The organism is Streptomyces sp. NPDC002795, assembly GCF_042888725.1.
Taxonomy (GTDB): domain Bacteria; phylum Actinomycetota; class Actinomycetes; order Streptomycetales; family Streptomycetaceae; genus Streptomyces.
In genome coordinates, this window is record NZ_JBIAQB010000013.1 from 1 (window position 1) to 57,671 (window position 57,671).

Sequence of the window (57,671 nt, forward strand, 5' to 3'; positions counted from 1 at the left end):
GTACTGCAGGGGGGACCCTGTGGGAGAGTAGGACGCCGCCGAACTAATTTTATAGAAAAGCCCGGACCGGGATACGGTCCGGGCTTTTCTGCGTTTCAGGTGCTTTCTACTGCGTGGAAATTCGGAGGCAGGCTCGCAATTCTTCGACTGCTTCCGGAGCTCCCGTGACCCGCACCTGTGAGGTCTTGTCAGCGCTCCCGCGGTTCCACAGATCGCGGAGCAGTGCCTCAGGCGTGCCGGCCAGGATGGCGTCCGCGAGGTCTGTGGCTGTTCCGGCCTTGAGAACGGTGAAGGCGGGATCGGGTCCTGTGCGGATGTGCCACGTCGTGGTCTTCTCCGCCTCCGCGCGTACCTCGTACGTCCGGCCCGGTGACGCGGACAGCGGCTCCCGGAAATAGTCGGACCACTCGGTGACCGCGTAAGCCGTGAACACCTTCAGGAGTTCGTCGATGCCGTCGATGGCGAGGTCGTCCGGGACGGGGGAGACCGGTCCGCCCGCCGCGAGTTCGGCGTCGATGCGGTGGATGACCGTCTCCTGTGCCATGCGGCGGATCCAGAAGCCGACGGTCTGGTCCGGGGCGTACCAGGTGCCCGACGGGTCCTCCGGCGAGCGTGCCGCGATGGCCGTTCGCAGTTCGGCGTAGGCGCGGTCCAGGAGGGCGAACGGTTCCTCGTCGGACGTGCCCTTCGGCGGCCACTCCGGTTCGGTGCCCGGAGCGGCCGCCAGTATGGCCTGCGTCTTGTGGGCGTAGACCTGCCCGACATGGTGCACGAGGTCGGTGACGGTCCAGTCGGGGCAGCTCGGGACCTGTGCCTTCGGGGCCGGTGTGGCGGAGGCGCCGAGCCGCTCGAAGTCGGCGGCCAGGCAGTCGAGATACCGGTCGAAGGACAGGGTTGTGCCTGCGTCATGGCTCATGGACGCAACGTAGCGGCAGGCACTGACAATTGGCCGGGGATTTATGGGGCCGGTCAGGTCAGGAGGGCTCCCGCTCCACCGGCAGCCACAGTTCCGCGTCCGCCGTCCTGGCGTCCGGTGACATTCGGGTCCGCAGGATCTCCGGGCCGGGGCGGGTGCGGTACGGGTTGGCGGGGAACCACTCCGCGTACACCGTCGCCCAGAGGGCCTGGATGGCCTCCGGGGCCGGGCCCGATGTCGTGAAGACCGCCCAGGTGCCGGCGGGTACGGCGAGTGTGGTGGTGCCCGCGGGGGCGGGGGCGTCAGGGCCGGCCACCACCCCGTGGTAGTAGTCGAGTTCGCTGCCCTCGGCGCGGCCGGGGTCCAGGTCGTCGCAGACCGCGACGATGCCCTCGGGGTCCTCACCGGAGTCCTTCGAGAGCTGTTCCAGGGCCGAGACGGTCTCGGGCGGGACGGACCGGACGAAGTCGATGATCGCCTGGTTCGGGCCCAGGTACACCAGGGGGACCCTGGCCTTCGGTCCGACGACGCTGAAGTCGGGGCGGTCCACTACGCGATAGCGCATGCTGCTGTTCCCTTCGACGGTGAGCCGGAAGGAGAGGCGGGGCTGGGAGACCAGTGCCGGTTTCGTCCGGCGGGCCTCGCCGGGGCCGACACCGTGCAGGGTACGGAACGCCCGGGCGAAGGCCTCGCCCGAGCCGTACCCGTAGCGCACGGCGATGGTCAGGAGCGACTCCTCGCCGGCGAGGACCTCCGCGCCCGCCACCGTGAGCCGGCGCCGCCGGACGTACTCCGACAGCGGCATGCCCGCGAGCGCCGAGAACATCCGGCGCAGGTGGTACTCGGACGTGGTGGCGATGCGCGCCAACTCCGCGATGTCCAGGGGCTCGTCGAGACGCTGCTCGATGTGGTCCATGACCTGGTTGAGTCGGTCCAGCAACCTGGACTCTCCTTCCGGTTCCTGCTGTTGACGTCTTGAACGTTAGGTGCGGTGCGCACCGGCCGACCCGACATCCTGTGCCCGATCAAGTCGGCCAGGGATGCCGTGTGAGCTGAGTACGTGAGCTGAGTACGCGCACTCAGGTAGGGGAACGGGCGTACGCCTTGGATGGAGACATGATCTCCGAACTCGTGGACGACTCCGTCGCACCGCCCGCGCCGCGTCCCCGTACGTGGGTCGCCCCGTTGATGTCCAGCGTGGTCACGCTGCCCGCCGCGCTTGTCGCGTACGTGATCGCGGCGGCCGTGCGCTTCGAGGTGAGCGCGGAGTGGGCCTTCACCGTCTTCGGCTGGGGGATGACCGTCGCGCTCCTCACGCTCGCGACGGCCTGGCTGCTGCCGTGGGAGGAACGGTTCGTGGCTCGCAGGCGGGGGTTCTCGGTGGCGGCGCCGTTCGCCGTCGTGGCGACGTTCGTGCTGTACCTCGCACTCGTCGACTGGCCTTGACGTCAGCGGCAAGGTCTAACGTCTTCGACATGCGCATCGGAGAGCTCGCCGCCCGCGCCGGTACGACGACGCGGGCGCTCAGGTATTACGAGTCGCGCGGGCTGCTGCCCGCGCGGCGCGGCGGCAATGGCTACCGGACGTACGGCGAGGAAGACCTGAGGGCCCTGCGGCAGATCCGTACGCTGCAGGACTTCGGGTTCGAGCTGGAGGAGACCCGGCCGTTCGTGGAGTGCCTGCGGGCCGGTCATCCGGAGGGCGACTCGTGCCCGGCGTCGGTGGCCGTGTACCGGAGCAAGGTCGCCGAACTCGATGCGCTGATCGGTGAGTTGACCGCCGTACGTGAGACGGTCGGCGCGCAGTTGGTGCGCGCCGAGCGGGCCATGGAGGCGCTGGCCGCGTCGCAGGAGACGGAGCCGCGCTGCGAACTGGCCGAAGCAGCCGAAGCAGCCGAAGCAGGGGAGACGGAATGACGTTGCGTGGAGTGACCGACGCGGACTTCGAGGAGCAGGTGTTGCGGGCGGGGCGGCCGGTGCTCGTGGAGTTCACCGCGCGGTGGTGCGGGCCGTGCCGGCAGCTGGGGCCCGTGCTCGAGTCGATCGCACAGGAGGAGCGGGAGCGGCTGGACGTGGTGGCCCTTGACGTCGATGTCAGTCCTGACGCGGCCGTGAAGTACGGGGTGCTCGGGACGCCCACGCTCATGGTCTTCAAGGACGGCGAGCCGGTGTGGTCGCGCGTAGGGGCACGGTCCAAGCGGAAGCTGCTGGAGGAGCTGACCGAGCTTCCGTAACTCCCGTAATTGGAATTCGGCCCCGCCCGGGGTATATTCGGTGTTTCTGTGTGCCCACAGAAAAGGCCCCTCAATGGGGGCCGATAAACACCAAGGTACCGGGCAGGGAGTTGTTTTGTCAAGCCGGGACAGCCTGGAATTGCAGAAAGAGCAGGAATACATCGACGCGCTCTACAGGCGCGTCGATGAGCTGCGTGGCGTCGCCGCGGACTCCGTGCGGGAGGCGGTCACCCCGGTGGGGACCGGCCAACAGGCCCTCCTCGAACGGGACCTGTTGGTCGTCGAGCGGTCGGGGCTGCTCGCCGCGTTGAATGCGGTGGAGGGTTCGCTCTGCTTCGGTCGAATTGACCTCAAGAGCGATGATGATCAAGAACTTGGTGTGGCGTACCACATCGGCCGTATCGGAATTCGCGCCGACGACTCCGAGCGCACGCCGATGCTGATCGACTGGCGGGCCCCCGTGGCTCGGCCTTTCTATCTCGCGACCGGTCATACGCCGATGGGGCTGCGCCGGCGCCGTCACCTCACGTTCGACGGGCGCACGGTCACCGAGCTGCACGACGAGATCCTCGACCTCGACGACTCGGAGCGCACCGGGTACGAGGCGCCGACCGGCGACACCGTGCTGCTCGCCGCCCTGAACTCGGCGCGCACCGGCCGCATGGGCGACATCGTGCAGACGATCCAGGCCGAGCAGGACCGCATCATCCGCCACCCGCACCCGGGCGTCCTCGTCGTCGAGGGCGGGCCGGGCACCGGCAAGACGGCGGTCGCGCTGCACCGTGCCGCGTTCCTGCTGTACGAGCAGCGGGAGCTGCTCGCCAAGCGGGCGGTGCTGATCGTCGGCCCGAACCCGGCGTTCCTGAAGTACATCGGTGAGGTGCTGCCCGGGCTCGGCGAGACCGGGGTGCTGCTTTCCACGGTCGGCGAGCTGTTCCCCGGCGTGCACGCCACGCGCAAGGACACGGCGCGCGCGGCCACCGTGAAGGGCTCGGCGGCGATGGCCGAGAGCCTCGCGCTGGCCATCGAGGACCGGCAGCGGCTGCCCGAGCCCGGCGCCGCGATGGTGATCCCGCACGACGACGGCGACCTGATCCTCGACTGGGAGATCGCCTACGAGGCCCGGCAGGCTGCCCGGGACACGAAGCTGCCGCACAACCTCGCCCGCCCGCACTTCGCCTTCCGGGTGATCGACTCGCTCATCGAACAGCTCACGGAGCGGATCGGCGCCGACCCCTACGGCGGCCCGAACTTCCTCGGGCCCGACGACATCGCCCAGCTCGGCAAGGCCGTCGCGACCAGCGCCGATGTGCACGCGGCCATCGAGGAGCTGTGGCCCGAGCTGACCCCGCAGGGCCTCGTCGCCGACTATCTGGCGGAGCCCACCCACGTACCGGACGAGGATGCGGACGCGATCCGCAGCACCCGGCCCGGCGAGGGCGAGTGGACGGTCGGGGACGTGCCGCTGCTCGACGAGGCCGCCGAGCTGCTCGGGTACGACGACAGTGCCGAGCGGGCCGCGGCGGAGGCGGCGCGGCAGGAGCGGATCGCGTACGCGCAGGGCGTGCTCGACCTCTCCAGGGGATCGGAGACGTACGAGTTCGAGGACGAGGACGAGTCGGAGGTGCTCGCCGCGCACGACATCGTGGACGCGGACCGGGTCGCCGGCTGGTACGAGGAGGAGGACCACCGCAGCGCCGCGGAGCGGGCCGCCGCGGACCGGACCTGGGCGTTCGGGCACATCATCGTCGACGAGGCGCAGGAGCTGAGCCCGATGGCGTGGCGGCTGCTGATGCGCAGGTCGCCGACGCGGTCGATGACGCTGGTCGGGGACCCCGCGCAGACCTCCGAGGAGGGCAGTGTCGGTGCGTGGGCGGACATCCTCGCGCCGTACGTCGAGGACCGCTTCGAGCACACGCGGCTCGGCGTCAACTACCGGACGCCGTCCGAGATCATGGATGTCGCGGCGGCGGTGTTGCGGGACTCCCGCCCGGGGTACGAGGCGCCGTCCTCCGTGCGGTCGACCGGGGAGCGGCCGTGGGTGCTGCGTGCGGACGATGTGGTGGAGGCTGCCGCCAAGGCGGCGGTCGAGCGGGTTCCGGAGGAGGGGCGGCTTGCGGTGATCGCGCCGCGGCGCCTGTGCGGGGCGCTGGCCGCGCGGTTGCCGGGGGTGGAGGCCGGGGGTGAGCCCGACCTCACGCGGCATCTGGTGCTGCTTGATCCGCGGCAGGCGAAGGGGTTGGAGTTCGACCGGGTGATCGTGGTCGAGCCGGGGGAGTTCGGGGTGAGTGATCTGTATGTGGCGCTTACGCGTGCCACGCAGGATCTGGGGGTTGTGCACGCGGATTCGCTGCCGCGGGCGCTGGAGGCGGGGCTCGCGGGGGCGCGTCCTTGACGTCGCGGGGCTCTGCCCCGGACCCCGCGCCTCAAACGCCGGCGGGGCCGTAGATGGGCGTTACGGCCGTAGCCACACCGTCGCCAGCGGTGGCAGCGTCAGGTTGATGGTTGCCGGGCGGCCGTGTGTGGGTTGGTCGTCCGGTTTGATCGGGTCGCGGTTCGTGATGTCGGTGCCGCCGTAGCGCGCGGCGTCCGTGTTCAGGATCTCGTGCCACGCCGGTGTGTCGTCCGGTACGCCCAGGCGGTACTCGTGGCGGACGACCGGGGAGAAGTTCGAGATCGACAGGAGCGGGGTGCCGTCGGACGCGTGGCGGAGGAAGGCGAAGACGTTGTCCTCCGCCGCGTCGCCGGTGACCCAGGAGAAGCCGACCGGGTCGGTGTCGCGCTCCCACAGGGCGGGCGCGGCGCGGTACCGCGCGTTCAGGTCCCGTACGAGCTCGCGCACGCCCCGGTGGTCGGGCTCGGCGCTGTACGCGGGGTCGAGCAGCCACCAGTCGGGGCCGTGCGCCTCGGACCACTCGGCGCCCTGTGCGAACTCCTGGCCCATGAAGAGGAGTTGTTTGCCGGGGTGGGCCCACATGAAGCCCAGGTAGGCGCGGTGGTTGGCGCGTTGCTGCCACCAGTCGCCCGGCATCTTCGAGACCAGTGAGCGTTTGCCGTGCACGACTTCGTCGTGCGAGATGGGCAGCACGTAGTTCTCGCTGTAGGCGTACACCATCGAGAACGTCATGTCGTTGTGGTGGAACTTGCGGTGCACCGGCTCGTGGCTCATGTAGTCCAGCGAGTCGTGCATCCAGCCCATGTTCCACTTCAGGCCGAAGCCGAGTCCTCCGAAGCCGCCGGGGCCGATGTGGTGGGTGGCGCGGGTGACGCCGTCCCAGGCCGTCGATTCCTCGGCGATGGTGATCACGCCGGGGACGCGGCGGTAGAGGGTGGCGTTCATCTCCTGGAGGAAGGCGACGGCGTCGAGGTTCTCGCGGCCGCCGAACCGGTTCGGGCTCCACTGGCCTTCCTCGCGTGAGTAGTCGAGGTAGAGCATCGAGGCGACCGCGTCGACGCGCAGGCCGTCGATGTGGAACTCCTGGCACCAGTAGAGGGCGTTGGCGACCAGGAAGTTGCGGACCTCTTTGCGGCCGTAGTCGAATTCGAGGGTGCCCCAGTCGGGGTGCGCGGCGCGCTGCGGGTCCTCGTGCTCGTACAGGGGGCGGCCGTCGAACTCGGCCAGCGCCCAGTCGTCGCGCGGGAAGTGGGCGGGGACCCAGTCCATGAGGACGCCGATGCCCGCTTGGTGCAGGGCGTCGATCAGGTGCTTGAAGTCGTCGGGGCTGCCCAGGCGGGCCGTCGGTGCGTAGAAGCCGGTGACCTGGTAGCCCCATGAGCCGCCGAAGGGGTGCTCGGCCACCGGCAGCAGCTCGACGTGCGTGAAACCCAAGTCCGATACGTAGGCGGGGAGTTGGTCGGCGAGTTGGCGGTAGGTGAGGCCGGGGCGCCAGGACGCGAGGTGCACCTCGTACACCGAGAACGGGGACGCGTGGACGGGACGCTCGCCGCGCTGCTCCAGCCAGGCCTCGTCGCCCCACGTGTGGTGGGAGGCGTGCACCATCGAGGAGTTGGCCGGGGGCGCCTCGGTGCGGGTGGCCAGCGGGTCGGCGCGCATCGTCTTGCTGCCGTCGGGGCGGGTGATCTCGAATTTGTAGAGTTCGCCCTCGCCGATGTCGGGGACGAAGAGCTCCCAGATGCCCGATGAGCCGAGCGAACGCATGCTGTGGGCCGCGCCGTCCCAGTAGTTGAAGGTGCCGACGACGCGGACGCCCCGGGCGTTGGGCGCCCACACCGTGAAGCGGGTGCCCTGGATGCCCTGGTGCTGCATGGGGTGTGCGCCGAGCGCCGTCCAGAGCTGTTCGTGGCGGCCCTCGTTGATCAGGTGCAGGTCGAGGTCGCCGAGGGAGGGCAGCAGGGCGTAGGCGTCCGCGATCCGCTGGGTCGATTCGGCGTACGTGATCTCCAGTTCGTACGCGGGTGGGACCTCGCGGAGTTGGAGCAGCGCGGAGAAGAAGCCGTCGCCGTCGTCGTGGAGTTCGGCGTGCAGGCCCTCCGGGGTGGTGACGGTCACGTGTCGGGCGTAGGGGCGCCAGGCGCGGAAGGCGATTCCGCCGTGGGTGGGGTGGGCGCCGAGCACTTCGTGGGGGGCGTGGTGGGTCGCGGCGAGGAGTCGGGTGCGGGCGTCCGGGGGGACGGGGGCCGGGGGCGGGGGTGTGGTGGGGCGGCGGGTCACGGTGGGCCTCCTTGGGCGCCTTCGTGTGTGGGTGCCGGGGTTCGTGTGCGCCTAAGAGGACAGTCGCTTCAGTGCTGTCAGGGGGACATGGAGCCAGTCCGGCCTGTGGCGGGCCTCGTACAGGGCCTCGTAGACGGCCTTGTCCGTTTCGTAGGCGCGGAGGAGGACCGGGGACGTGCGGGGGTCGGTGCCTGCGACCTCCGCGTAGCCGGTGCAGTACGCGGCGCGGCAGGAGAGCGACCAGTCGCCGTGCGGGGAGGCGTAGTCGAAGGAGCGGAGCATGCCGGCGATGTCGCGGTGGACGGGGTGCGGCAGGCGGCGTTCCGCGAGCGGGCGGGACGGTTCACCCTCGAAGTCGATCAGCTTCCAGGTGCCGGACGGCTCGCGCAGGCACTGGCCCAGGTGCAGGTCGCCGTGGACCCGCTGGGCCTGCCAGGTGCGGCCTTCGGCGCCGAGGGCCGCGAGCGAGTCGAAGGCGGTGCGCAGGCCGGGGACGTAGGGGAGCAGCGCCGGGACCTGCTGGGCCGTCGATTCGAGGCGGTGGGTCATCGCCGCCGCCAGTTGGTCGATGTGCGCGCGGGTGTACGTGACGGTGGGCAGCGCGCGGGCGAGCGCGCCGTGCACCTCGGCGGTGGCGCGGCCCAGATCGTGTGCCGAGGCCGCGAAGTCCTCCTGTTTGGCGAGGTGTTGCCGGGCGAGGTCCCAGCCGTCGGCCGCGCCCCTGAGGAAGGGCTGGAGTACACCGAGGGTCGCCTCGCCGTCGGAGGTCTCGAACCAGGCGACGGGCGCGGGCACCCGGTCGCAGCCCTCGCGGGCCAGGGCCAGCGGGAGTTCGAGGTCGGGGTTGCGGCCGGGGGCGACCCGGCGGAACACCTTGGCGATGAGCGTGTCGCCGTACACGACCGAGGAGTTGGACTGCTCCGCCGTCAGCGGGCGGGGCGCGAGGTCGCGCGGCACCTCACCGTGCGGGCCTCGGTGGAAGCGGAGGGCGCCGAGCGCGCCGGGTATTCGGAGCCGTTCGAGGAGGACCGCGGAGTGCCGGGGGTCCTGGAGCGCCTCGTACGCGGTGCGTCCGGCCAGTGGGCCCTGCGTGATGTGGCCGATCACCGCGGGGGCGAGGTGCGGGGCGGCGGCCTCGGCGGTGCCGATGAGCAGCTGGTAGCGGTCACCGGGCCCCTCCTCGTCGGCCGGTGGCTGGTGGACGCGGACGAGGAGGTGCAACAGGGCGGCGTCCGGCAGCAGTTCGGTGACGGAGTCGAGGGTGAAGCCGGTGACCGGGCGGCCCTTTCCCGCGAACCAGCGCTGGCGCGGCAGCCATTCGCGCAGCAACGGATCGAGCGACATGAGTAACGCGGATTCTCCGGCCGTCGGGGCGGCGGGCCGGGTTGCGGCTTCCGACATGGCGTCGTGTTCCTTTCCCGGATATGCGTGGAGAGTGCCCAGGTATGTCGTCGTCAGTCCTTGCGGAGGCGGAACCAGTAGAAGCCGTGTCCCGCCAGTGTCAGCAGGTACGGGAGTTCGCCGATGGCGGGGAAGCGCACTCCGCCGATCAGTTCGACGGGGTGGCGGCCGTTGAAGGCCTGGAGGTCGAGTTCGGTGGGCTGGGCGAAGCGGGAGAAGTTGTGCACGCACAGGACCAGGTCGTCTCCCGCGTCCTCGGTCGCGGGGGCCTCGCGCAGGAAGGCGAGTACCGCGGGGTTGGAGGAGGGCAGTTCGGTGTAGGAGCCGAGGCCGAAGGCCGGGTTCTGCTTGCGGATCTCGATCATCCGGCGGGTCCAGTGCAGCAGGGACGACGGGGAGGACATCGACGCCTCCACGTTGGTGACCTGGTAGCCGTAGACCGGGTCCATGATCGTGGGCAGGTAGAGGCGGCCGGGGTCGCAGGAGGAGAAGCCGGCGTTGCGGTCGGGCGTCCACTGCATCGGGGTGCGGACCGCGTCCCGGTCGCCGAGCCAGATGTTGTCGCCCATCCCGATCTCGTCGCCGTAGTAGAGGATCGGCGAGCCGGGCAGTGACAGGAGCAGAGCCGTGAACAGCTCGATCTGGTTGCGGTCGTTGTCCAACAAGGGCGCGAGACGTCGCCTGATGCCGATGTTGGCGCGCATCCGCGGGTCCTTCGCGTACTCCGCGTACATGTAGTCGCGCTCTTCGTCGGTGACCATTTCGAGGGTCAGCTCGTCGTGGTTGCGCAGGAAGATGCCCCACTGGCAGCGGGACGGGATCGCGGGGGTCTTGGCGAGGATTTCCGAGACCGGGTAGCGGGACTCGCGGCGCACGGCCATGAAGATGCGTGGCATCACCGGGAAGTGGAACGCCATGTGGCACTCGTCGCCGCCCGAGGCGAAGTCGCCGAAGTAGTCGACGACGTCCTCGGGCCACTGGTTGGCCTCGGCGAGCAGCACGACGTCCGGGTACTGGGCGTCGATCTCCTTGCGGACGCGCTTGAGCATCTCGTGCGAGGCCGGAAGGTTCTCGCAGTTGGTGCCCTCCTCGGCGTACAGGTAGGGCACGGCGTCGAGGCGGAAGCCGTCGATGCCGAGGTCGAGCCAGAAGCGCAGGGCGGCGAGGATCTCCTCCTGGACGGCCGGGTTCTCGTAGTTGAGGTCCGGCTGGTGGGAGAAGAAGCGGTGCCAGTAGTACTGCTTGCGGACCGGGTCGAAGGTCCAGTTCGAGGCCTCGGTGTCCACGAAGATGATGCGGGCGTCCGCGTAGCGCTTGTCGTCGTCGGCCCAGACGTAGTAGTCCCCGTAGGGGCCATCGGGGTCGGAGCGCGACTGCTGGAACCACTCGTGCTGGTCGCTCGTGTGGTTCATGACGAAGTCGATGATCACGCGCATGCCGCGGTGGTGCGCGGAATCCACGAACTCGACGAAGTCCGCCAGATCGCCGAACTCGGGGAGTACCGACGTGTAGTCCGAGACGTCGTAACCGCCGTCCCTGAGCGGTGACTTGAAGAACGGCGGAAGCCAGAGGCAGTCCACCCCCAGCCACTGGAGGTAGTCCAGCTTCGCCGTGATGCCCTTGAGGTCTCCGACGCCGTCGCCGTTGCTGTCCTGGAAGGAGCGGACCAGGACCTCGTAGAAGACCGCGCGCTTGAACCAATCCGGGTCCCGGTCCTTCGCAGGGGTGTCCTCGAAGGTGTCCGGGACGGGCTCATTCATCATCATGGTGTGGTTGACCCTCCGAATCCCATGTCCCGTCAGCTCCTGAGAGTTCATCGCGGCGTGGCCGGCGGCGGGAGGACGAGGATGTGCGCGGGCGTGCGGCCCGGCTCTAGGCGCACATAGTTCGTCCTGCCCCAGTGGTACGTCTCGCCGGTGAGTTCGTCGAGCACCGGCACGGAGGCGTGCCAGTCGAGCCCCAGGTGCGGCATGTCCAACGACACCGTCGCCTCCTGGGTGTGGTGCGGGTCGAGGTTCACGACGACCAGGACCGTGTTCGAGCCCTGTGCGGTCCGGACGCTCTTCGAGTACACCAGCACCGCGTCCTGATCGGCGTGGTGGAAGTGCACGTCGCGCAGCGTGCGCAGGGCCGGGTTGCGGCGCCGGATCGCGTTGAGCGCGGTGATCAGCGGGGCGATCGTGCGACCCTCCCGCTTCGCCGACTCCCAGTCACGGGGGCGCAGTTGGTACTTCTCGGAGTGGAGATACTCCTCGCTTCCCGCGCGCAGCGGGGTGTTCTCGCACAGTTCGTACCCGCTGTAGACACCCCAGGTCGGCGAGAGGGTCGCGGCCAGGACGGCGCGCAGTTCGAAGGCGGGACGGCCGCCGTCCTGCAAGAACGCGTGCAGGATGTCGGGGGTGTTCACGAAGAAGTTCGGCCGCATGTAGCAGGCCGCCTCCCCGCTCAACTCCCGGGCGTACTCGGTCAGTTCCTGCTTCGTGGTGCGCCAGGTGAAGTACGTGTACGACTGCTGGAAGCCGATTGCGGCCAGGGTGTGCATCATCGCGGGGCGGGTGAACGCCTCCGCCAGGAAGATCACGTCCGGGTCGCTGCCGTTGATGTCCGCGATCACCTTCTCCCAGAAGACGACCGGCTTGGTGTGCGGATTGTCCACCCGGAAGATCCGCACCCCGTGGTCCATCCACAGCCGCAGGACCCGCGTCGTCTCCGCGACCAGACCCGGCATGTCCTTGTCGAAAGCGAGCGGAAAGATGTCCTGGTACTTCTTCGGCGGGTTCTCCGCGTACGCGATGGAGCCGTCCGGCCGGTGCTGGAACCACTCCGGGTACTTCTGCACCCACGGATGGTCCGGCGAACACTGCAACGCGAAATCCAGGGCCACCTCCATGCCCAACTCCCGCGCACGGCCCACGAAATGGTCGAAGTCCTCGAACGTGCCCAGCTCCGGGTGGATCGCGTCGTGGCCGCCCTCGGGCGAGCCGATCGCCCAGGGCACCCCCACGTCGTCCGGGCCCGGCGACAGCGAGTTGTCAGGACCCTTGCGAAACGTCGTGCCGATGGGATGGACCGGCGGCAGATACACCACGTCGAAGCCCATCGCGGCGATCGCCGCGAGCCGCCGCGCCGCCGTACGGAAAGTACCGCTCACCGCAGGCTCACCGGGCTTGACCACCGCGCCCTCGGAGCGCGGGAAGAACTCGTACCAGGACCCGAAAAGAGCCCGCTCCCGCTCCACCAGAAGGGGCAACTTCCGGCTGCGCGTGACCAGTTCGCGCAGCGGATGGCGGGCGAGGGCCCGCAGGATGTCGGGGGCGAGCGCCGCGGCGAGCCGGGAGGGGGCCGGACGCGTGGTGTCACGGAGCGCGGCGGCGGCCCGCGCGATGGTTTCGCGAAGGGGTGCGGGGGCGCCCTTCGCGGCGCGTTCGTGCAGCAACGCGCCTTCCTCCAGGACGAGTTCGGTGTCGATGCCCGCCGGAATCTTGATCTTCGCCGCGTGCCGCCACGTCGACACGGGGTCGCCCCATGCCTCGACCCGGTACGTCCAGCGGCCCGTCGCGTCCGGGGTGACCTCGGCGCCCCAGCGGTCGGTGCCGGGGGCCAGCTCGCGCATCGGTGTCCAGGGGCCCGGCTCGCCGTCGGGGCCGTGCAGCACGACGTTCGCGGCGACGGCGTCGTGCCCCTCGCGGAACACGGTGGCCGTGACCTGGAACGTCTCGCCGACGACGGCCTTGGCGGGGAGCCGGCCGTGCTCGACGACGGGGTGGACGTCGCGTATGGGGATGCGGCCCATCGTGGCGCGTGGTGCCGGGGGAGTAGAGCGCTTTGCGGGCATGACCGCTCCTGTCCGCGGGAAATCGGGGGTGCGGAAACGAGATTCGGGGAGGGGGCCGTGCGGTGAAGCCGTGCGGCGTACCGGTGGAGCCTTCCACGCTCCATCGGCGGGCAATCCGTGTCGTACCAACTACTCGTCACTACTGGCGCGTAAGGGAACACATAAGACCGGCCCCGCCGAAATCGACGGGACCGGACCATGGGCTCACCCTCCCTTCCTCTACGGGTTGTTGACCTGAAGCAGCTTGTTCGGCGAGCCGAGGCCCGCGCCCGTCACCTTGCCCGTCGCGGCGCGCTCGGCCAGTGCCTTGCTCACCTCGGCGGGCGAGGCCGTCGCGTGGTCGGCGAGGTACAGCGCGGCCGCGCCCGCGACGTGCGGCGACGCCATGGACGTGCCGGAGAAGGTGGCCTTCCCCGAGTCGCTCTTGTACGAGGCGGACGTGATGTCCACGCCGGGTGCGAACAGGTCGAGTCGAGTACCCCAATTGGAGAAGCTCGCACGCGCGTCCTTCTTGTCGCTCGCGCCGACGGTGATCGCTTCCTGGACGCGGGCCGGCGAGTACAGCTCCGCGGGCATGTTGTCGTTGCCCGCCGCCACCGTGTAGGTGACACCGGAGGCGATGGAGTTCCGTACGGCGGCGTCGAGTTGGGCGTTCGCGTAGCCGCCGAGGCTCAGGTTCGCCACGGCAGGGCGCTGGGCGTGCTTGGTCACCCAGTCGATGCCCGCGAGCACCTGCGCCGTCGTGCCGGACCCCGCGTCGTCGAGCACGCGCACGCCGACCACGTCGGCCTGTTTGGCGACGCCGTACTGTTCGCCCGCGACGGTCCCGGCGACATGGGTGCCGTGTCCGTTGCCGTCCTGCGCGGTCGAGTCGTTGTCGACGAAGTCCCAGCCGCTCGTGGCCCGCCCGCCGAAGTCGCGGTGGGTGGCGCGGATGCCGGTGTCGATGACGTAGACGTGCACGCCCGCGCCCGCGGACTCGGGCCAGGTGTACGAGTTGTCGAGCGGCGGATCGTTCTGGTCGATGCGGTCCAGGCCCCACGAGGGCGGGTTCTTCTGCGTGTGGCCCGTGGTGACCTGGGAGTCCTGGACGACCGACGCGACGTCGCCGTCGGCCGCGAGCCGCTTGGCCTGCCCCTCGCCGACCGTCACCGCGTAGCCGTTGAGCGCCTGGCTGTAGGTGTGGCGTATTTTCGCCCCGTACTTCTCCGCGAGATCCTTGCCCGCGGCGGACGGGGCCTTCGTGTCCCCCTTCAATGTCACTATGTAGCTGCCCGCTATGGAGCCGGGATCCCCGGCGCCGGATATCCGTCCCTGTACGGGGGCGGCGTCCGCGGGCAGCGTCATGGCCGAAAGCACCGCGACCGTGGCGACCGCGGTGAGCCCACCGGCCCAGCGCGTCCGTCGCTTTCGCGTCACTCGCACGGTCCCTGCCATGGATGAGTTCCCCTCCTCAACTCGGCGCGCTCTCACGCCAGTTGGCAGCCTCTCGTGTGGTGTGAAGCACCACAAGGAGGTACGAGGTGGCGGAATCGGCCATATCGGTCGTGGGGGTTGTGCGGTCGAGTTGCGGCGTTTTCCGGACTTCCGCGCGGCGGCATCCGATGATGAGGCCGTGTCGATCATTCACCGCACCACACTCAAGCCCACCAAACTCGAACTCCTCGCCGACTGGCTGCCGAAACAGCCCTGGTACCAGGGCTCCGGGGCCCCGGAGCTGACCAAGGCAGGCGGGTTCCGACTCGACGATCCGGCCGGGGAGGTCGGCATCGAGTTCATGGCCGCGACGGACACCTCGGGCCCGCGCCCGGTGACGTACCACGTGCCGATGGCCTACCGGGGAGCCCCGCTGGAGGGCGCCGCGGACGACGCACTCATCGGCACCATCGAGCACGGTGTGCTCGGCAGGCGATGGGTGTACGACGGGGCCAAGGACCCGCTCGTCGTAAGGGAATTGACCGCCCTGCTGAAGGGCGAGACGCGCGCGCACGCGCAGAGCATCGACGGGGCGCTCGACCCGACCGTGCACGCCCGCGTCACCGCCGACGACGTGCGGCCCGAGATCGTGCGCGTACTGGAGGCGGGGGCGAAGGCGCCGGACGGCGCGGCCGGGGAGGTGTCCGCCGAGTGGGGCGCGGAGGACGAGCGGCGAGTACGTGGGGTTTTCGTAGTGGTTCGGGCCGGCTGAGGACCTCTGGGCGTTGCGTGCCTCTGGGTGATCATCAAATCTGACATCGTGGGAAGGTCGCCGATGACCTGTGGCGACGACTTCCCGCACCGACGTCCGAATGGTTTGGATGTGGTTTTTTGATCTGGGGGACAACACGCATGACAGTGACCCGACGCCCGCGACGACTGGCACGCGTCTTCACAGGGGCGGCCCTCGCGGTGGGCGCGCTGCTCGGCGCGGCCGCGGTACCGGCCGCCGCCGCGGATCCCACCCCCGAAGCCTCCGTCACCTACCAGGAGACCGGCTCCGGCACCGGCGTCAGGGTGGCGCTGACCCAGGCCGGTTCGTACCTCGGCCAGGTGGAGTTCGACCCGGCCGAACAGCAGCTGCGGGTCCTGGACACCATGAACGACGGCGACACGTTCTACGTGCACGTCTCCTCCACGCAGGGCGGTGTCGAGCACAACCTGGGCACCTACTCGGCGTCCGGCAGTGAGGCCCCCGTGGACTCCGTCGTGAAGGACTTCGACCTGCCGAAGGGCACCCCCCTCGACATCGAGGTGTACGACGACGCGGAGCTCACCGACTACATCGGCGGAGCGCGCGGCACCGGGGCGGCAATCGCCTGACACCCGCCCCCAGGGGCATCTCGTACGGCGGTCCCGGCGCGCGCGGCGCGTGCCCGGACCGCCGTACGCGTTCCGGCGCCCTGCCACGCGCCGTGGCCCGCGGCGCGGCCGGGCGGCTACCGTCGGGGGACGACTCAGGCATCCGACGCGCGACCCCAGAGGTGAGCACGTGAAGGCCATCCGTCGATTCACCGTCCGCCCGGTCCTGCCGGGACCCCTCGCCCCGCTGCACGACCTGGCGCGCAATCTGCGCTGGTCGTGGCATGCCGGGACCCGTGATCTGTTCGCCGCGGTGGACCCCGGACGCTGGGCCGCATCCGGCGGTGACCCGCTGCGACTGCTCGGCGGCGTGCCGCCCGAGCGGCTCGCCCGGCTCGCGGGCGACGAGGACTTCCTCGCGAGGCTGAGCGAGGTCGCCGACGATCTGCGCGGCTATCTGCACGACGACCGCTGGTACCAGGAGCGGGCGCGGCAGTCGGGGCTCCCGGCGGGCATCGCGTACTTCTCGCCCGAGTTCGGCATCACGGCCGCGCTGCCGCAGTACTCGGGCGGCCTCGGGATCCTCGCCGGTGACCACCTCAAGGCCGCGAGCGACCTCGGGGCACCCCTGATCGGCGTAGGGCTGCTGTACCGGCACGGCTACTTCCGGCAGTCGCTCTCGCGGGACGGCTGGCAGCAGGAGACGTACCCGGTCACCGACCCGAACGAGCTGCCGCTGGCCCTGCTGCGGGAGCCCGACGGCAGCCCGGTCCACATCGCGCTCGCCCTGCCCGGCGGGCGGCGGCTGCTCGCGCGGGTGTGGCAGGCGCAGGTGGGGCGGGTGCCGCTGCTCCTTCTCGACTCGGACGTCGAGGAGAACGACGCCCACGAACAGGAGGTGACCGACCGGCTCTACGGCGGCGGCAGCGAGCACCGGCTGTTGCAGGAGATGCTGCTCGGGATCGGCGGGGTGCGCGCCGTACGGGCCTACTGCCGGCTCACCGGGCATCCCGAACCCGAGGTCTTCCACACCAACGAGGGGCACGCGGGCTTCCTCGGCGTCGAGCGGATCGCCGAACTCGCCGAGCGTGGAACGGACTTCGACGCCGCGCTCGAAGCGGTGCGGGCGGGCGCCGTCTTCACGACACACACCCCGGTCCCGGCCGGGATCGACCGCTTCGACCGGGAGCTCGTCGCCCGCCACTTCGGCGCCGCGGCCGAGCTGCCGGGCCTCGACGTGCAGCGGATCCTCGGCCTCGGCATGGAGACGTACGCGGGCGGCGACCCGAACGTCTTCAACATGGCGGTGATGGGGCTGCGGCTCGCGCAGCGCGCCAACGGCGTCTCCACGCTGCACGGCTCCGTCAGCCGGGACATGTTCGCCGGACTGTGGCCGGGATTCGACGTCGAGGAGGTGCCGATCGCCTCCATCACCAACGGCGTGCACGCCCCTACGTGGGTCGCCCCCGAGGTGTACCGGCTCGGCGCCCGGCAGATCGGCGAGCGGCGTACCGAGGACGCCCTGTCGGTCGGCGGCTCGGACCGCTGGGACGCCGTCGGCGAGATCCCCGACCGGGACATCTGGGAGCTGCGCGGCGAACTGCGCCGGCAGCTCGTCGACGAGGTGCGCGAGCGGCTCGCCGCGTCCTGGCGGCAGCGCGGCGCGGGCGCGGCCGAACTCGGCTGGATCGACGGCGTGCTGGACCCGAATGTGCTCACCATCGGCTTCGCCCGGCGCGTGCCCTCGTACAAGCGGCTCACGCTGATGCTGCGCGATCGGGACCGGCTGATGCGGCTCCTGCTCGACGAGGAACGTCCGGTGCAGATCGTGGTCGCGGGCAAGGCGCACCCGGCGGACGACGGCGGCAAGCGGCTCGTGCAGGAGCTGGTGCGGTTCACCGACGACCCGCGGGTGCGGCACCGCATCGTCTTCCTGCCCGACTACGGGATGGCGATGGCGCAGAAGCTCTATCCCGGCTGCGATGTCTGGCTGAACAATCCGCTCAGGCCCTTGGAGGCGTGCGGCACCTCCGGCATGAAGGCGGCCCTCAACGGGTGCCTCAACCTGTCCGTCCTGGACGGCTGGTGGGACGAGTGGTTCGAGCCCGACTACGGCTGGGCCATCCCGACGGCCGACGGAACGGCCACCGACGAGCAGCGGCGCGACGACCTGGAGGCGGCCGCCCTGTACGACCTCCTGGAACGCCGGGTGACGCCCCGCTTCTACGAACGAGGCCCCGAAGGGCTGCCCGACCGCTGGATCGAGATGGTCCGCCAGACCCTGACCCACCTCGGCCCGAAGCTTCTCGCGGGGCGCATGGTCCGCGCGTACGTGGACGAGCTGTACGCCCCCGCCGCCGGTTCCGCGCGCGCCCTCACCCCGGACGCGGCGCGGGATCTCGCGGCGTGGAAGGCGCGGGTCCGTGCCGGCTGGCCGCGCGTCACCGTCGAGCACGTGGCGGCCTCGGCGGGCGGCGCGGAGCTGGGCGGCACGCTCGGGCTCCATGTCCGGGTCGCGCTGGGCGAGTTGGGGCCCGACGACGTCGAGGTGCAGGCCGTGGCGGGGCGTGTCGACACCGAGGACCGGATCACCGAACCGGCGACGGTGCCGCTGAAGCCGGTCGGCGGTCCGGACGCGGAGGGCCGCTGGGCGTACGAGGGGCCGCTCGCCCTCGACCGCAGTGGTCCCTACGGCTACACCGTCCGTGTGCTGCCCGCGCATCCGCTGCTCGCGTCGGTGGCGGAGACGGGGTTGGTGGCGTTGCCGACGGAGGCGACTTTGGAGGGGGCGGGGGTGTTGTTGCGGTGACGTCGTCCGGGGGCGAGGCCCGGGGCTCTGCCCCGGACCCCGCGCCTCAATCGCCGGCGGGGCTTAAAGGGGCTTACGGGAACGTCAGTTTGAAGCTGTTGATGTAGCCCGTGTCCTGTCGGCCGAGGTCCTGGACCTTCAGCTTCCAGGTGCCGTTCGCGGTCTCGGCGGACGCGTTGACCGTGTACGTGGTCTGGATGTTGGGCGTCGGGTCGTACGTCGAACTGTGCAGCCGGTATGTGCGGCCGCTCGGGCCGACCAGGTCGACCTGGAGGTCACCGCTCCACGTGTGCACGATGTCGACGCCGACCTTCAGGGTGGAGGGCGCCGCGCCGCTCACGCCGGAGACCGTGACGGAGGAGGTGACGGCGGCCCCCGGGTAGTCGGGGACCGTCACGTTCGCGTCGTTGGTGAACGTCTTGCCGGTCCCCGGGTCGCCGCCGCCGGAGCGGGCGCCCACGTTGACGCCGGCCCACGCGTCCTGCACCGCCTTGTACTCGGCGGACGTCGTCCCGTACAGCTCACCGGCGGCCGCGAGGGTGCCGGTGCGGGCGCCCGCGTAGTTCGTCGTCGACGTGAACTTCGTGGACAGCGCCTTGAACCAGATCAGCGCCGCCTTGTCGCGGCCGATGCCGGTGACCGGAAGGCCGTCGGAGGTCGGCGAGTCGTAGGTCACGCCGTTGATCGTCTTCGTCCCGCTGCCCTCGCTGAGCAGGTAGAAGAAGTGGTTCGCCGGGCCCGAGGAGTAGTGCACGTCGACTCCGCCGATGCCCGCGTACCAGGCGTCCTTGGACGCGCCGTCCTTGCTCGGCTTGTCCATGTAGCGCAGCGGCGTTCCGTCGCCATTGATGTTGATCTTCTCGCCGATGAGGTAGTCGCCGACGTCGGTGGAGTTGTTGGCGTAGAACTCCACGGTGGAGCCGAAGATGTCGGAGGTCGCCTCGTTCAGCCCGCCCGATTCGCCGCTGTAGTTGAGGCCCGCGGTGTTCGACGTGATGCCGTGCGTCATCTCGTGCGCGGCCACGTCGATCGAGGTGAGCGGGCGGGTGTTGCCTGTGCCGTCGCCGTACGTCATGCAGAAGCAGCTGTCGTCCCAGAACGCGTTGACGTACGCGTTGCCGTAGTGGACCCGGCTGTACGCGCCGACGCCGTCACCGCGGATACCGGACCTGCCCTGCACGTTCTTGTAGTAGTCCCAGGTCAGGGCGGCGCCGTAGTGGGCGTCCGCGGCGGCCGTCTCGGTGTTGGAGGCGGAGCCGTTGCCCCATGTGTCGTCGGCGCCGGAGTAGAGGGTGCCCGTGCCTGACGTGCCGCGGTTCAGGTTGTACGTCTTGTGGCTGCCGCGGGTGGTGTCGTTCAGCGTGTACGAGGAGCCGGACTGCGCGGTGCCGAGGGTGACGGTGCCGCTGTACTGGGTGTTGCCCGTGCCGGTCTCGATCGCCTGCCACTCGTGGAGCTTCTTGCCGGTGCTCGCGTCGGTGATGACGTGCAGCTGGTTCGGGGTGCCGTCGTGTTGCAGGCCGCCGATCACGGTCTCGTACGCGAGGGTGGGCTGCCCCTTGGTGGCGCCCTGGCCGAGCCAGACGACCTTGCGGGGCGCCTTGTCGGCCTCGGTCTTCTTCGAGCCGTCGGCCTTCGCGAGCTTCAGGGCCTGGGTCTCGGCGGTGGCCGGTTTCACGGCGGGGGTGGTGTCGACGTTCTTCAGTTCGGCCTTGGCCGCCTTGGTGACGTCTTGAGTGGTTCCGGACTTCGTGGCCTCGACGATCAGGTCGCCGCCGAGTACCGGGAGCCCGCCGTAGGTGCGTTCGTAGCGGGTGTGGGTGGTGCCGTCCTTGTCCTGGAGGACGTCGCGGACGACGAGCTTCTCCTGCTTGCCGAGACCGAGGTCCTTCGCGGTGTCGGCCTTGCCGGCGTTCGCCTCGCGCAGCAGGTCGGCGCGCTTGGCGGGGGAGAGCTTGGCGGGGAGGGAGCCGGGGTCGGCGCGGGTCGCGTCCGCGGTGGCGGGGAGGGTCTGGAGGGTGACCGCCATGAGGGCGGCGACGGTGCCGGCGGCGATTGCCGTGGCCCGGCGTCTGGGTGAGCCGGGTCTGTGGGAGGTCGGGTTCTTCCTCAACGCTGAACTCCTTCTGCACGGCCGCGAGTTGGGTGTGCGGCCAGTGGGAACGGGCGGCGGGTGGCCGTCCGGGCAGAGCGCAGTACGGAGTGGTGCGGTTCGGAAGCGTGGCATTGGGCGGGTGGGTGTGTCAGGGGCCCGTCAACAGGTTGGCCGGAAATCGTTCGTTGTGCGGTGTGCGTCGTTCGGTTGCCGGAGACGTGGTTGCGGTCGCGGGGCTCTGCCCCGGGCCCCGCTGCTCAATCGCCGCAGGGGCTTGAGATGCCCGGGCCCCGTGCCTCAATCGGCGGCGGGGCTTGAGATGTCGGTGGGGCTTGAGGTGGGGGATTGGGATTCGTGCCATGCGTGGTGGAGGTCTGCGAACTCGCCGGAGTCAGCGATGAGTTCGGCCGGTGGGCCGTCCTCGGTCACCTTGCCCGACGCCATGACCAGCACCCGGTCCGCGATCTCCACCGTCGACAGGCGGTGGGCGATGACGACGGCCGTGCGGCCGCGCAGCACCGTTTGCATGGCCCGCTGCACCGCCCGCTCGCCGGGGATGTCGAGGGAGCTGGTCGCCTCGTCGAGGATCAGGACGGCCGGGTCGGCGAGGAGGGCGCGGGCGAAGGCGACCAACTGGCGCTGGCCGGCGGAGATGCGGCCGCCCCGCTTGCGGACATCCGTGTCGTAGCCGTCGGGGAGCGCCGCGATGAAGTCGTGGGCGCCGATGGCCTTCGCGGCCTGTTCGATCTCCTCGCGGGACGCGTCGGGGCGGCCGATCGCGATGTTCTCGGCGACCGTCCCGGAGAAGAGGAAGGCCTCCTGGGTGACCATGACGACCCCGCGGCGCAACTCCGCGTTGGACAGATCGCGCAGGTCGACGCCGTCGAGGAGGACCCGGCCGTGCGAGGGGTCGTAGAAGCGCGCGAGCAGCTTGGCCAGGGTGGACTTTCCCGCTCCGGTGGAGCCGACCACCGCCACCGTCTGGCCGGCCGGCAGCGTCAGGTCGAAGACGGGGAGGACCTCGCCGCCCGTGCGGTAGCCGAAGGAGACCGACCGGAACTCGACCTCGCGGCCGGGGTGCTCGCCCGACCGCGCGGGCAGCGGGCGCGGCGTGGCCGATTCCGGTACCGAGGGGACCTGCACCAGCAGACCCGCGATCTTCTTCAGGGACGCGGCCGCGCTTTCGTACGCGTTGAGGAACATCGCCAGGCGGTCGATCGGGTCGTACAGGCGCCGGATGTAGAGCACCGCGGCTGCCAGGACGCCGAGTTCGAGCGTGCCGCCCGCGACGCGGTACGCGCCCCACAGCACCATGCCCGCCACCGCCGTGTTCGCGAGGAGCCGGGAGCCGACGACGTAGCGCGCCATCTCCAGCATCGCCGTGCCGTTGGACCGCTCGTGCCGGTGGTTGAGCCTCGCGAAGTGCTCGTCGTTCGCGCGTTCGCGGCGGAAGGCGCGTACCGGACGGATGCCGTTCATGGTCTCGACGAACTTCACGATGACCGCGGCGATCGCCGATGAGCGCTCCGCGTACGCCCGCGCCGCCCGCTGCCGGTACAGCCGGATCATGACGTACAGCGGCACGAAGGACAGGGCAGCGAGCGAGCCGATGCCGAGGTCGAGCCAGAGCAGCATCGCCGTGATGTAGACCGAGCCCACGATGACGTTGACCAGTTCCTGGAGGCCCTCGCTGAGCAGTTCGCGCAGCGCCTCGACGTCCGTGGTGGCCCGCGAGATGACCCGGCCCGACGTGTACCGGTCGTGGAAGTCCACGCTCAGCGCCTGAGCGTGCCGGAAGATGCGGCCGCGCAGGTCGAGCAGGACGTTCTGGCTGACGCGGGCCGACAGCCGGATGTACGCGTACACGAAGGCCGCCGAGCCGACCGCGCACAGCAGGAAGCCCGCACCGACCACGACCAGCGGCCCGTAGTCGTGCGCCCGGAACGCCGGGACCGCGCTGTCGATGGCGTACGCGACGATCAGCGGTCCCGACTGCACGGCCGCCTGTTGCAGCAGCAGCGCGAGGACGGTGAGGGCCACCATGCGGCGGTGGGGCGCGAGCAGCGAGCGCAGCAGGCTGCCCGTCGCGCCCTGGGGCGTCGGCAGGTCGTCCTGGTCGAAGGGGTCGCCGGGGGAGCGGAGCCGGGCGTCCGCGGGGCGCTGGGCGGCGCCCTGCTCGCCTGTCTTGGCGTTCGGCTTCGCGGTCGTCGTCATACGCGCTCCGTCTCCGTCTCCGAGTCCGTCTCCCCGGTGTGTTCGCCCGACATCAGATGTCTGTACTCGGCGTTCGTGCGCAGCAGTTCGTGGTGGGTGCCCACCGCCGTGACGCGGCCCTCGGACAGCAGTGCCACCCGGTCGGCGAGCAGCACCGTGGACGGCCGGTGCGCGACCACAAGCGCCGTGCTGCCGGCGAGCACCCGGCGCAGCGCCGCCTCCACCGCGGCCTCCGTGTGCACGTCGAGCGCGGACAGCGGGTCGTCGAGGATCAGGAAGCGGGGCGTGCCCACGACGGAGCGGGCCAGGGCGAGGCGCTGGCGCTGGCCGCCGGACAGGCTCAGGCCCTGCTCACCGACCTCCGTGTCGACGCCGTCGGGAAGGCGGTGCGCGAACCCGGCCTGTGCGACGCCGAGCGCCTGTTCCAGCTGCTCGGGTCCCGTGTCCTCGGGGGCGCCCATCAGGACGTTGTCGCCGACGGAGGCGGAGAACAGGGTGGGCTCCTCGAACGCCACGGACACCAGCTCGCGCAGCTCGGCGCGCGGCATCGCGGTGATGTCGCGGCCGTCGAGCGTGATGCGGCCCTCCGTCGCGTCGTAGAACCGGGGCACGAGCGCGGTGAGCGTGGTCTTTCCGCTGCCGGTCGAGCCGACGAGCGCCATCGTCTCGCCGGAGCGGATGTGCAGGTCGACGCGGGTGAGGGTGGGGGTGGATTCCTCGGCGGCGTCGGGATAGCGGAAGGCGACGCCCTCGAACCGCAGCCCGTCGTCGCCTGTGTGTGGGTCGGGGCTCTGCCCCGGACCCCGCTGGCTCTCGTCCGACGGCGGGGCTTGATTCGCCTCCGGAGCCGCGTCCATCACCTCGAAGTACCTGCGCGTCGCCGTCGCCGCCTCCTGGCTCATCGCGAGCAGGAAGCCGATGGACTCGATGGGCCAGCGCAGCGCGAGCGCCGTGGACAGGAACGCGACGAGGGTGCCCGCGGACAACGAGCCGTCGGAGACCTGGATCGTGCCGATCACCAGGGCGGCGCCGAGCGCCACTTCGGGCAGCAGCGTGATCACCGTGAGGATCCCGGCGAGCAGCCGCGCCTTGAGCAGTTCGGTGCCGCGCACCGTGCCCGCCAGGTCCCGGAAGGCGCGGGCCTGGCTGCGGTGCCGACCGAAGCCCTTGATGACGCGGATGCCGAGGACGGACTCCTCGACGACCGTCGTCAGATCGCCGACCTGGTCCTGCGCGCGGCGGGACGCCTGCGCGTACCCGTCCTCGAACTTGTAGCAGAACGCGATCAGCGGGACGGCGGGGGCGAGCAGGACGAGGCCGAGCCCCCAGTCCTGGACGATGAGCACGGTGAGACCGGCCAGGATCGTCACCCCGTTGACGATCAGGAACGTCAGCGGGAAGGCGAGGAACATCCGCAGCACCATCAGGTCCGTCGTGCCGCGCGACAGCAACTGGCCCGAGGCCCACCGGTCGTGGAAGGCGACCGGCAGCCGCTGCAGATGCCGGTACAGGTCGGCCCGCAGTGCCGCCTCCACCCCCGCGAGCGGCCGCGCCACCAGCCATCTGCGCAGCCCGAACAGGAGCGCCTCCGCGATGCCGAGCGCGAGCAGCACCCCGGCTCCCAGCCACACCCCGCCCGGATCGCGCTCGGTCACGGGACCGTCCACGATCCACTTCAGGACCAGCGGGAACACCAGCGCCATGCACGACGCGAGCACCGCCACGAACGCCGCGCCCGCCCACCGCGCCCGCACCGGACGCACGTACGGCCACAACCGCAACAGCGTCCGCACGACGGAGAGTTGACCGGTCGTCTCTGTGGTGGCACGTGTAGTCGTCGGCATCAGGGGCGAGCCTACGGTTCGCCACTGACAACGCCCACCGAGTTTCGGTCGCCCGACCGCAGGGGCCGCGCCCCGGAGTCGTACCGTCCATCAACCGATCGGTTGATGCGTGCTCGAGCGCGATGGCCGATGCCCCGGCGGGGCCCGCGCGGCGACGCTTGGTGCCATGACCACCACCACAGCACCGCTCATCGAGGTCGCCGGGCTGCGCAAGACGTACGCCGGGCGGGCCGTCGTCGACGGGGTGTCCTTCACCGTCGGCGAGGGCGAGATCTTCGGGATCCTCGGGCCGAACGGCGCGGGCAAGACCACCACCGTCGAATGCGTCGAGGGACTGCGCGCGGCCGACGAGGGGCACATCCGGGTCGCGGGGCTCGATCCCGTACACGATCACGCACAGGTCACCGGGATCCTCGGCGCGCAGCTCCAGGAGAGCGAGATCCAGCCGAAGCTGACCGTGAAGGAGGCGTTGGAGCTGTACTCCGCCTTCTATCCCACGCCCCTCGACTGGCGGCCGCTCGCCGACCGGCTGCGGCTCACCGACAAGCTCGGCACCCGCTTCGCGAAGCTCAGTGGCGGCCAGAAGCAGCGCCTGTTCATCGCGCTCGCCCTCGTCGGCAACCCCCGCGTCGTCGTCCTCGACGAGCTGACCACCGGGCTCGACCCGCGCTCGCGCCGCGACACCTGGGAGCTCATCGAGGAGGTGCGCGACAGCGGCGTCACCGTCCTCCTCGTCACGCACTTCATGGAGGAGGCGCAGCGGCTCTGCGACCGGATCGCCGTGATCGACCACGGGCGGGTCGCCGCCCTCGACACCCCGGCGGGCCTGATCAGCCGGGCCGCCGGGTCGACCGTCATCTCGTTCACCCCGTCCGAGCCGCTGGACGAGCACGCGCTGGCCGGGCTGCCCGCGGTCACTTCCGTGGGCCACAAGGACGGCCGGGTGACCCTCAGCGGCACCGACGACACGGTCACCGCCCTCCTCACGCTGCTCGCCCGGCAGCACGTCACCGCCCACCAACTACGGGTCTCCGACGCCACGTTGGACGACGCGTTCCTCGACCTCACGGGAGCCGGCCAGTCATGAGCACCGTCACCGCGCCCACCACCACCGCCACCGCCCCGGCCGACCGGGCAGCCGCCGAACGGGCCGTCCTCAAGGCCGAGTTCACGCTCTTCCGCCGCGAGGCCGGCAGCCTCGTCGGGATCCTGCTGTTCCCCGTCGCCCTGCTCGTGATCCTCGGCTCCATCCCGGCCTTCCGGGAGCCCGACGCCGGGCTCGGCGGGATCCGGCTCGTCGACGCGTACGTCCCCGTCACCGTGCTGCTCGGCATGATCGCGGGCGGCATCCAGTCGATGCCGCCGATCATCACCGGGTACCGCGAGCGCGGCATCCTGCGCCGGATGTCGACCACGCCGGTGCGGCCGACGGCCGTCCTCGGCGCACAGATGGGCATCCACGGCGCGGCCGTCCTCGTCTCCGTCGCGATCTGTCTCGCCGTCGGCCGGACCGTCTTCGACGTGGCGCTGCCGCGGCAGGCCGCCGGCTATCTCCTCGCGCTCGTCCTGTCCGTCGTCGTCTCCCTCGCCCTCGGCGCACTGATCGCCTCCCGGGCCCGTACGACGAAGATCTCCAACGCGATCGGCTCGATCGTCTTCTTCCCCGCGATGTTCTGCGCGGGCGTCTGGCTGCCGGTGCAGACGATGCCGGACACCCTGGCCCGCATCGTCGAGCTGACGCCGTTCGGCGCCGCCTCGCAGGCCCTCAACCAGGCCGCGGCGGGCGACTGGCCCGCCTGGTCGCACCTGCTGGTGCTCGCCGTCTGGGCCGTGGGCCTGACCGGCGTGGCCGCGCGCTGGTTCCGCTGGGAATGACCGCTGCGTCGGGAACGACCTTGGAGGTGGGCGTGGTCGCGCAGACTGGGGACATGAGTGAGCGGGGCACACGGGAAGCGGTCGACACACTCGGCGACGCCGTCGCCGACGTCGAGCAGCGCTGGCGGACCTTCCACCGGTACTCGCCGATCGTCATGCTCGCCGTCGGCGTGCTGCTCGCGGTGCCGACAGGACCGGCCTTCGGCGTGGACCGCGGCGACTGGTTCACGATGGCGGGGCTCGTCGCCTGCGCCGTGTTCCTGGAGATCTTCGCCGTCCGCGCGGGGCTCGCCCGTAAGGGCCCCTCGGTGACGGGCAGCGTCTACTACGGCCTGCGCTGGGCGCTCGGCTTCGCGCTGTCCTGGATCAACCCCCTCTTCGCGTTCTACGCGGCCATCGGCTACTTCGGCGCCGACCGGTTCCTGCTGCCCCGCCTGGTCAAACCGGGTCTCGCGGCCTCCGCCGTGATCCTGGCCGGATCACAGTCTGGCGGCCTCCCGCCCGAGAACGCCGCACAGTGGGCCCTGTTCGGCGCGCTGTACGCCATCAACATGGCGCTGGTCGCGGCCATGGCGCACCTCGACGCGAAGGAGCGGGACCGCACCCTGGCCCAGGTCGCCACCATCGCCGAACTGAAACGCACCAACAAGGCGCTCCAGGACGCGCTCGACGAGAACGCCGCGCTTCAAGCCCAACTCCTCGTCCAGGCAAGGGAAGCGGGCGTCTCCGACGAGCGCAGGCGGCTCGCCGCCGAGATCCACGACACGATCGCCCAGGGCCTGACCGGGATCATCGCCCAGCTCCAGGTCGTCACGGGCACCGACGACCGGGGCCTGGCCCGCGAGCACCTCGACCGGGCCGCGGACCTCGCCCGGCACAGCCTCGGCGAGGCCCGCCGCTCCGTGCACAACCTGGCGCCCGCCGCGCTGGACGACGCGACGCTCGCCGAGGCCCTGAAGAAGACCGTCGCCGACTGGTCCGCCCGCACCGGCGTCCGCGCCGACTTCACCCTCACCGGCACGGCCGAGCCGCTGCACGAGGAGATCGAGGCGAGCCTGCTGCGGATCGCCGAGGAGGCACTGTCCAACGCGGCCCGGCACGCGGCCGCCACCCGCGTCGGCGTCACCCTGTCCTTCATGGCGGGCGAGGTCACCCTCGACGTCCGCGACGACGGCCGCGGCTTCGACCCCCTCGCCGTCCCCGCCCGCTCCGGCAGCGGCGGCTTCGGCCTCGACGGGATGCGGGCCCGCGCCGAGCGGCTCGCGGGCGGCGCCACGGTCGAGTCGGAGGAAGGCGGCGGCACGGCGATCTCCGCTCACGTACCTTTGGTGCGCCATGACCAGTGACTTTGCCCCTCCCGCCATCAGCCTCCTGATCGTCGACGACCACCCCGTCGTACGGGACGGTCTGCGCGGCATGTTCGAGTCGACCACCGGTTTCACGGTCCTCGGCGAGGCGGCGAACGGGGTGGAGGCCGTCGCCCGCGCCGCCGCCCTCGACCCGGACGTCGTCCTCATGGACCTGCGGATGCCCGGCGGGGGCGGCGTCGACGCCATCCGGGAACTGTCCCGCAGCGGCGCCCGCGCCCGCGTCCTGGTCCTCACCACGTACGACACGGACTCCGACACGCTGCCCGCGATCGAGGCGGGCGCGACGGGATATCTACTGAAGGACGCCCCGCGCGAAGAGCTCTTCACGGCGGTACGGGCCGCAGCCGAGGGCCGCACCGTCCTGTCGCCCGCGGTCGCGTCCCGCCTGGTCACGGCCGTGCGCACGCCCGCGGCGCCCGCCGGCGAGGCGCTCTCGGGCCGCGAGCGCGAGGTGCTCGTCCTCGTCGCGCGCGGCACGTCGAACAAGGAGATCGCGCGGGAGCTGTTCATCAGCGAGGCCACGGTCAAGACCCATCTCACGCACATCTACGGCAAGTTGGGCGTGAAGGACCGGGCGGCGGCGGTCGCGGTGGCGTACGACCGCAAGATCCTCGGCTGAGGACCGAGGATCAGCGGATCTCGTCGGGAGTCACGGTCACCCACCGCCGGTCGGCGGTCACCTTCTGCCCGAGCTCCTTCTGCCGCTGCACGCCCGCCGCCTTCATGCCGTCCAGCTCCTTCATGTAGCTGTCCTTGCGGTTGACCCACACGCGGACGCCCCCGTGCGCCACGTCCACCGACCGGAACAGCATCGGCCCGTCGCTCTTGGGCGTGTCCCCCGCGGCGAGAATCGGCTTCTTCCACGCGTCGATGTACGTGCTGATCGCGGCGGGCTTGCCCTCGTACCAGGTGGCCGGAGCCCACAGCGTCGGCGTCAACTCCCGGTCCTGAAGCGCCTTCTGGTCGAACGTCCCGGCGGCGATCTCCTTCCGGGAGCTCGTCACGTCACCCGTCTTGCGGTCCTTCAGCAGGGCGGCGACGCCGAGCACGTTCTCCGGCTTCACGTCGTAGCCGTACTTCGGATCGGCCAGCACCATCCGTACGAGGTCCTCGCTCGCGGCGCTCACCACGTACACCTCGATGCCGTGCGAGCGCAGCGCGTGGTAGAGCTCGCGCATCCCCTCGGAGAACTCCGGCGGCTTCGCGCCGCCCGGCAGCGGCTTGTCATAGGCCAGCAACTCGTCGACGTAGCCCTTGAGCTGCTTCAGCGTGAAGCCGGAGAAGATCTGTGCGGCCCACGGGTAGCAGACCTGGTCGTCGACCTCGCACAGCCGGTTGTAGTACTCGGTGAGGGTCTCCTTGTGGTCCGCCGTGTCCTTGAAGGGGATCACCTTCAGCGACGGGTCCATCGTGTCCCGCGTCAGCACGCCCTTCTGCTCCAGAAACGGCAGCAGCGACTCCTCCAGATCGTTCCGGTACGTGGTGTTGTCCGCGTCGAAGGTCGCGTACTGGCCCCGGTCTTGGTTCGCCGTGATCACCTGGGCGAGGCGGGTGGCCTGCGGCCGCGGCCAGTGCTTCAGCTCCGCGGCCACGGCGCGTACGTCACCGCCGGTGGCCGCGGTCGCCTCGGTCTGGGGCCACAGGGCGACTCCGGCGGCGAGCGCGGCGGCGACGGCGGCGCCCGCCGCGCCGAACAGAACGGGCCTCTTGGGCAGGAAGTGTCTCTTGGCGATGGTCACGGAGGAGCAGGATAGGGAGGACCCGGGCCCCGCGCCATGATCGAACTCACCGTGCGTGACCAGCATGCGACCGCCCGCCGCGGGTAGGCCTCCGTGCCGAACCCTTTGCATACTGGAGGCATGAGCACCGGCTCCCAGGAGTTCGTGCGCGCGACGCCACGGCCCGGCGGTCCGATCGTCTCCGCGGTCGGCTATCGCACGCGAGGCCTGCCTCCCGCGCTCCACCGCGGCCTGCCCTCCCCGTACCTCACGGTGATCTTCACCCTCGACGAGCCGGTCGTCGGCGGCCACACCCCCGAGCAGGCCCAGGGCCCCGACGCGTCCCGCACGGACATCGTCGTGGGCGGGCTCCACCAGGTCCCTGAGTTCATCGCCCAGACCGGGTCCGACGCCGGGATCCAGCTCGCGGTGCACCCCCTCGCGGCCCGCGCGCTGCTCGGGGCGCCCGCGGCCGACCTCGCGGGGCCCGTCGCGATCGAGGGCACCGATGTTCTCGGCCGGACGGCCGCCCTCGTACGGGAGGAGCTGGCCGGGCTCGACGACTGGCGGGACCGGTTCGACCTCGTCTCCGACTACGTGACGCGACGGACGGCCGAGGACCCGCTGGCCGGTGTGCGCCCCGAGGTCGCGGAGGCGTGGACGTGGCTCGCCCGGCACCGCGGCGCGGGCACGCTCAAGGGGCTCGCCGCGCACGTCGCCCTCAGCGAGCGCCGCCTCACCACGCTGTTCCGCGCCGAGACGGGCCTGAGCCCCAAGCAGGCCGCCCGCCTGATGCGCTTCCAGCACGCGAAGGCCGCCGTCGTCCGGGCCGTCGCCGCGGGCGCCCCGCCGGACCTGTCCCGCGTCGCCGCGGAGCACGGCTACTGCGACCACTCGCACCTGGTCCGCGACTTCCGCCAGTACACGGGCCTGAGCCCGACCGGCTGGCTCGCCGAAGAGTTCCGAAACATCCAAGCCGGGGGACACCACAACGGCGAAGACTCGGAGCCATGAACACCACACAGAGCACCCAGCAGAACACCCCGCAGACCCCGCGCGAGCCCGCTGTCTGGCCCACTCTCCAGGCGAACGACGCGCCCGCGCTCATCGACTTCCTCGTCGACGCCGTCGGCTTCCTGCGCACGGCCGTCTACGAGGACGGCGACCGCGTCGCCCACGCCCAGCTCGACTGGCCCGAGGGCGGCGGAATCATGCTCGGCTCCCACAAGCCGGACGCCGAGCCGGGCACCTGGTGCGTCAAGCCGGGCAGCTTCGGCGGCTACGTCGTGACCGCCCGGGTCGACGAGCTGTACGAGCGGCTCGTCGCCGCGGGCGTCAAGATCCTCCGCGAGATCGAGGACCAGCCGTACGGCAGCCGTGAGTTCGCGATCACCGACCCCGAGGGCAACATGTGGTCCTTCGGCACCTACGCCGGTGAGCCGCGACCCCAGGGCGCTACGTCCTGACCTTCAGGAGCAGCACCGTCCTGGCCTCCACCGTGACCGTGGCGCCGGCCTCGTGCAGCACGGCCGGCGCCACGCCCTGCTCCTCCTCGCCGGTGTCCACCACCACCTCGTACGACCGGGCCCAGGGCTCGCCCGGCAGCACGAAGGACTCGGCCCGGTCGCCCGCGTGCAGGATCGCCAGGAAGCTGTCGTCGGTGATGGGCTCGCCGCGCGCGTCCCTGCCCGGGATGTCGAGCCCCGACAGATACATGCCGACCGTGCCGGCGGGCGCGTACCAGTCGCCCTCCGTCATCTCGGTGCCGCGCGAGGTGAACCACGCCAGGTCCCGCAGCCCGTCCGCCGAGTGCGCGCGGCCGGAGAAGAACGCGCGGCGCCGCAGCACGGGGTGCGCGTGCCGCAGCGCGACGAGCCGTGAGGTGAGCGCGAGCAGCTCCCGGCAGCCGGGGTCGTCGAGGAGGCTCCAGTCCACCCAGCTGATCTCGTTGTCCTGGCAGTACGCGTTGTTGTTGCCGCGCTGCGTGCGCCCGAACTCGTCGCCCGCCACCAGCATCGGCACCCCGGTCGACAGCAGCAGCGTCGTCAGCAGATTCCGCAACTGCCTTCTGCGCAGGGCCCGTACGCCCTCGTCGTCGGTCTCGCCCTCGACGCCGCAGTTCCAGGCCCTGTTGTCGTGCGTACCGTCCCGGTTGCCCTCGCCGTTCGCCTCGTTGTGTTTCCGCTCGTACGACACGAGGTCGCGCAGCGTGAAGCCGTCGTGCGCGGTGATGAAGTTGACCGAGGCGTACGGGCGGCGCCCGCCCCACGCGTACAGGTCGCTCGACCCCGAAAGCCGATACCCCAGGTCCCGTACGTCGGGCAGCGCGCCGCGCCAGAAGTCGCGCACGGCGTCGCGGTAGCGGTCGTTCCACTCGGTCCACAGGGGCGGGAAGGAGCCGACCTGGTAGCCGCCCGAGCCCACGTCCCACGGCTCGGCGATCAGCTTCACCCGGCGCAGCACCGGGTCCTGCGCGATGACCGCGAGGAAGGGGGAGAGCATGTCGACGTCGTGCATGGAGCGGGCGAGCGCCGCGGCGAGATCGAACCTGAACCCGTCGACCCCCATCTCCGTGACCCAGTACCTGAGCGAGTCCGTGATCAGCCTCAGCACCTGCGGCTGCACGACGTGCAGCGTGTTGCCGCAGCCCGTGTAGTCGGCGTAGCGGCGCGCGTCGTCCTGGAGGCGGTAGTAGCCGCGGTTGTCGATGCCCTTCAGGGACAGCATCGGGCCCAGCTCGCCCGCCTCCGCCGTGTGGTTGTAGACCACGTCGAGGATGACCTCGATCCCCGCGTCGTGCAGCGCCCGCACCATCCGTTTGAACTCGCCGACCTGCTGCCCGGCCGTGCCGGACGCCGCGTATCCCGCGTGCGGGGCGAAGTAGCCGATGGAGTTGTAGCCCCAGTAGTTGCGCAGGCCCCGGCGCAGCAGATGGTCCTCGTGCGCGAACTGGTGCACCGGAAGCAGCTCCACCGCCGTCACTCCCAGCCGCACCAGATGCTCGATCGCCGCCGGATGCGCGAGCCCCGCGTACGTACCCCTCAACTCCTCAGGAATTCCGGGGTGTTGGCGGGTGAAGCCGCGCACGTGCACCTCGTAGATCACTGAGTCCGCCCAGGGCGTCTTCGGGCGCCGGTCGTCCACCCACTCGTCGCCGGACGCGTCGTCGTGCACGACCACGCCCTTCGGTACGTACGGAGCGGAGTCCCGGTCGTCGCGCACCGTGTCGGCGACGTGCTGCTCGGGCCAGTCCCGTACGTGCCCGTAGACCTCCGGCGGCAGCCCGAACTCTCCGTCCACCGCCCGCGCGTACGGGTCGAGCAGCAGCTTCGCCGGGTTCCAGCGGGCACCCGTCCACGGGTCCCAGCGGCCGTGCACCCGGAACCCGTACCGCTGCCCCGGCAGCACGCCCGGTACGAAGCCGTGCCAGATCTCGTGCGTCAACTCGGTGAGCGACGCCCGGCGTTCGTGTCCTTCCTCGTCGAACAGGCACAGCTCGACGGACTCGGCGCCGCCCGCCCACAGCGCGAAGTTGGTGCCCGCGACGCCGTCCGGGCCGACCCGGAAGCGGGCGCCGAGCGGCACGGGCGTGCCCGGCCACACCGGCTCCAGTGGGGGCACGCGCTCCCGCTCGCGGCCGCGACCGGTGAACGGGGCGGGCAGCGCTCTGCCGTTGCCCGCGCGCGGCGCGCTCTGAACTGCCTCCTGCTCGGGTGCGCTCGACACCTGACGGCCTCCCGCGGCTCCATGGCTCCTGGGCAGCGGGGTGTGCGGCGTCCCGGCCGCGCTCCGCTCCCTCCCCCCCTGTTCTGCCCAGAGGTTCGCTCGCACTCACGTTTCCCCCGCGGGGTGCACGTCGTTGGCTCTGGCGTGAGAACAGCTGTGAGGCGTGCGCGGCACGCAGGGGCGACCTTGGGCGCCGTACTGACCTGGGCGGGACTGATGGGCGCGCTCGCCGGATGCGAGGGCGACACGGTGTTCGGCAAGCCGCGGTCCGCGAAGGAGTTGATCCGGGTCACGCCCGACGACAGGGCGAAGGACGTACGGGCGGGCGGAGGGCTTCAAGTCACCGTTCGTGAGGGCCGGTTGGAGTCGGTGAAGGTCGTCAGGGTCCAGGACGCGGAGGAGCGCTCCGTGCCGGGCCGTCTGGAGCGGGACTCGATGCGCTGGCGCCCCACGGGCCCCGGCGCGGACCGCCTCGCGCTCGCCGCGCAGTACAGGGTCGACGCGGTCGCCATGGACGGCCAGGGGCGCCGGGTGGCCCGGCACACCACGTTCAGGACGTACGTTCCCGACAAGCGGTTCATCGGCTACGTCACGCCCGAGCACCGGGCCGAGGTCGGCACCGGCATGATCGTGAAGGTCGCGTTCAACCGGGGGATCGAGAACCGGGCCGCCGTACAGCGCGCGATCAGGGTCACCGCCGAGCCCGGCGTGCGGATCGCCCCGCACTGGTTCGGCAGGAGCCGCCTCGACTTCCGGCCGAGGCACTACTGGAGGCCCGGCACCAAGGTCACCGTCGACCTCGGTCTTCGCGACGTACAGGCGGCGCCCGGCGTCTACGGCCGCCAGGACAAGGCGTTCACGTTCACGGTGGGCCGCAGCCAGGTCAGCGTGGTGGACGCGGCGGCGCACACCATGCGGGTGCACAGGGCCGGCAAGCCGGTGGAGACCGTGCCCATCACGGCGGGGGCGCGGGGCTCGACGACGTACAACGGGAGGATGGTCGTCAGCGAGAAGCTCGACGTGACCCGCATGGACAGCCGCACCGTCGGTTTCGGCGGCGAATACGACATCCCGGACGTCCCGCACGCCATCCGGCTCACCGACTCCGGCACGTTCCTGCACGGCAACTACTGGTCGCGCGGCGTCTTCGGCCGCAGCAACGTCAGCCACGGCTGCGTAGGACTGCGCGACGTGCGGGGCGGCGGCCCTCGTACGCCCGCGGGCCGGTTCTTCGACCGCAGCCTCGTCGGCGACGTGGTGGAGGTCAGGAACAGCGCGGACAAGAAGGTGGCGGCCGACAACGGGATGGGTGGCTGGAACATGGACTGGGCGGCATGGAAGGCCGGGGGAGCGGTTACTTCCTAGCTGAAAGTCGGGCATCCTCCCCGGTGTTGGGACTGAACGGTGACATCCCTGGGGATCCGTTTCCCCAGGTCGTGTGGTTATCTTTCGCAAGTGCGCGCGTGGAGGCGCGGTAGTGCGGGCCTTGGGGCAAGGCCGTGCGAGGGGAGAAAGATCTTGAACGGGCGACGACCGATATCCACGGTTCTGCTGGGGGCGGCACTTTTCCTTGTCACCGCATGCGGTGGCGGCGGTGACTCCGGCGACGACAAGGGGAGTTCCGGCAAGGCGGCCGAAGCGAACAAGGAGTCGCAGGCCGTGGTGGCGGTGGCACCCAAGGACGGCGCCGACGGGGTCGCGACCAGCGGGGCCCTGAAGGTCACAGCGGACAAGGGCAAGCTGACCGAGGTGAAGGTCGCCGACACCAAGGGCAACGAGGTGCAGGGCGCGATCACCGGCGGCGGCAAGAGCTGGACCCCGGCGCGGCACCTCGCCGCGTCGACCGAGTACAAGGTGCACGCGGTCGCCAAGGACAAGGCGGGCCGCGCGTCCGCCAAGGACTCCAGGTTCACCACGCTCACCCCGAAGAACACCTTCATCGGCACGTTCACCCCGGAGGACGGCTCGAAGGTCGGCGTCGGCATGCCGTTCTCGATCCGCTTCTCGCGAGGCATCACGCACCCCGAGGACGTGGAGAAGGCGATCTCGGTCAAGGCCGAGCCCTCCGTCCCGGTCGAGGGCCACTGGTTCGGCAACGACCGCATCGACTTCCGCCCGGAGAAGTACTGGGCGAAGGGCACCGAGGTCACGGTCAAGCTGAGCCTCGACGGCGTCGAGGGCCGGCCCGGCGTCTACGGCAAGCAGACCAAGACGGTGAAGTTCACCGTCGGCCGCAGCCAGATCTCGACCGTCGACGCCAAGACCCACATGATGACGGTCGAGCGCGACGGCAAGACGATCAAGAAGATCCCGATCACCACGGGCAAGCCGGGCTACGAGACGTGGAACGGCAAGATGGTGATCAGCGAGCGCCTGCGCGTGACCCGCATGAACGGCGAGACGGTCGGCTACGGCGGCGAGTACGACATCAAGGACGTCCCGCACGCCCAGCGCCTGACCGACTCCGGCACGTTCATCCACGGCAACTACTGGGGCGGCGGCACCTTCGGCAACGTCAACTCCAGCCATGGCTGCATCGGGCTGGGCGACGTCCGCGGCGGCTACGACAAGAAGGTCCCGGCGGCGTGGTTCTTCGACCACTCGATGACGGGCGACGTGGTGGTCGTCAAGAACTCCCACGACAAAACGGTGGACGGCGGCAACGGCCTGAACGGCTGGAACATGTCCTGGGCGGACTGGAAGAAGTGACCCAAATAAGCCCCTGCGGCGATTGAGCAGCGGGGTCCGGGGCAGAGCCCCGCGACCCCGCCCCCGGTGGCCCGCGGCGACCGGCTGGGTACGCTGCGCCGCATGACCGTTCACCTTGAAGTCGCCGACGGCGTCGGGACCATCCGCCTGGACCGCCCCCCGATGAACGCCCTGGACATCGCCGTCCAGGACCGCATCAAGGAACTCGCCGAGGAGGCCACGGCCCGCGACGACGTACGGGCCGTGGTCATCCGCGGCAGCGAGAAGGTGTTCGCGGCCGGCGCGGACATCAAAGAGATGCGGGACATGGACCACGCGGCGATGGTCGCGCGCTCCCGCGGGCTCCAGGACTCGTTCACCGCGGTCGCCCGCATCCCGAAGCCGGTCGTCGCCGCCGTCACCGGCTACGCGCTGGGCGGCGGCTGCGAGCTGGCGCTGTGCGCCGACTTCCGGATCGCCGCCGACAACGCCAAGCTCGGGCAGCCGGAGATCCTGCTCGGCCTGATCCCCGGCGCGGGCGGCACCCAGCGCCTGTCCCGGCTCGTCGGCCCGTCCAAGGCCAAGGACCTGATCTTCACGGGCCGCCAGGTGCGGGCCGAGGAGGCGCTCACCCTCGGGCTCGTCGACCGGGTGGTCCCCGCGGCCGAGGTCTTCGACGCGGCGAACGCCTGGGCGGGGCAGCTCGCCAAGGGGCCCGCGATCGCGCTGCGGGCGGCGAAGGAGTCGATCGACCTGGGCCTGGAGACGGACCTCGACACGGGCCTTGCGATCGAACGCAACTGGTTCGCAGGCCTGTTCGCCACGCAGGACCGGGAGACCGGGATGCGCAGCTTCGTGGAGGAAGGTCCGGGGAAGGCGAAGTTCGCCTGACGGGTACTCCGAGGGTCCCTGAAGCTCCCCGAACGACCCGTCAAATACCGTGCGGGCAAGCCGAGTTGATCAGTTCGCTCGTTCGGGGAGCATTATCCGAACCTTAAGGGAGCCTTAAGAGAACTCGGCCGGAAACGATCAACGGTGGCGCGCGTACGAGGAGTTGCCCCAGCTCGGACGGGGTGCGAGTGGCCCTGTACTGCCCATGGCATATGCCTAATCGGCCCTCCGGAACGAAGCGTTCCGGGGGGCTTATTCCGTCGGAACGACCCCAAGAAGCGCCCCATGGCCCCATCATGGAGGCATGGCGGGGCTTGAGGGTGTGGAACAACCGCGGCGGCACGCGAGTGCGACCGCGGCGCGCTGGTCTCCCGCGGTCGAGGACGAACACGCCCTGAGGGCACTGGAGTTGTTCGGAAATCCGGCCGAGGCGGAGGTGTCGCTGCCGTCGCGCCCCGAGTCGGCCGCGACCGCGCGGCGACTCGCACAAGTGGTCGTCCTGCGCCACTGGGGCCTCTCCCCGAAAATGACCGAGGACGGTGTCCTGCTCGTCTCCGAGCTGGTCGGCAACGCGGTGCGGCACACCGGGGCCCGCCACTTCGGCCTGCGCATGCTGCGCCGCCGCGGCTGGGTCCGCATCGAGGTGCGCGACCCGTCCCGAGGACTGCCCTGCCTGATGCCGGTGCAGGAGCTCGACATCTCCGGACGCGGCCTCTTCCTCGTCGACAAGCTCTCCGACCGCTGGGGCGTCGACCTGCTGCCGCGCGGCAAGACGACCTGGTTCGAAATGCGCGTCGCCGACCGCTGAGCCGCCGCGCACCCACCTGCGTACGCTGGGCTTCTTGAGTCTCCACCCACTGGAAGGCCCAGACTCCTCGACATGATCGACGACGGCCCGCAGCTGCTCACGATCGGACAGCTGGCCCGCCGCACCGGACTCACGGTGCGCACCATCCGGTTCTGGTCCGACGAGGGCGTCCTGCACCCCACGACCCGCAGCGCGGGCGGCTACCGGCTCTACGACGCCGAGTCCGTGGCCCGCCTGGAACTGATCCGCACCCTGCGCGAACTGGGCCTCGGCCTGGACGACGTACGGAAGATCCTCTCCGGGGAGCGGGACATCGCGTCCGTCGCCGCCGCACACGTGGCGGCGCTCGACACGCAGATCCAGGTGCTGCGGCTCAACCGGGCCGTGCTGTCGACCGTCGCCACACGCAATTCGAGCGCCGAGGAGATGGCCCTGATGAACAAACTCGCACGACAGTCCGCGGCCGAACGCAAGCGGATCATGGACGACTTCGCCGAGGAGATGCTGCACGGCCTGGACACCGTCGACCCGGCGGTCCAGGAACGGATGCGGGGCATGAGCGCGGACCTGCCGGACGACCCGACGCCCGAGCAGGTCGACGCCTGGGTGGAGCTGGCCGAACTGCTCCAGGACCCGGCGTTCAAGGCGCGGATGCGGCAGGCCACCGAGTACAACGCGGCGGACCGCACCCCCGAGGACGCGGCCGGCTCGTCCATGCTGTTCCTGCGCAAGCTGGTCGCGCTCGCGGGCGACGCGGTGCGGGACGGTGTCGACCCGGAGTCGCCCGCCGCCGAGCCGGTACTCCGCGAACTCCTCGGCGACGCCGACCGCGCCGCCGTCCTCGACCGGCTGCTCGCCACCATGAACGACAAGGTGGCCCGCTACCGGGAGTTGCTCGGCGTCCTCAAGGGCGGCACCCCCGAGCACCCGCACCGCGAGGAGTTCGCCTGGGTACTCGCCGCACTGCGTGCCAGCGCCGCCAGTTAATCTGGCCTCCGTCAACACGACAGTACGAAAAACGAGGGGTGACCCGGTGGCGGACATAGAGGAAGCACGCAAGGCGTTCGAGCGGTTCGACGCGGACGGCGACGGCTTCATCACGGCGGCCGAGTACAAGAGCGCCATGGCGCAGATGGGCGACTTCAACGTCACGGACTCCGTGGCCGAGGTGCTCATCGCGGGCCAGGACGCCAACGGGGACAAGCGGCTGTCGTTCGACGAGTTCTGGGCGAACCTGAGCAAGTGACTTCGCGGTTCGGTGGGGCGTGCGCATGACGCGCACGCCCCACCGCCGTCTCATGCCCCGACCGCGGACCTGTTCACCGCCGACATTGCCCCGGTCGGCCCATCGACCGGCACCGGCCCTGGTGTCATCCTCCAGCTATCAGGGCCGTCGCGACCCAGGACGGCCACTTCGACTGCGGGTGCGACATGGCCACACGGGGATGGGTACGGGGGCGGGTTCGGGAGCGGGCGTGCGCGGCGGGGCTCGGGGTGGGCCTCGCGCTGGTGCTCGTTCTCGCGGGCTGCGGCGGGGGCGGGGGTCCGGACACCTCCGGTGTCCCGGGCGGATCGGGTGGATCGGGCGGTTCCACGGGAGCGTCGGAGCAGACGACGTCGGGTGGCGGGGACGACGGGGGGACGGTATCCGGCGGGACCGGCGGCGATGACGGTGGCGGTTCCACCAACGGTGTTTCTGGGGGCGGGAGTTCGGAGAGTTCCGGTTCGGGCGGAGGATCCGAGGACGGTGGGAGCGGCGGCGACGGCGGCGGTGCGCCGGGCCTCCCCAGCGGCGGTGGCTCCGGCAGCGGTGGCGGCGGCGGTGACAAAGGTGGCGGTGACAACGGGGGCGGCGGCGCTCCCGGTTCACCCATGCACATTCCGGAAATCCAGCAGAAGGGCCGACCCCTCAACGACTCGGGCGATGCGTGGCCGCAGATCCAGAGCGCGTTCGCCGAGCAGTGCCCGCAGAAGAAGCTCTGCGTCGAACTCGTCCGTGTCTTCGTGGACAACACCGGCGAAGAACCCTGTGCGTACTCCTCCATGGACGCCGAGCAGGGCGACGTGATGACGAAGGGGCAAAGGATCACGTTGTTCGGCCAGGCCCCCTGCGACGTCACGTTGCCGCCGCCGGGCGAGGACCCGCCGGCGGACGACCCGCCCGAGTCCGGCCCGGCCGACGCCCCCGCGGCCCCGTGACCGCGTCGCCTCCGGACGGCGCCCCGCCTGGGCCCGACGACGCGTCGCCCGCGGAGGCCAACGCCACCGGCATCCGCCGCTTCGGAGCCCTGTTCGGAGCCGTCGTCGCGCCGACGAGCTTCGTCACCGCCCTGCTCTACTACTTCGGCTGGCACCACGCGTACTGGTTCTTCGACTACTTCGGCATCAACGCCACCACGCTGGGATTCAGCACCGTCGACTACCTGATGCGCAGCCTGGACGCCTTGTTCGTGCCGATGGCGGTGATGGCCGGCACCGGACTCATCGCGTTCTGGGGCCACGATCTGCTGCGCCAACGCATCGCAGAGGGCCGGCGGCCGCAGCTGCTGCGGATCGCGGTGCCGGTCACCGCGGGCGTGGGATTCCTGTGCGCGCTGGGCGGGTTCTGGAGCATCCTCGCCCCCACGTTCCTCACCCCTCACCTCGCCCTGGCCCCTCTCACCCTCGCCTCCGGCGTGATCCTCCTCGCGTACGCTCTCCATCTGCGCCGCGCGCTCGTCCTGGCGCCCGACGGGGTCGTCCCGCCCCGCACGGCCTCCGGCACCACGCCGGGTCCTCCGCCGGACGCGCCCCCCGACGCCACATCAGACACAACCCCCTCGCCGGCCTCTCCCGCTTCCTCGCCCCGCCCATCAACGGCCCCTGAAACGAACCGGGTTCGTCCCGACTGGGCGCCCGTCGCCGAATGGGGCGCCATCCTCGTCCTCGTCGGCCTCAGCCTGCTCTGGGCCGCCAACGACTACGCCGCCTCCGTGGGCCACGGCCGCGCCGCCCGCCTCGCGGCCCACCTCGCGGGCCAGCCCTCCGTGGTCCTCTACAGCCAACGCGACCTCGCCCTCGACGAGCCCGGCGTGCGCGAACTGCGCTGCGGCGACGGGAAGGCGACGTACGGCCACCGTTACGAGGGCCTCGTCCTCGTCATCCAGTCGGCGAACCAGTACGTCCTCGTCTCCAAGGCCTGGACCTCCGCCACCGGCTCCGCCATCGTGCTGCCGCGCTCCGACGCCGTGCGCCTCGAATTCGTCCCGGCCGGCGCGTGGCGGCCCCTCGGCCACTGCTGACGCGACGCCGGAATAGCCGCCTCGTCCCCGGGGTTCGTACCGCATGCGCAAACATCAAGAACCCCGACCATCCAGGACCCCGAAGGGCAAGGGCACGACATGAAGATCGGCATCATCGGCGCCGGCAACATCGGCGGCAACCTCACCCGTCGCCTCACCGCCGTCGGCCACGACGTCCACGTCGCGAACTCCCGCGGTCCGCACACCCTGACCGCACTGGCCGAGGAGACCGGCGCGACGCCCGCCACGATCGAGGACGCGGTGCGCGAAGCCCGGGTCGTGGTCGTCACGATCCCGCTCAAGGCGGTGCCGAACCTGCCCAAGGGGCTCCTGGACGCGGCGGCCCCCGACGTCGCCGTCATCGACACCGGCAACTACTACCCGCGGCAGCGCGACGGGAAGATCGCCGGGATCGAGGACGAGGGCCTGACCGAGAGTCGCTGGACCGAGCGCCAGATCGGCCACCAGGTGGTCAAGGCGTTCAACGGCACGTACGCCCACGACATCCTCGACAAGCCCCGCCCGTCCGGCGACCCGGCCCGCGTCTCCCTCCCGATCGCGGGCGACGACGCGGCGGCGAAGCAGGTCGTCTCGGCGCTCCTCGACGAGATCGGCTTCGACACCGTGGACGCCGGCGGCCAGGACGAGTCCTGGCGCCAGCAGCCCGGCACCCCCGTCTACGGCATGGCCGCCGACGCGGCCACCGTCCGCAAGGCGCTGGACTCGGCGTCCCCGCAACGCACGGCGGAGTGGCGCGCCTGACCGCCGGCTCCCGTCAGGCGCCGCCCGCCCACTCCTTCATGGCGGCCTTGCTGTCGAAGTCGGCGACGTTCTTGTCGAGGGGGCGGTCGGTGTACTGGTGGATCCGCCAGTCCGCCTGGATGCGGGGCTTGCCCGCGCTGACGTAGTCGGCGATCCAGAGGCCGTCGCCGGCGTAGGAGGTTGTGTCGATGTTCAGCCAGAAGTTTCTGTTCGAGTACAACAGGGTCCGGTGATTCGGCCGTAGCCGCTTCACCTCGCGGATGAACTTGTCCTTCTCCGCGTTGCTCGCGTGGGTGCCCTCGCCGGTCGTCTCCCAGTCCGCGGCCAGCAAGTCCCCTGCTTTTTCAGGGGCCTTGCTCACGAAGTACTCGGCCTGCGCCGTGATGTTCCCCGGCCACAGGAAGTGGTAGAAGCCGACCACACAGCCGGCGTCGCGGGCCCGCTTCGTCTGCGCGGCCAGGCGCGGATTGACGTACGAACGCCCCTCCGTCGCCTTGATGAAGACGAACGACACGCCGTCCGTGTCGAACGTGGACTGGTGCGAGCTGACGTCGATGCCACGGATCATGCTGGCCTCCGGTCGGTGGGGCGACGAGGTCGAACTTTCATCGTCCCTGATCCGGCCGGATATGAGGCCATCTTTGCGTAGATCGGCGGCTGTTGGTCATGCCTGCCGTGACGGCGACGACCTCGCCGGGCCACGCGGATGTCACATTCGCCGCGGGGTGATCCGTCGGTCTGGTGAACCCTTCCGGAGGAGCACATCATGTTCAGCGTCTACGCCGTCGTCACCGTCCTCGCCGCCGTCGTCTACGGATCGGCGGCCGTCGCCAACCTCGCAGGCCACCCCTATCCGAAGGCCCAGGCCGACAAGCTGGGAGTGCCGTACGCGTGGATCCCGTGGCTCGGGACGGCGCTCGGGGCCGGTGCGCTGGGGCTCGTCGCCGGGTTCGTGGTCCCGGCGCTCGGGATCGCCGCCGCGTCGGGCCTGGTGCTGTACTTCGTCGGGGCGCTCGGCGCGCATGTGCGCGTAGGGGACCGGAACTACGGCGGGTGGTCCTTCTGCTGCGCACTCGCCGTAGCGGCTCTGGCCCTGAGGGCCGCTGTCTAGAGTCCGACGTTTCGGTCGGGCCGGCCGCTCAGCCCACCGGGAGCGGGTCCAGCCGTTCCGCGGGATAGAAGATGTCGATGTCGACCTCCTCACCGCCGACGATCTGGGTGTCCCAGGCGCCGCTGTGCACCAGGGTGTACAAGGTCTGACCGTTCAGTGTGTCCAGGTGCTTCAGGAGCGTCGCGTCGTCGGGCAGTCCGGGAATCCGCGGCGCCAGACGGTCGCGGATCGCGCGGAGTTGCTCCATGAGGGCGTCGACGTCGGCCTGCCGGTCGGGTGTCCGCTCCGCGGCCTCCGAGATGCTCTGCTGGATCTTGTCCTTGATGGCCCGGGTCACCCCTTGCTCATCCGTGGTGATCATCGAGTTCCAGGCGCGGCTCTTGTGCCGGTATTGGAGCATCGACATGGCCGCCTCGTGGCGTACGAAGTCGGCATCGCGCAGCGGCCGCCCGCGCCAGGTGCCGCTGAGTGACCGGGCGAGCGAAATGGCCGATCCCCAGCCGCTGTTGAGGCCGCGGCCCGGCCAGAAGTGGATGGCGTTGGCGGCGTCCCCGAGGAGGAATCCGTACGTGCCCGGTCCCGCGGCCGTCCTGGGGCGCAGCCGCGCGGTGAACCGCGGGCGCTGCACCATGTCGAGGCGGAACGCGGTGACGGCGCTCAGGTCGGACTCGGGCACGGCGAACAGCGCCAGGCCTTCCCTGACCCGCTTCCACAGCGCCGACCCCTTGATCAGGGCGGGCAGGAACAGGGTGCTGTGGGTGTCGCAGAGGAAGTCGCCGTCCTCGCTGCGGTTCATCACGCACGGCCGCGAGGCGATGCACTCCTCGAAAACCTGCCGGACGGGGTCGATCCCCACGACCTCCTTCGCCTCCTCGTCGGTGAGCCGCATGTTGAGGAAGCCCTCACCGTGCAGGGAGTTGAGGAGGAACCGGTTCTGCGCCACGGTGAGCAGCACGGACATCGCGTCCGGCAGCCTCGACTTCACCTTCAGGCCGAGCACCACGTCCTGGAGATGCGCGCCCTCCAGCGAGTAGATGGACTTGTCGGCCCGGCCGAACTTCTCGGCGAAGTGCTCACGCGTCCGGGAGCGGCCCCCCTCGCAGATGGCGAGCACATGGTCCCCGGCTGCGCTCTTCTCGTGCTCGACCGGGTCGAACCGCTCCGGCACGAGGCGGATGCGGTCCGGTTTCTCGTTGGCCATCTCCAGGAGCGTGTCCTCCACGTAGGCGATCCGGATGTTGCGCGGCTGGTGACCGCGGATCGAGTCCGGGCCCGCCGGCCACATCTCGCTGTACGCGCCGTCCTTGAACAGCCGCTCCTGGACCTCCTGGGGAAGGCCCAGGTACTGACGGCTCTGCACCGTGACGACCTGCATGCGCCGGACGTTGCCCTGCGTCGCGTCCTTCCAGACGACCCTGTCCCCGGCCCGGGTCCAGCGGCCGTCGTAGATCGTGACGGCGGCCCGGGGACCGAGCAGGGACTCCAGGAGCAGGGCGAAGGCAAGCCCCACAGGACCGCCGCCCGACACCGTCACCTTGAGCACCGGGACCGGCTGCTCGGCGGGAGGCGGCGTGAGGGCCTCCAGGACGGAGAGATCCATGATGGTCTCCATCGGTCCGGCCGCCTCGAAGCAGAACGTCTCGTCACCGATCGTGATGACATCGTCGGGCTGGAGCACACGCGAGGTCATGCGCTCCCCGTTGACGTATGTCCCGTTGCTGCTTCCCAGGTCATAGAGCATGAATCCATGGCCCTCGCGGCGTACCTCGGCATGGAACCGGGAGATGCTCGCGTCGCGGATCACCACGTCGTTCGCGGGCTTGCGGCCGAACGTGAGGGGCTTCGCTCCGATGCCGAATCGCTCTCCGGCCAGGGAACCTTGACGGCTGACTATCTCAGGAGGCATGAGTCCTCGGATTCCATTCATCCAACGAGCCAGGACCGTGCGGCGAGGGCGGCCGGAGCCCGGCCGCCCTGCCCGTACGTCAAAGCTAGAGGCGTCGACGAATTCGGGAACCCCCTGGCGGCCTCAGCACTCGATGATGTTCACCGCGAGCCCGCCGCGCGCCGTCTCCTTGTACTTCACGCTCATGTCCGCCCCCGTGTCCCGCATCGTCTTGATGACCTTGTCCAGGGACACCTTGTGCGAGCCGTCGCCGCGCAGGGCCATCTTCGCGGCCGTGACGGCCTTGACCGCCGCCATGCCGTTGCGCTCGATGCACGGGATCTGGACGAGGCCGCCGACCGGGTCGCAGGTCAGGCCGAGGTTGTGCTCCATGCCGATCTCGGCCGCGTTCTCGACCTGTTCCGGGGAGCCGCCGAGCGCCTCCGCGAGGGCGCCCGCCGCCATCGAGCAGGCGGAGCCGACCTCGCCCTGGCAGCCGACCTCGGCGCCGGAGATGGAGGCGTTCTCCTTGAAGAGCATGCCGATCGCGCCCGCGGTGAGGAGGAGGCGGATCACGCCGTCCTCGTCGGCTCCCGGCACGAAGTTCACGTAGTAGTGCAGGACCGCGGGGATGATGCCGGCCGCGCCGTTCGTGGGGGCCGTCACGACCCGGCCGCCCGCCGCGTTCTCCTCGTTGACCGCCATGGCGTAGAGCGTGATCCACTCCATGGCGAGGGCCAGCGGATCGCCCTCGGCGCGCAGCTTGCGGGCCGAACTCGCCGCGCGGCGGCGGACCTTGAGGCCGCCGGGCAGGATGCCCTCGTGGGACATGCCGCGGGAGACGCACGCCTGCATGACGCGCCAGATGTCGAGGAGGCCGGAGCGGATCTCGTCCTCCGTGCGCCAGGCCTTCTCGTTCTCCAGCATCATCGCCGGGATGGACAGGCCGGTCTCCTGTGCGAGGCGGAGCAGCTCGTCGCCGGTGCGGAAGGGGTACTTGAGGACGGTGTCGTCGGGGACGACCGGGTTCTCGCCGTCGACCGCGGCCTCGTCGACCACGAAGCCGCCGCCCACCGAGTAGTACGTCTTGGTGAGCAGCTCCTTGCCGTCGGCGTCGTACGCCCACAGCGTCATGCCGTTCGCGTGGTACGGGAGGGCCTTGCGGCGGTGCAGGATCAGATCGTCGTCGTACGAGAAGGTGATCTCGTGCGCGCCGAGGAGGTTGAGGCGGCCCTGGCCCTTGATCGTCTCGACCCGCTCGTCCGCCGACTCGACGTCGACGGTGCGCGGGGAGTCGCCCTCAAGGCCGAGCAGTACCGCCTTCGGGGTGCCGTGCCCGTGCCCGGTCGCGCCCAGCGAGCCGTACAGCTCGGCGCGGACCGAGGAGGTGTGGGCCAGCAGGCCCTCGTTCTTCAGGCGCCGCGCGAACATGCGCGCCGCGCGCATCGGGCCGACCGTGTGCGAGCTGGACGGGCCGATGCCGATCGAGAACAGGTCGAAGACCGAGATGGCCACGGTGGGACTCCAAAGGTGGTGGTAGACGCCGTTGTCTGCCGGACAAGCGAGAGTGCGGTGGAAGCGGCCGGGGCACCGTGCTCACTGGTGATATTCCTGGTTCCAGTGTGCGCGGTGCCCCGACAGGACGTACCTACGAAAGGGTACGTAATCCGGGCCGAATTACTTCAGGCCGGGGTACAGCGGGTGCTTGTCGGCCAGAGCGGTCACTCGGGCCTTCAGCGACTCGGCGTCGTACGACGGCTGAAGCGCGAGCGCGATCACGTCGGCGACCTCGCGGAAGTCCTCGGCGGTGAAGCCGCGGGTGGCGAGGGCGGGCGTGCCGATCCGCAGGCCGGAGGTGACCATCGGCGGGCGCGGGTCGTTCGGGACCGCGTTGCGGTTGACCGTGATGCCGACCTCGTGGAGCCGGTCCTCGGCCTGCTGGCCGTCGAGCTCGGAGTCGCGCAGGTCGACGAGGACCAGGTGCACGTCCGTGCCGCCGGAGAGGACGTTGACGCCCGCTTCCCGTGACTCCGGGGTGGTCAGGCGCTCGGCGAGGATCTGGGCGCCCTCGATCGTGCGGGCCTGGCGCTCCTTGAAGTCCTCGGAGGCCGCGACCTTGAAGGAGACGGCCTTGGCCGCGATCACGTGCTCCAGGGGGCCGCCCTGGAAGCCCGGGAAGACCGCCGAGTTCAGCTTCTTCGCGAAGTCCTTGTTGCGGGCGAGGATGATGCCGCCGCGCGGACCGCCGAGCGTCTTGTGCGTCGTGGACGTGACGACGTCGGCGTACGGGACCGGGTTGGGGTGCAGGCCCGCGGCCACGAGGCCCGCGAAGTGCGCCATGTCGACCCAGAGCAGCGCCTCGACCTCGTCGGCGATGCGACGGAACTCGGCGAAGTCCAGCTGGCGCGGGTACGCCGACCAGCCGGCGATGATCACCTTCGGGCGGTGCTCCTTGGCGAGGCGCTCGACCTCGGCCATGTCGACCAGGCCCGCGTCGTCCACGTGGTACGGGACCACGTTGAACTGCTTGCCGGAGAAGTTCAGGCGCATGCCGTGCGTGAGGTGGCCGCCGTGCGCCAGGTCCAGGCCGAGGATCGTGTCGCCCGGCTTGGCGATGGCGAAGAGTGCGGCCTGGTTCGCGGAGGCGCCCGAGTGCGGCTGCACGTTCGCGTACTCGGCGCCGAAGAGCGCCTTCACGCGGTCGATGGCGATCTGCTCGGTGACGTCGACGTGCTCGCAGCCGCCGTAGTAGCGGCGGCCGGGGTAGCCCTCCGCGTACTTGTTGGTGAGGACCGAGCCCTGGGCCTCCATGACGGCGGCCGGGGCGAAGTTCTCCGACGCGATCATTTCGAGGGTCGACTGCTGGCGCTTCAGCTCGGCGTCGACCGCGACGGCGACCTCGGGGTCGAGCTCGTGCAGGGATTCGTTCAGTACGGACATCGGTGGGGTCAGCTCCCGGAGAACTCGGTGTACTCGTCGGCGGAGAGCAGGTCCTTCGGCTCGTCGGCCAGCCGGACCTTGAACAGCCAGCCACCCTCGAACGGGGCCGAGTTGACGAGCGCCGGGTCGTCGACGACGTCCTGGTTGATCTCGGTCACCTCGCCGCCGACGGGGGAGTACAGGTCGGACACCGACTTGGTGGACTCCAGCTCGCCGCAGGTCTCGCCCGCGGTGACGGTGTCCCCGACCTCGGGGAGCTGGACGAACACGATGTCACCGAGCGCGTTGGCCGCGTGCTCCGTGATGCCGATCGTGGCGACGCCGTCCTCGACGGCCGAGAGCCACTCGTGCTCCTTGCTGTAACGCAGCTGCTGGGGGTTGCTCATGATGCGAATTCTCCTGTACGCGGGAAGGTGCTGGTGACGGAGGGGGCGCCCGGACGGGCGGGGCCTACTTCTGGCGCTTGTAGAACGGCAGTGCCACGACCTCGTACGGCTCGTGCGTGCCGCGGATGTCGACACCGACACCCGCCGTACCCGCCTCGGCGTGCGCGGGATCCACGTACGCCATCGCGATCGGCTTGCCGAGCGTCGGGGACGGGGCGCCGGAGGTGACCTCGCCGATCACCTGGCCGTCGGCGACGACGGGCATCCCGGCGCGCGGCACGCGGCGGCCCTCGGCGATGAGGCCGACGAGCTTGCGGGGCGGGTTGGCCTCGGCCTTCGCGGCGGCGTCGCGAAGCGCGTCGTGGCCCACGAAGTCGTCCCCGTGTGAGGTCTTCTCGAACTTCACGACGCGGCCGAGACCGGCGTCGAAGGGCGTGAGGGACGTCGACAGCTCGTGCCCGTACAGCGGCATGCCCGCCTCCAGGCGCAGCGTGTCCCGGCAGGACAGGCCGCAGGGGATCAGGCCGTACTCGGCGCCCGCCTCGGTCAGCGCCTGCCACAGCTTCTCGGCGTCGGCGGGGGAGACGAACAGCTCGAAGCCGTCCTCGCCGGTGTAGCCGGTGCGCGCGATGAGCGCCTGCACACCGGCGACGGTGCCGGGCAGACCCGCGTAGTACTTCAGGCCGTCCAGGTCGGTGTCCGCGGAGGACGTGACGGACTTCACGATCGCCGCCGAGGCCGGGCCCTGCACGGCGAGCAGCGCGTACGCGTCGTGGTCGTCGCGGACCTCGGCGTCGAAGCCGGCGGCGCGCTCGGTGAGGGCGTCGAGCACAACCTGCGCGTTGCCCGCGTTGGCGACCACCATGTATTCGGTCTCGCCGAGCCGGTACACGATCAGGTCGTCGAGGATCCCGCCGTCCGCGCGGCAGATCATGGTGTAGCGGGCGCGGCCGGCGCCGACGGAGCCGATGTTGCCGACGAGGGCGTGGTTGAGCAGGTCCACGGCCTGCGGCCCGGTCACGGTGATCTCGCCCATGTGGGAGAGGTCGAAGAGGCCGGCCCTCGTGCGCACGGCGTTGTGCTCGTCGCGCTCGCTGCCGTAGCGCAGCGGCATGTCCCAGCCGGCGAAGTCGGTCATCGTCGCGCCGAGCGAACGATGCAGGGCGTCAAGAGATGTCGTACGGGTCATCAGTGGTGCTCCCGGGCATGACGGCGATGGCGGAGTCCCGTACGCGTACGGGACGCCCTCCCCATCTGTCATCGGAACCTGAGAGGTTCGCCCCGAGGGGCTTGCACCTTGGGTGGGGGCGTCACGTCACAAAGACGCCCCACTTTTCAGATCTGCCTCGCCCGCGCGGTACGGGGCCTGAGAGATTCAAGGGAGGAACTTGCTCCTTCGGCGCCCGGGTACTCGTCGTACCCGGAACTCTCCCGCGCGGATTCAAGCGGCCGGTATGCAGTTGCGGGCACATCATTGCATGCCCGTCCGACAGGGAAACCCCTTGAGGTGCATTACCTTCTCTTTACACTTGAGGGGCAAGGGTGACGTGACCGGAACGGGGAGGACGATCACGGTGCACAAAGCAGTGGCGGGGGCTTACGCGGTATCCGCTTCGGCGTCGGTGGTGGCGGGGGTGCGGATCCCCGGTCAGCGCTCGGTGCGGGACCTGCGCGGCCGTCGCGGGCACACACCGCGGCAGCTCGCCTTCGCGGCGGGCGACTTCGTCGTGCTCTCGGGCCTGCCGGGCAGCGGCAAGTCGACGCTGATGCGGCGGGCCGTCACCGAGATCCGGATCGATTCGCAGGACACCCGCGAGCGCTGGTCCGCGCGCATGCCGCGCTACCTGCCGTACGCGCTGTACCGCCCGGTGGTCCGCGTCGCGCACTACGTGGGGCTGCGCCGGGCGATGCGCTCGGGCATGAGCGTCGTCGTGCACGACTGCGGTACGCAGGCGTGGGTGCGCCGCTGGGTGATCCGCACGGCGCGGCGGCGCGGGGCCGCCGTCCACCTGATGCTGCTCGACGTACCGGCGGACACGGCACTTGAGGGGCAGCGGGACCGCGGCCGCGGGGTGTCCCGGTACGCCTTCGCGCGCCACCGCCGCGCGGTGGGCGCGCTCGTCAGCTCGACGGAGCGGGGGAACCTGCCGGCCGGGATGGAGTCGGCGGTGCTGCTCGACCGGGCGGCGATGGAGGCACTGGGAGGGATCACATTCGGCGACTGAGGCCGGGCCGTATGGACGAGTTAAAGTCGGCGGGCACCAGAAGCGGGCAGAACAGCAGAGGTTGATGGCAGTCATGGAGTTCCCAGGCACCCCGGAGCCGGGTCACGGTCTCGCCCAGGGGCACGAGGGCGGCTACGCCCACCCCTCGCAGGGCTGGCCCGCCAACGAGTTGGAGGAGGTCCTCGCCGCGGCTCTCGGCCAGGAGGCGGGCGCCTCCGCGGGCGGCAGGATCGTCGAGGTCCTCGGCCGCAGCCACGTGTGGATCCCGCTGCCGAGGGGCGGTTCGAACGCGAGCAGGGACCTCGACCTGCCGAGCCTGGAGATCGAGGGCCAGGCCTACGTCCCCGTGTTCAGCTCCGAGCAGCAGTTCATGGCGGTCACCGGTGGCCGGATGGACTGCACGGTGGCCCCGGCCGTGGAGTTCGCGCGCGGGCTTCCGCCGCAGGTCGGCATCGCGGTGAACCCGGACGGCACGGTCGGCGTGCCGCTGCCGCCGCCGGCCGTCGCCGAGCTGGCCCGCAGCGGTCGCACGGCGCTGGACGGCCCGGCGACGGGCGGCCGCGTGGTGCTGAGCGAGCCGGACTGGCAGGTCGACCCCATGGACTTCCTGGCCGCGGTCCGCGAGGAGTTCGACGGGCTCGGCACGGTACTGAGCGCCCGGCGCTGCCTCGCGACCGTGGAGGACGCGGAGCCGTCCCTGTTCATCGGCGTGGAGCTGTCGCAGGCCGTGGGCGCCCCGAGCGGTGCGGGGAACCTTCCGCTGGACGCGCTGGGGCGGGCGCTGGGCCGCGCGCCGGTGGCCTGGGCCGTCAACCTGGTGTTCCTGGACGTGACGCAGGACCCGGTCGCGGACTGGCTGCGTACACACGTACGGCCGTTCTACGTACGAGAAGGGTGACGGCGTCCGTCAAGTCGGTGTCAGTATCGCCGCTTAAGCTGGTTTCATGACGTGACCGGTCGGCGCTTCGCTTTCCGGCCACGTGTGGGACACGGACGTATTTGAAGAGCCGAAGGGGCGGTTACGGGTGAGCGCGTCGGGCACGGCCGCGGCCGGACAGGTCGAGCACATGCTGCGCCAGGTGACGCCGGGACGCTACGACGCGTACGAGGCGCTCCTCAAGGCCCTCGCCGACCCCGCGGCCGGGCAGGTCTGGATGCTGCTCTGGCACGGCCAGGCCGGCTCCCCGGACGCCCAGTACGGGAACATGGAGGTGGACGGCTTCTCGTACGCCCCGTGCGTCACCTCCGCCCAAGAGCTCTCGGCCTCCGGCTGGTCGCGGGCGTACGAGGTGGTGAGCGGGGTCGACGCGGCGCGCACGCTCTACCCCGACCACTACGGGCTCTGGCTGAACCCGCACGCGCCGGGTGGCGGCGTCGGCATCCCGTGGCTCGACCTGCGCCGCATCGCGGGCGGCCTCGACCGGCAGCCGGCGGGCCCGCTGAGGCTCTCCGAGCCCGCGATCGAGATCCCCCAGTTCTACGCGGTCCTGACGCAGAACGCGCACCGTACGACGGCGATCCGCTCGCTGCGCCGCGCCTGGGTCCAGCCCACGCTGGGCGCGCCCTACCTCGCCATCGGCCTGGACGTCTACGACACGTCCCCGGCGTCCGTGGACGCGGTCCGGGCGATGATGCAGCAGTCCATCCCGGCGGTCCCCGAGGGCCTTCCGGTCTCCACGGTCGCGATGTCGGACGAGTACGACCCGGTGGCGATGTGGCTGCGGCAAGCGCGGCCGTTCTATGACCGGGAGGCCCATGCGGCTCCCGCCGGGGGTGGGTACGGGTATCCGCCGCCGTACGGGGCGACGTACTGAAAGGCGCCCTCAAGCGCCGGGCGGGCTGGAACTGCGCGGCCGACCGCAACATGTCCGGTTCACCCCAACTGCCCCGCGTCCGCCCCCCGTTCACCGCAGTCCGGATAACGGAACACCCCAGCCTGCATCACGGTTAGGCATCCTTTCGCCGTCAAGTCTGGCAACAGATCACGCCCAGGTTGAAGACTCCCGCAGCAAGGGGCTTCGCCTCTGTGTACGACGGACTGAACCAAGCCGCCACAGCGGCAAGTGCGGGCCGGTCACCGCCGGTTGAGAGGGGTCCCTGCCACGATGACGGCACCAATGCACGACACGAGCGCGGAAGTGGAACCGAGCGCACCGGTCGAGCCCGCCAAGGGAGACGCAGACCGCAAGGTCGAGGGCCGGTCGCTCAAGCAGATCGCCTGGAACCGCCTGAAGCGCGACAAGGTCGCTCTCGGCGGTGGCATCGTTGTCGTGCTCCTGGTCCTGGTCGCGGTCTTCGCGCCGCTCATCGTCAGCCTGCTCGGCCACCCGCCGAACCAGTTCCACCAGGACAAGCTCGACCCGCTGACGAACCTGCCCCAGGGCGCGCTCGGCGGCGTGAGCAGCGACTTCCTCTTCGGCCTCGAACCGAACAAGGGCCGAGACGTCTTCAGCCGCATCGTCTACGGCGCCCGGATCTCGCTGCTCGTCGCGTTCCTCGCGGCGATCGTCGCCGTCGCGTTGGGCACCCTGTTCGGCATCATCGCCGGCTACTTCGGCGGGTGGATCGACGCGGCGATCAGCCGCGTGATGGACGTGCTGCTCTCGTTCCCGCAGCTGCTCTTCATCATCTCCCTGGTCTCGGTGCTGCCGGACGACCTGCTCGGCCTGACCGGCAGCGGGGTGCGCATCGCCGTACTGGTCCTCGTCATCGGATTCTTCGGATGGCCGTACATCGGGCGCATCGTGCGAGGGCAGACGCTCTCCCTGCGGGAGCGTGAATACGTCGAGGCGGCAAGGTCGTTGGGCGGTGGCTCGCGGCACATCCTGTTCCGCGAACTGCTGCCGAACCTGGTCGCGCCGATCGTCGTCTACATGACGCTCATGATCCCGACCAACATCCTCACGGAGGCGGCGCTCAGCTTCCTCGGTGCGGGTGTCCGGCCGCCCACGGCCTCCTGGGGCGGCATGCTCCGCGACGCCCTGGAGACGTACGAGCACGACCCGATGTTCATGGTCTTCCCGGGTGTCACGATCTTCATCACCGTTCTCGCGTTCAACCTCTTCGGCGACGGGCTGCGCGACGCCCTGGACCCGAAGGGCACCCGGTAACGCCGTACAAGTCCAACCGGCTTTCACCGAACTGCCCCTGCAGCACCGTCAGGTGGCTTGACTCCATGGTTCTCCGGCAGGTGTCCGGGACCGCGATCTCGGAGGTTACGAGAAAATGCCCACAGGTTCCTCGAAACGACGGCTTGCCGCCGGCGCCGCCCTCGTGGTCGCGGCGCTGGTGTCGACCACGGCGTGCGGTGGCGGAGACGGCGACGACTCCAAGGACTCGTCGAAGGGCGCCGGTTACGACGCCGCGTACAACAAGATCGCCAACCCTTCGAAGAAGAAGGGAGGCACGCTGCGCATGGTCGGCAAGCAGGACCTGGACTCCGCCGACCCGCAGCGCGCCTACTACGGCATGTCGTGGGACTTCATGCGGTTCTACACGCGCCAACTGGTGACCTACGCGCCCAAGCCGGGTGCGGCCTCCAACGAGCTGGTCGGTGACCTGGCCAAGTCCAAGGCCGAGATCTCCGACGACGGCAAGACGTACACGTACCACCTGCGTGACGGGATCACCTGGGAGGACGGCTCGCCGATCACCTCCAAGGACGTCAAGTACGGCATCGAGCGCATCTGGGCGACGGACACCATCACCGGTGGCCCGCAGTACCTGAAGCAGAACCTGGACCCCAAGGGCGAGTACAAGGGCCCCTACAAGGACACGTCCAAGGACAAGCTGGGTCTGAAGTCGATCGAGACGCCGGACGACCAGACCGTCGTCTTCAAGCTGCCGAAGCCCAACGGTGACTTCGAGCAGTTCCTCGCCATGCCGACCGGCTCGCCGGTCAAGCAGGAGAAGGACACGAAGACCAAGTACACCTCGCACCCGTTCTCCGCCGGCCCGTACAAGTTCCAGTCGTACAAGGCCAACAAGAAGATCGTGCTGGTGCGCAACGACAAGTGGAAGAAGGCCTCGGACCCGATCCGTGCCGCGCTTCCCGACAAGATCGACGTGACGATCTCCGCCAACCTGGAGGAGAACGACAAGCGCCTCATGGAAGGCGATTACGACCTGGACATGAACGGCACCGGCATGACCCAGTCGGGCCGTGTCACCGCAGTCCAGGACCACCGCGACAGCGTCGACAACATGCGGACCTCCTTCGTCCGCTACGTCGCCCTCGTGCACAAGGCCGAGCCGTTCGACGACGTCCACTGCCGCAAGGCCGTGTTCTACGGGACCGACTTCGCGGGCCTGCAGCAGACCCGCGGCGGCAAGCTGGCCGGCGGCGACATCGCCAACTCCACCCTGCCGAAGTCCATCAAGGGCCACAGCGATTACGACCCGTACGGGATCCTCGCCCGCAAGGGCAAGCCGGACGCGGCCAAGGCCAAGGCCGAGCTGAAGGAGTGCGGCAAGCCGAACGGCTTCTCCACGAAGATCACCGCCCGTACCAACAACCCGGGCGAGGTCGACACCGCCGAGGCGCTGCAGGAGCAGCTCGCCAAGGTCGGCATCAAGGTCGAGGTGGACTCCTTCGACGGAGCCGAGTCCGCCTCGGTCACCGGTTCCCCGAAGGTCGTCAAGTCGCGCGGCTACGGCATGATCATGAGCGGTTGGGGTCCGGACTTCCCGTCCGGCCAGGGCTTCGGCCAGCCGCTGTGGGACAGCCGCTTCCTCGCGCAGACCGGTAACTACAACGAGTCCGAGATCAACGACCCGAAGATCGACGGCCTGTTCGACAAGGCGATCGCGGAGACCGACACGGACAAGGCCGGCGAGATCTACAAGTCGCTCGACAAGCGGATCCTCGACCAGGCCGACTGGATGCCGTTCATCTACGAGAACAACATCACGTGGCGTGGCCCGCGTCTGACCAACGCCATGATGGCCGACGCCTACAGCGGTCGCTACGACTACGCCTCTCTGGGCGTCGTCAAGTAACACCCCTCCCGGATGGCGGAGTTGATCCGCCGTCCGGTTCGCCCCAGCCGCCGAAACCCGCCAGTCCGAAGGGCAGGTGATGGCCCCGGGCTGCGGTCGTGAACCCCCACAAGGGGCGCACGGCCGCCGCCGGGCCGCGCACAGTGCTTGCTTATCTCATCCGGCGCCTGTTCGCCGTTGTCATCATGGTGCTCGTCGTTCTGTTCGCGACCTTCACCATCTTCTTCATGCTGCCCAAATGGGCGGGCCAGGACATCGCCGTGCTCTTCGCCGGCAAGTCGTCCGGCGCCGAGCAGCTCGCGGGGATCCGGATCAAGCTGGGGCTCAACGACCCTCTGCTCGTCCAGTTCTGGGAGTTCGTCAAGGGCATCCCGATGGGACGCGACTACGCCAACGGCAATGACGTGACCCACTGCGGGGCCCCCTGCTTCGGGTACTCGTTCCGTTCGGAGGAACCCGTCTGGAACACCCTGAAGGACGCGCTCCCGGTCACCGGCGCGCTCGCGTTCGGCGCCTGTGTGCTGTGGCTCGTCGGCGGCGTCGCCACCGGTGTCGTCTCCGCCCTCAAGCGCGGCTCGATCTGGGACCGCGCCGCCATGACCACCGCCCTCGGCGGCGTCTCCCTGCCGGTCTTCTTCACCGGCATGGTCGCGATGGGGATCTTCGTGCACAGCCTCGGCTGGGTGACGATCGCCGGCAGCCTCTCCACCGACGACTCGATCGGCACGTGGATCGAGACGATGATCCTGCCGTGGATCGTGCTCGCCTTCCTCAACGCCGCGATGTACGCCAGGCTCACCCGCGCCACCATGCTGGAGATCCTCGGCGAGGACTACATCCGCACCGCGCGCGCCAAGGGCCTCGGCGAACAGACCGTCATCACCCGGCACGCGCTGCGCTCCGCGATGACGCCGATCCTCACCGTCTTCGGGCTCGACCTCGGCGTGCTGCTGGGTGGCGCCGTGCTCACCGAGTCCACGTTCAACCTGCCGGGGCTCGGCCTCGCGGCGGTCCAGGCCATCAGCAACAAGGACCTGCCCGTGATCCTCGGCGTGACGCTCGTCGCGGCCCTCGCGATCGCCGTCGCCAACCTCGTCGTGGACCTCTTGTACGCAGTCATCGACCCGCGAGTGAGGCTGGGATGACCGAACTGAACAAGACCGGAGCGGCGGTCGGCGAGCCCGTCACCGCCTCCGGCGCCCCCAGCTCCTTCCTTGAGGTCCGGGACCTCAAGGTGCACTTCCCGACCGACGACGGCGTGGTCAAGTCCGTCGACGGGCTCTCCTTCACGCTGGAGAAGGGCCGCACCCTCGGCATCGTCGGCGAGTCGGGGTCCGGCAAGTCGGTCACCTCGCTCGGCATCATGGGCCTGCACACCACCGGCCAGTACGGCCGGCGCAAGGCGCGGATCGAGGGCGAGATCTGGCTGGACGGCACCGAGCTGCTCTCCGGCGACCAGAGCACCGTGCGCAGGCTGCGCGGCCGCGACATGGCGATGATCTTCCAGGACCCGCTCTCCTCGCTGCACCCGTACTACACGATCGGCAAGCAGATCGTGGAGGCCTACCGGGTCCACCACAACGTCGACAAGAAGGTCGCGCGCAAGCGGGCCGTCGAGATGCTCGACCGGGTCGGCATTCCGCAGCCGGACAAGCGCGTCGACTCCTATCCGCACGAGTTCTCGGGCGGCATGCGCCAGCGCGCGATGATCGCGATGGCCCTCGTCAACAACCCCGAGCTGCTGATCGCCGACGAGCCGACCACCGCGCTCGACGTGACGGTGCAGGCGCAGATCCTCGACCTGATCCGCGACCTCCAGAAGGAGTTCGGCTCGGCCGTCATCATGATCACGCACGACCTCGGCGTCGTCGCGGAGATGGCGGACGAGCTCCTCGTGATGTACGGCGGCCGCTGCATCGAGCGGGGCACGGCGGAGCAGGTCTTCACCACGCCCCAACACCCGTACACCTGGGGCCTGCTGGGCTCGATGCCGCGCATCGACCGGGACCAGACCGAGCGGCTCACCCCGGTCAAGGGCTCCCCGCCCAGCCTCATCAACCTGCCGAGCGGCTGCGCCTTCAACCCGCGCTGCCCGTACGCGGACGTACCCAAGGACAACATCACGCGCACCGAGCGCCCCGAACTGCGGGAGGTCGGCTCCGGACACTTCTCCGCCTGCCACATGTCGGGCGAGGAGCGCGAGCGGATCT

Annotated in this window: 48 protein-coding genes and 1 riboswitch (1 of these 49 running past the window's edge); of the genes, 30 read left to right on the forward strand and 18 right to left on the reverse strand. The window is 70.4% G+C overall.

Annotated features, from left to right (window positions below; translation table 11 throughout):
* Positions 1-106 precede the first annotated feature (106 nt).
* Positions 107-916: a maleylpyruvate isomerase family mycothiol-dependent enzyme gene (locus tag ACFYWS_RS32675; protein ID WP_389282464.1), complete on the reverse strand. Its 810-nt coding sequence runs from the start codon at positions 914-916 to the stop codon at positions 107-109.
* A 58-nt stretch (positions 917-974) separates the two neighbouring features.
* On the reverse strand, positions 975-1,856 hold the full coding sequence (locus ACFYWS_RS32680; protein WP_389282465.1) for a GyrI-like domain-containing protein: 882 nt from the start codon (positions 1,854-1,856) through the stop codon (positions 975-977).
* A gap of 176 nt (positions 1,857-2,032) precedes the next feature.
* On the opposite strand from ACFYWS_RS32680, the gene ACFYWS_RS32685 reads away from it, so the two are divergent.
* The 4 genes from ACFYWS_RS32685 (at position 2,033) to ACFYWS_RS32700 (ending at position 5,544) form a co-directional block, all read left to right on the forward strand.
* Complete coding sequence (locus tag ACFYWS_RS32685; protein ID WP_389282467.1) at positions 2,033-2,362, forward strand: hypothetical protein; 330 nt, start codon at positions 2,033-2,035, stop codon at positions 2,360-2,362.
* A gap of 29 nt (positions 2,363-2,391) precedes the next feature.
* Positions 2,392-2,832, forward strand: a complete 441-nt coding sequence (locus ACFYWS_RS32690) for a MerR family transcriptional regulator (protein ID WP_389282468.1) — start codon at positions 2,392-2,394, stop codon at positions 2,830-2,832.
* Positions 2,829-3,149, forward strand: coding sequence for a thioredoxin (trxA, locus tag ACFYWS_RS32695; protein ID WP_389282470.1), 321 nt, complete (start codon positions 2,829-2,831; stop codon positions 3,147-3,149). Before ACFYWS_RS32690 ends, trxA begins: the two co-directional genes overlap by 4 nt.
* 139 nt (positions 3,150-3,288) lie before the next feature.
* Positions 3,289-5,544 carry a HelD family protein gene (locus ACFYWS_RS32700; RefSeq protein WP_389282472.1) on the forward strand — a complete coding sequence of 752 codons (2,256 nt, stop codon included), beginning with the start codon at positions 3,289-3,291 and terminating at the stop codon, positions 5,542-5,544.
* Positions 5,545-5,604: 60 nt separating this feature from the next.
* Here ACFYWS_RS32700 and glgB read toward each other — a convergent pair whose 3' ends face one another.
* The 5 genes from glgB to ACFYWS_RS32725 form a co-directional block, all read right to left on the reverse strand.
* A complete protein-coding gene (gene glgB, locus ACFYWS_RS32705; protein WP_389282474.1) occupies positions 5,605-7,821 on the reverse strand; it encodes a 1,4-alpha-glucan branching enzyme in 2,217 nt (738 codons plus the stop codon).
* 51 nt (positions 7,822-7,872) lie between these two features.
* A complete protein-coding gene (locus tag ACFYWS_RS32710) occupies positions 7,873-9,222 on the reverse strand; it encodes a maltokinase (protein WP_389282476.1) in 1,350 nt (449 codons plus the stop codon).
* A 53-nt stretch (positions 9,223-9,275) separates the two neighbouring features.
* The gene (gene treS / locus ACFYWS_RS32715) at positions 9,276-10,988 is read right to left on the reverse strand and encodes a maltose alpha-D-glucosyltransferase (protein ID WP_389282478.1); all 1,713 of its coding nucleotides are present in this window, start codon (positions 10,986-10,988) and stop codon (positions 9,276-9,278) included.
* A gap of 47 nt (positions 10,989-11,035) precedes the next feature.
* Positions 11,036-13,057 (reverse strand): maltotransferase domain-containing protein, encoded by a 2,022-nt coding sequence (locus ACFYWS_RS32720; RefSeq protein WP_389282479.1) that lies wholly within the window; start codon positions 13,055-13,057, stop codon positions 11,036-11,038.
* Positions 13,058-13,276: 219 nt separating this feature from the next.
* The gene (locus tag ACFYWS_RS32725; protein WP_389282480.1) at positions 13,277-14,494 is read right to left on the reverse strand and encodes a S8 family peptidase; all 1,218 of its coding nucleotides are present in this window, start codon (positions 14,492-14,494) and stop codon (positions 13,277-13,279) included.
* 178 nt (positions 14,495-14,672) lie between these two features.
* On the opposite strand from ACFYWS_RS32725, the gene ACFYWS_RS32730 reads away from it, so the two are divergent.
* The 3 genes from ACFYWS_RS32730 to glgP all read left to right on the forward strand — a co-directional run bounded on the left by ACFYWS_RS32730 (position 14,673) and on the right by glgP (position 18,644).
* Complete coding sequence (locus ACFYWS_RS32730) at positions 14,673-15,245, forward strand: 1,4-alpha-glucan branching protein (protein WP_389282482.1); 573 nt, start codon at positions 14,673-14,675, stop codon at positions 15,243-15,245.
* 140 nt (positions 15,246-15,385) lie between these two features.
* Complete coding sequence (locus ACFYWS_RS32735; RefSeq protein WP_389282483.1) at positions 15,386-15,856, forward strand: hypothetical protein; 471 nt, start codon at positions 15,386-15,388, stop codon at positions 15,854-15,856.
* Between the two features lie 169 nt (positions 15,857-16,025).
* Positions 16,026-18,644, forward strand: coding sequence for an alpha-glucan family phosphorylase (glgP, locus tag ACFYWS_RS32740; RefSeq protein WP_389282485.1), 2,619 nt, complete (start codon positions 16,026-16,028; stop codon positions 18,642-18,644).
* A 73-nt stretch (positions 18,645-18,717) separates the two neighbouring features.
* Here the strand turns inward: glgP and ACFYWS_RS32745 are convergent, their stop codons facing one another.
* The 3 genes from ACFYWS_RS32745 to ACFYWS_RS32755 all read right to left on the reverse strand — a co-directional run bounded on the left by ACFYWS_RS32745 (position 18,718) and on the right by ACFYWS_RS32755 (position 24,797).
* Complete coding sequence (locus ACFYWS_RS32745; protein ID WP_389282486.1) at positions 18,718-20,673, reverse strand: M4 family metallopeptidase; 1,956 nt, start codon at positions 20,671-20,673, stop codon at positions 18,718-18,720.
* 363 nt (positions 20,674-21,036) lie between these two features.
* Positions 21,037-22,953, reverse strand: coding sequence for an ABC transporter ATP-binding protein (locus ACFYWS_RS32750; protein ID WP_389282487.1), 1,917 nt, complete (start codon positions 22,951-22,953; stop codon positions 21,037-21,039).
* Positions 22,950-24,797, reverse strand: coding sequence for an ABC transporter ATP-binding protein (locus ACFYWS_RS32755; protein ID WP_389282489.1), 1,848 nt, complete (start codon positions 24,795-24,797; stop codon positions 22,950-22,952). Before ACFYWS_RS32755 ends, ACFYWS_RS32750 begins: the two co-directional genes overlap by 4 nt.
* Before the next feature lie 166 nt (positions 24,798-24,963).
* Between ACFYWS_RS32755 and ACFYWS_RS32760 the strand changes: the two genes are divergently transcribed.
* Genes ACFYWS_RS32760 through ACFYWS_RS32775 form a run of 4 tightly spaced genes read left to right on the forward strand, consistent with a single transcriptional unit; the run spans position 24,964 to position 28,661 of the window.
* Positions 24,964-25,884, forward strand: coding sequence for an ABC transporter ATP-binding protein (locus tag ACFYWS_RS32760; protein WP_389282491.1), 921 nt, complete (start codon positions 24,964-24,966; stop codon positions 25,882-25,884).
* Positions 25,881-26,672 (forward strand): ABC transporter permease, encoded by a 792-nt coding sequence (locus ACFYWS_RS32765; protein WP_389282493.1) that lies wholly within the window; start codon positions 25,881-25,883, stop codon positions 26,670-26,672. Before ACFYWS_RS32760 ends, ACFYWS_RS32765 begins: the two co-directional genes overlap by 4 nt.
* Positions 26,673-26,725: 53 nt before the next feature.
* A complete protein-coding gene (locus ACFYWS_RS32770) occupies positions 26,726-28,018 on the forward strand; it encodes a sensor histidine kinase (RefSeq protein ID WP_389282494.1) in 1,293 nt (430 codons plus the stop codon).
* On the forward strand, positions 28,008-28,661 hold the full coding sequence (locus tag ACFYWS_RS32775; RefSeq protein ID WP_389282495.1) for a response regulator: 654 nt from the start codon (positions 28,008-28,010) through the stop codon (positions 28,659-28,661). The genes ACFYWS_RS32770 and ACFYWS_RS32775 overlap by 11 nt, the downstream gene beginning before the upstream one ends.
* A 10-nt stretch (positions 28,662-28,671) precedes the next feature.
* On the opposite strand, the gene ACFYWS_RS32780 is transcribed toward ACFYWS_RS32775, so the two are convergent.
* A complete protein-coding gene (locus ACFYWS_RS32780) occupies positions 28,672-29,781 on the reverse strand; it encodes a haloacid dehalogenase-like hydrolase (protein WP_389282496.1) in 1,110 nt (369 codons plus the stop codon).
* Positions 29,782-29,901: 120 nt separating this feature from the next.
* On the opposite strand from ACFYWS_RS32780, the gene ACFYWS_RS32785 reads away from it, so the two are divergent.
* Together ACFYWS_RS32785 and ACFYWS_RS32790 are read left to right on the forward strand one after the other, a co-directional pair.
* On the forward strand, positions 29,902-30,774 hold the full coding sequence (locus tag ACFYWS_RS32785) for a helix-turn-helix domain-containing protein (protein WP_389282497.1): 873 nt from the start codon (positions 29,902-29,904) through the stop codon (positions 30,772-30,774).
* Positions 30,771-31,226 (forward strand): VOC family protein, encoded by a 456-nt coding sequence (locus ACFYWS_RS32790; RefSeq protein WP_389282498.1) that lies wholly within the window; start codon positions 30,771-30,773, stop codon positions 31,224-31,226. Before ACFYWS_RS32785 ends, ACFYWS_RS32790 begins: the two co-directional genes overlap by 4 nt.
* Here ACFYWS_RS32790 and glgX read toward each other — a convergent pair.
* Positions 31,216-33,486, reverse strand: coding sequence for a glycogen debranching protein GlgX (gene glgX / locus ACFYWS_RS32795; RefSeq protein WP_389282499.1), 2,271 nt, complete (start codon positions 33,484-33,486; stop codon positions 31,216-31,218). The genes ACFYWS_RS32790 and glgX overlap by 11 nt on opposite strands.
* A 144-nt stretch (positions 33,487-33,630) precedes the next feature.
* Between glgX and ACFYWS_RS32800 the strand changes: the two genes are divergently transcribed.
* From ACFYWS_RS32800 to ACFYWS_RS32840, 9 genes are all read left to right on the forward strand, one after another.
* Positions 33,631-34,851: an Ig-like domain-containing protein gene (locus ACFYWS_RS32800; RefSeq protein ID WP_389282501.1), complete on the forward strand. Its 1,221-nt coding sequence runs from the start codon at positions 33,631-33,633 to the stop codon at positions 34,849-34,851.
* A 153-nt stretch (positions 34,852-35,004) separates the two neighbouring features.
* On the forward strand, positions 35,005-36,195 hold the full coding sequence (locus ACFYWS_RS32805; protein ID WP_389282503.1) for an Ig-like domain-containing protein: 1,191 nt from the start codon (positions 35,005-35,007) through the stop codon (positions 36,193-36,195).
* 102 nt (positions 36,196-36,297) lie between these two features.
* A complete protein-coding gene (locus ACFYWS_RS32810) occupies positions 36,298-37,065 on the forward strand; it encodes an enoyl-CoA hydratase/isomerase family protein (protein WP_389282505.1) in 768 nt (255 codons plus the stop codon).
* Between the two features lie 304 nt (positions 37,066-37,369).
* A complete protein-coding gene (locus tag ACFYWS_RS32815; protein WP_389282507.1) occupies positions 37,370-37,873 on the forward strand; it encodes an ATP-binding protein in 504 nt (167 codons plus the stop codon).
* A 72-nt stretch (positions 37,874-37,945) separates the two neighbouring features.
* The gene (locus tag ACFYWS_RS32820) at positions 37,946-38,860 is read left to right on the forward strand and encodes a MerR family transcriptional regulator (protein WP_389282508.1); all 915 of its coding nucleotides are present in this window, start codon (positions 37,946-37,948) and stop codon (positions 38,858-38,860) included.
* Between the two features lie 46 nt (positions 38,861-38,906).
* A complete protein-coding gene (locus tag ACFYWS_RS32825) occupies positions 38,907-39,119 on the forward strand; it encodes an EF-hand domain-containing protein (protein ID WP_389282509.1) in 213 nt (70 codons plus the stop codon).
* Between the two features lie 626 nt (positions 39,120-39,745).
* The gene (locus tag ACFYWS_RS32830; RefSeq protein WP_389282510.1) at positions 39,746-40,072 is read left to right on the forward strand and encodes a hypothetical protein; all 327 of its coding nucleotides are present in this window, start codon (positions 39,746-39,748) and stop codon (positions 40,070-40,072) included.
* On the forward strand, positions 40,069-41,154 hold the full coding sequence (locus ACFYWS_RS32835; RefSeq protein ID WP_389282512.1) for a hypothetical protein: 1,086 nt from the start codon (positions 40,069-40,071) through the stop codon (positions 41,152-41,154). Before ACFYWS_RS32830 ends, ACFYWS_RS32835 begins: the two co-directional genes overlap by 4 nt.
* A gap of 99 nt (positions 41,155-41,253) precedes the next feature.
* On the forward strand, positions 41,254-41,916 hold the full coding sequence (locus tag ACFYWS_RS32840) for an NADPH-dependent F420 reductase (RefSeq protein WP_389282514.1): 663 nt from the start codon (positions 41,254-41,256) through the stop codon (positions 41,914-41,916).
* A 13-nt stretch (positions 41,917-41,929) separates the two neighbouring features.
* Here the strand turns inward: ACFYWS_RS32840 and ACFYWS_RS32845 are convergent, their stop codons facing one another.
* Positions 41,930-42,484 (reverse strand): glycoside hydrolase family 25 protein, encoded by a 555-nt coding sequence (locus ACFYWS_RS32845; protein ID WP_389282515.1) that lies wholly within the window; start codon positions 42,482-42,484, stop codon positions 41,930-41,932.
* Positions 42,485-42,682: 198 nt separating this feature from the next.
* Here ACFYWS_RS32845 and ACFYWS_RS32850 point away from each other — a divergent pair, with 198 nt between their 5' ends.
* On the forward strand, positions 42,683-43,027 hold the full coding sequence (locus ACFYWS_RS32850) for a DoxX family protein (protein WP_389282517.1): 345 nt from the start codon (positions 42,683-42,685) through the stop codon (positions 43,025-43,027).
* Positions 43,028-43,055: 28 nt separating this feature from the next.
* Here the strand turns inward: ACFYWS_RS32850 and ACFYWS_RS32855 are convergent, their stop codons facing one another.
* The 5 genes from ACFYWS_RS32855 to gcvT form a co-directional block, all read right to left on the reverse strand.
* On the reverse strand, positions 43,056-44,933 hold the full coding sequence (locus tag ACFYWS_RS32855; RefSeq protein ID WP_389282519.1) for an FHA domain-containing protein: 1,878 nt from the start codon (positions 44,931-44,933) through the stop codon (positions 43,056-43,058).
* A 123-nt stretch (positions 44,934-45,056) separates the two neighbouring features.
* Positions 45,057-46,427, reverse strand: coding sequence for an L-serine ammonia-lyase (locus ACFYWS_RS32860; RefSeq protein ID WP_389282521.1), 1,371 nt, complete (start codon positions 46,425-46,427; stop codon positions 45,057-45,059).
* Between the two features lie 162 nt (positions 46,428-46,589).
* Positions 46,590-47,852: a serine hydroxymethyltransferase gene (gene glyA / locus ACFYWS_RS32865; protein ID WP_389282523.1), complete on the reverse strand. Its 1,263-nt coding sequence runs from the start codon at positions 47,850-47,852 to the stop codon at positions 46,590-46,592.
* 8 nt (positions 47,853-47,860) lie between these two features.
* Positions 47,861-48,238, reverse strand: coding sequence for a glycine cleavage system protein GcvH (gcvH, locus tag ACFYWS_RS32870; protein ID WP_351335343.1), 378 nt, complete (start codon positions 48,236-48,238; stop codon positions 47,861-47,863).
* 64 nt (positions 48,239-48,302) lie between these two features.
* Entirely contained in the window at positions 48,303-49,427 is a 1,125-nt protein-coding gene (gene gcvT, locus ACFYWS_RS32875) for a glycine cleavage system aminomethyltransferase GcvT (RefSeq protein ID WP_389282525.1), read from the reverse strand.
* Between the two features lie 156 nt (positions 49,428-49,583).
* A riboswitch (glycine riboswitch) is annotated at positions 49,584-49,682 on the reverse strand.
* Positions 49,683-49,860: 178 nt separating this feature from the next.
* Here gcvT and ACFYWS_RS32880 point away from each other — a divergent pair.
* From ACFYWS_RS32880 to ACFYWS_RS32910, 7 genes are all read left to right on the forward strand, one after another.
* Positions 49,861-50,463 carry an AAA family ATPase gene (locus ACFYWS_RS32880; RefSeq protein WP_389282784.1) on the forward strand — a complete coding sequence of 201 codons (603 nt, stop codon included), beginning with the start codon at positions 49,861-49,863 and terminating at the stop codon, positions 50,461-50,463.
* Positions 50,464-50,536: 73 nt separating this feature from the next.
* Positions 50,537-51,361, forward strand: a complete 825-nt coding sequence (locus ACFYWS_RS32885) for an enhanced serine sensitivity protein SseB (protein ID WP_389282527.1) — start codon at positions 50,537-50,539, stop codon at positions 51,359-51,361.
* Between the two features lie 127 nt (positions 51,362-51,488).
* A complete protein-coding gene (locus ACFYWS_RS32890) occupies positions 51,489-52,277 on the forward strand; it encodes an enhanced serine sensitivity protein SseB C-terminal domain-containing protein (RefSeq protein WP_389282529.1) in 789 nt (262 codons plus the stop codon).
* A 291-nt stretch (positions 52,278-52,568) separates the two neighbouring features.
* A complete protein-coding gene (locus ACFYWS_RS32895; RefSeq protein ID WP_389282530.1) occupies positions 52,569-53,573 on the forward strand; it encodes an ABC transporter permease in 1,005 nt (334 codons plus the stop codon).
* A 115-nt stretch (positions 53,574-53,688) separates the two neighbouring features.
* Complete coding sequence (locus tag ACFYWS_RS32900) at positions 53,689-55,461, forward strand: ABC transporter substrate-binding protein (RefSeq protein WP_389282532.1); 1,773 nt, start codon at positions 53,689-53,691, stop codon at positions 55,459-55,461.
* Positions 55,462-55,604: 143 nt separating this feature from the next.
* Complete coding sequence (locus ACFYWS_RS32905; protein ID WP_389282786.1) at positions 55,605-56,606, forward strand: ABC transporter permease; 1,002 nt, start codon at positions 55,605-55,607, stop codon at positions 56,604-56,606.
* Positions 56,603-57,671, forward strand: the 5' portion of a protein-coding gene (locus ACFYWS_RS32910) for an ABC transporter ATP-binding protein (protein WP_389282533.1). It continues 29 nt past the right edge of the window; only the first 1,069 of its 1,098 coding nucleotides appear in the window; it begins with the start codon at positions 56,603-56,605; its stop codon lies off the right edge, out of view. The genes ACFYWS_RS32905 and ACFYWS_RS32910 overlap by 4 nt, the downstream gene beginning before the upstream one ends.

Coding starts and splice junctions, on each gene's coding strand:
- ACFYWS_RS32675 (WP_389282464.1), bottom strand. CDS start 916: ATGAGCCATGACGCAGGCACAACCCTGTCCTTCGACCGGTATCTCGAC.
- ACFYWS_RS32685 (WP_389282467.1), top strand. CDS start 2,033: ATGATCTCCGAACTCGTGGACGACTCCGTCGCACCGCCCGCGCCGCGT.
- ACFYWS_RS32690 (WP_389282468.1), top strand. CDS start 2,392: ATGCGCATCGGAGAGCTCGCCGCCCGCGCCGGTACGACGACGCGGGCG.
- trxA (WP_389282470.1), top strand. CDS start 2,829: ATGACGTTGCGTGGAGTGACCGACGCGGACTTCGAGGAGCAGGTGTTG.
- ACFYWS_RS32710 (WP_389282476.1), bottom strand. CDS start 9,222: ATGTCGGAAGCCGCAACCCGGCCCGCCGCCCCGACGGCCGGAGAATCC.
- treS (WP_389282478.1), bottom strand. CDS start 10,988: ATGATGATGAATGAGCCCGTCCCGGACACCTTCGAGGACACCCCTGCG.
- ACFYWS_RS32720 (WP_389282479.1), bottom strand. CDS start 13,057: ATGCCCGCAAAGCGCTCTACTCCCCCGGCACCACGCGCCACGATGGGC.
- ACFYWS_RS32725 (WP_389282480.1), bottom strand. CDS start 14,494: ATGGCAGGGACCGTGCGAGTGACGCGAAAGCGACGGACGCGCTGGGCC.
- ACFYWS_RS32735 (WP_389282483.1), top strand. CDS start 15,386: ATGACAGTGACCCGACGCCCGCGACGACTGGCACGCGTCTTCACAGGG.
- ACFYWS_RS32745 (WP_389282486.1), bottom strand. CDS start 20,673: ATGGCGGTCACCCTCCAGACCCTCCCCGCCACCGCGGACGCGACCCGC.
- ACFYWS_RS32750 (WP_389282487.1), bottom strand. CDS start 22,953: ATGACGACGACCGCGAAGCCGAACGCCAAGACAGGCGAGCAGGGCGCC.
- ACFYWS_RS32755 (WP_389282489.1), bottom strand. CDS start 24,797: ATGCCGACGACTACACGTGCCACCACAGAGACGACCGGTCAACTCTCC.
- ACFYWS_RS32760 (WP_389282491.1), top strand. CDS start 24,964: ATGACCACCACCACAGCACCGCTCATCGAGGTCGCCGGGCTGCGCAAG.
- ACFYWS_RS32765 (WP_389282493.1), top strand. CDS start 25,881: ATGAGCACCGTCACCGCGCCCACCACCACCGCCACCGCCCCGGCCGAC.
- ACFYWS_RS32770 (WP_389282494.1), top strand. CDS start 26,726: ATGAGTGAGCGGGGCACACGGGAAGCGGTCGACACACTCGGCGACGCC.
- ACFYWS_RS32775 (WP_389282495.1), top strand. CDS start 28,008: ATGACCAGTGACTTTGCCCCTCCCGCCATCAGCCTCCTGATCGTCGAC.
- ACFYWS_RS32785 (WP_389282497.1), top strand. CDS start 29,902: ATGAGCACCGGCTCCCAGGAGTTCGTGCGCGCGACGCCACGGCCCGGC.
- ACFYWS_RS32790 (WP_389282498.1), top strand. CDS start 30,771: ATGAACACCACACAGAGCACCCAGCAGAACACCCCGCAGACCCCGCGC.
- ACFYWS_RS32810 (WP_389282505.1), top strand. CDS start 36,298: ATGACCGTTCACCTTGAAGTCGCCGACGGCGTCGGGACCATCCGCCTG.
- ACFYWS_RS32815 (WP_389282507.1), top strand. CDS start 37,370: ATGGCGGGGCTTGAGGGTGTGGAACAACCGCGGCGGCACGCGAGTGCG.
- ACFYWS_RS32820 (WP_389282508.1), top strand. CDS start 37,946: ATGATCGACGACGGCCCGCAGCTGCTCACGATCGGACAGCTGGCCCGC.
- ACFYWS_RS32830 (WP_389282510.1), top strand. CDS start 39,746: ATGCACATTCCGGAAATCCAGCAGAAGGGCCGACCCCTCAACGACTCG.
- ACFYWS_RS32840 (WP_389282514.1), top strand. CDS start 41,254: ATGAAGATCGGCATCATCGGCGCCGGCAACATCGGCGGCAACCTCACC.
- ACFYWS_RS32845 (WP_389282515.1), bottom strand. CDS start 42,484: ATGATCCGTGGCATCGACGTCAGCTCGCACCAGTCCACGTTCGACACG.
- ACFYWS_RS32850 (WP_389282517.1), top strand. CDS start 42,683: ATGTTCAGCGTCTACGCCGTCGTCACCGTCCTCGCCGCCGTCGTCTAC.
- ACFYWS_RS32855 (WP_389282519.1), bottom strand. CDS start 44,933: ATGCCTCCTGAGATAGTCAGCCGTCAAGGTTCCCTGGCCGGAGAGCGA.
- glyA (WP_389282523.1), bottom strand. CDS start 47,852: ATGTCCGTACTGAACGAATCCCTGCACGAGCTCGACCCCGAGGTCGCC.
- gcvH (WP_351335343.1), bottom strand. CDS start 48,238: ATGAGCAACCCCCAGCAGCTGCGTTACAGCAAGGAGCACGAGTGGCTC.
- gcvT (WP_389282525.1), bottom strand. CDS start 49,427: ATGACCCGTACGACATCTCTTGACGCCCTGCATCGTTCGCTCGGCGCG.
- ACFYWS_RS32885 (WP_389282527.1), top strand. CDS start 50,537: ATGGAGTTCCCAGGCACCCCGGAGCCGGGTCACGGTCTCGCCCAGGGG.
- ACFYWS_RS32895 (WP_389282530.1), top strand. CDS start 52,569: ATGACGGCACCAATGCACGACACGAGCGCGGAAGTGGAACCGAGCGCA.
- ACFYWS_RS32900 (WP_389282532.1), top strand. CDS start 53,689: ATGCCCACAGGTTCCTCGAAACGACGGCTTGCCGCCGGCGCCGCCCTC.